Source organism: Anabaena sp. EIM26 (assembly GCF_057568715.1).
The window spans coordinates 1-57,671 of record NZ_CM172472.1 but is presented as its reverse complement, the minus strand read 5'-3'; the positions used below and the strand labels follow the sequence as shown (position 1 = coordinate 57,671).

General features: G+C 37.0%; 44 protein-coding genes, 2 tRNA genes and 3 pseudogenes (1 of these 49 running past the window's edge). 20 read left to right on the top strand and 29 right to left on the bottom strand.

Features of this window, described 5'->3' with window-relative positions:
- A protein-coding gene (locus tag AC012T_RS00245) for an aminopeptidase P N-terminal domain-containing protein (protein ID WP_487062224.1) crosses the window boundary here: on the top strand, positions 1–817 show its 3' portion. 491 nt of this gene lie to the left of the window's left edge; 817 of the gene's 1,308 nt are visible here — the last part of the coding sequence; its start codon lies off the left edge, out of view; its stop codon occupies positions 815–817.
- 133 nt (positions 818–950) lie between these two features.
- Here the strand turns inward: AC012T_RS00245 and AC012T_RS00240 are convergent, their stop codons facing one another.
- Positions 951–1,532 carry a hypothetical protein gene (locus AC012T_RS00240; RefSeq protein WP_487062222.1) on the bottom strand — a complete coding sequence of 194 codons (582 nt, stop codon included), beginning with the start codon at positions 1,530–1,532 and terminating at the stop codon, positions 951–953.
- Between the two features lie 106 nt (positions 1,533–1,638).
- Between AC012T_RS00240 and AC012T_RS00235 the strand changes: the two genes are divergently transcribed.
- Positions 1,639–2,196 carry a Uma2 family endonuclease gene (locus AC012T_RS00235; protein ID WP_487062220.1) on the top strand — a complete coding sequence of 186 codons (558 nt, stop codon included), beginning with the start codon at positions 1,639–1,641 and terminating at the stop codon, positions 2,194–2,196.
- 126 nt (positions 2,197–2,322) lie between these two features.
- Here the strand turns inward: AC012T_RS00235 and AC012T_RS00230 are convergent, their stop codons facing one another.
- The 9 genes and pseudogenes from AC012T_RS00230 to AC012T_RS00190 form a co-directional block, all read right to left on the bottom strand.
- Positions 2,323–5,559 (bottom strand): type ISP restriction/modification enzyme, encoded by a 3,237-nt coding sequence (locus tag AC012T_RS00230; protein ID WP_487062218.1) that lies wholly within the window; start codon positions 5,557–5,559, stop codon positions 2,323–2,325.
- Between the two features lie 23 nt (positions 5,560–5,582).
- Positions 5,583–5,813 carry a putative toxin-antitoxin system toxin component, PIN family gene (locus AC012T_RS00225; RefSeq protein ID WP_487062216.1) on the bottom strand — a complete coding sequence of 77 codons (231 nt, stop codon included), beginning with the start codon at positions 5,811–5,813 and terminating at the stop codon, positions 5,583–5,585.
- A complete protein-coding gene (locus AC012T_RS00220; RefSeq protein ID WP_487062214.1) occupies positions 5,810–5,974 on the bottom strand; it encodes a hypothetical protein in 165 nt (54 codons plus the stop codon). The genes AC012T_RS00225 and AC012T_RS00220 overlap by 4 nt, the downstream gene beginning before the upstream one ends.
- Positions 5,975–6,057: 83 nt before the next feature.
- The gene (locus AC012T_RS00215; protein WP_487060023.1) at positions 6,058–7,305 is read right to left on the bottom strand and encodes an ISL3 family transposase; all 1,248 of its coding nucleotides are present in this window, start codon (positions 7,303–7,305) and stop codon (positions 6,058–6,060) included.
- A 275-nt stretch (positions 7,306–7,580) separates the two neighbouring features.
- A pseudogene (locus AC012T_RS00210) lies at positions 7,581–8,805 on the bottom strand (IS4 family transposase).
- 325 nt (positions 8,806–9,130) lie between these two features.
- On the bottom strand, positions 9,131–11,017 hold the full coding sequence (gene ftsH2 / locus AC012T_RS00205) for an ATP-dependent zinc metalloprotease FtsH2 (protein ID WP_487062212.1): 1,887 nt from the start codon (positions 11,015–11,017) through the stop codon (positions 9,131–9,133).
- Between the two features lie 484 nt (positions 11,018–11,501).
- A complete protein-coding gene (locus tag AC012T_RS00200) occupies positions 11,502–11,993 on the bottom strand; it encodes a hypothetical protein (protein ID WP_487062210.1) in 492 nt (163 codons plus the stop codon).
- A gap of 137 nt (positions 11,994–12,130) precedes the next feature.
- Positions 12,131–13,566, bottom strand: a pseudogene (gltX, locus tag AC012T_RS00195) (glutamate--tRNA ligase).
- A gap of 81 nt (positions 13,567–13,647) precedes the next feature.
- Positions 13,648–13,721 (bottom strand) — tRNA-Asp (locus tag AC012T_RS00190).
- A 330-nt stretch (positions 13,722–14,051) separates the two neighbouring features.
- On the opposite strand from AC012T_RS00190, the gene AC012T_RS00185 reads away from it, so the two are divergent.
- From AC012T_RS00185 to AC012T_RS00155, 7 genes are all read left to right on the top strand, one after another.
- Positions 14,052–14,471, top strand: coding sequence for an NUDIX hydrolase (locus AC012T_RS00185; RefSeq protein ID WP_487062208.1), 420 nt, complete (start codon positions 14,052–14,054; stop codon positions 14,469–14,471).
- A gap of 39 nt (positions 14,472–14,510) precedes the next feature.
- A complete protein-coding gene (locus tag AC012T_RS00180) occupies positions 14,511–17,006 on the top strand; it encodes a hypothetical protein (protein WP_487062206.1) in 2,496 nt (831 codons plus the stop codon).
- Positions 17,007–17,250: 244 nt separating this feature from the next.
- Positions 17,251–18,498: an ISL3 family transposase gene (locus tag AC012T_RS00175; RefSeq protein WP_487059515.1), complete on the top strand. Its 1,248-nt coding sequence runs from the start codon at positions 17,251–17,253 to the stop codon at positions 18,496–18,498.
- A gap of 373 nt (positions 18,499–18,871) precedes the next feature.
- Complete coding sequence (locus AC012T_RS00170) at positions 18,872–19,450, top strand: hypothetical protein (protein ID WP_487062204.1); 579 nt, start codon at positions 18,872–18,874, stop codon at positions 19,448–19,450.
- 45 nt (positions 19,451–19,495) lie between these two features.
- Positions 19,496–20,452 (top strand): nuclease A inhibitor family protein, encoded by a 957-nt coding sequence (locus AC012T_RS00165; protein WP_487062202.1) that lies wholly within the window; start codon positions 19,496–19,498, stop codon positions 20,450–20,452.
- Between the two features lie 348 nt (positions 20,453–20,800).
- Positions 20,801–21,277: a thioredoxin-dependent thiol peroxidase gene (gene bcp, locus AC012T_RS00160; protein ID WP_487062200.1), complete on the top strand. Its 477-nt coding sequence runs from the start codon at positions 20,801–20,803 to the stop codon at positions 21,275–21,277.
- Positions 21,278–21,524: 247 nt separating this feature from the next.
- Positions 21,525–22,673: a homospermidine biosynthesis protein gene (locus AC012T_RS00155; protein WP_487062198.1), complete on the top strand. Its 1,149-nt coding sequence runs from the start codon at positions 21,525–21,527 to the stop codon at positions 22,671–22,673.
- 81 nt (positions 22,674–22,754) lie between these two features.
- Here the strand turns inward: AC012T_RS00155 and AC012T_RS00150 are convergent, their stop codons facing one another.
- Both AC012T_RS00150 and AC012T_RS00145 read right to left on the bottom strand, forming a co-directional pair.
- Positions 22,755–23,870, bottom strand: coding sequence for an ABC transporter permease (locus tag AC012T_RS00150; RefSeq protein ID WP_487062196.1), 1,116 nt, complete (start codon positions 23,868–23,870; stop codon positions 22,755–22,757).
- A 200-nt stretch (positions 23,871–24,070) separates the two neighbouring features.
- Entirely contained in the window at positions 24,071–24,946 is an 876-nt protein-coding gene (locus AC012T_RS00145; protein ID WP_487062194.1) for an Npun_R2479 family HD domain-containing metalloprotein, read from the bottom strand.
- 392 nt (positions 24,947–25,338) lie between these two features.
- On the opposite strand from AC012T_RS00145, the gene AC012T_RS00140 reads away from it, so the two are divergent.
- Positions 25,339–25,410, top strand: a tRNA-Gly gene (locus tag AC012T_RS00140).
- A gap of 194 nt (positions 25,411–25,604) precedes the next feature.
- On the opposite strand, the gene AC012T_RS00135 is transcribed toward AC012T_RS00140, so the two are convergent.
- The 3 genes from AC012T_RS00135 to yidD all read right to left on the bottom strand — a co-directional run bounded on the left by AC012T_RS00135 (position 25,605) and on the right by yidD (position 29,375).
- Positions 25,605–27,581 carry a WD40 repeat domain-containing protein gene (locus tag AC012T_RS00135; protein WP_487062192.1) on the bottom strand — a complete coding sequence of 659 codons (1,977 nt, stop codon included), beginning with the start codon at positions 27,579–27,581 and terminating at the stop codon, positions 25,605–25,607.
- A 180-nt stretch (positions 27,582–27,761) separates the two neighbouring features.
- Positions 27,762–28,778 (bottom strand): sulfate/molybdate ABC transporter ATP-binding protein, encoded by a 1,017-nt coding sequence (locus tag AC012T_RS00130; RefSeq protein WP_487062190.1) that lies wholly within the window; start codon positions 28,776–28,778, stop codon positions 27,762–27,764.
- A 90-nt stretch (positions 28,779–28,868) separates the two neighbouring features.
- Positions 28,869–29,375, bottom strand: a complete 507-nt coding sequence (gene yidD / locus AC012T_RS00125; RefSeq protein WP_487062188.1) for a membrane protein insertion efficiency factor YidD — start codon at positions 29,373–29,375, stop codon at positions 28,869–28,871.
- A gap of 176 nt (positions 29,376–29,551) precedes the next feature.
- Here yidD and chlP point away from each other — a divergent pair, with 176 nt between their 5' ends.
- A complete protein-coding gene (chlP, locus tag AC012T_RS00120; RefSeq protein WP_487062186.1) occupies positions 29,552–30,808 on the top strand; it encodes a geranylgeranyl reductase in 1,257 nt (418 codons plus the stop codon).
- 296 nt (positions 30,809–31,104) lie between these two features.
- Here the strand turns inward: chlP and AC012T_RS00115 are convergent, their stop codons facing one another.
- The 3 genes from AC012T_RS00115 to mauJ all read right to left on the bottom strand — a co-directional run bounded on the left by AC012T_RS00115 (position 31,105) and on the right by mauJ (position 32,825).
- Positions 31,105–31,395: a type II toxin-antitoxin system RelE/ParE family toxin gene (locus tag AC012T_RS00115; RefSeq protein ID WP_487062184.1), complete on the bottom strand. Its 291-nt coding sequence runs from the start codon at positions 31,393–31,395 to the stop codon at positions 31,105–31,107.
- 3 nt (positions 31,396–31,398) lie between these two features.
- The gene (locus AC012T_RS00110) at positions 31,399–31,629 is read right to left on the bottom strand and encodes an addiction module protein (protein WP_487062182.1); all 231 of its coding nucleotides are present in this window, start codon (positions 31,627–31,629) and stop codon (positions 31,399–31,401) included.
- A gap of 110 nt (positions 31,630–31,739) precedes the next feature.
- The gene (mauJ, locus tag AC012T_RS00105; protein ID WP_487062180.1) at positions 31,740–32,825 is read right to left on the bottom strand and encodes a methylamine utilization protein MauJ; all 1,086 of its coding nucleotides are present in this window, start codon (positions 32,823–32,825) and stop codon (positions 31,740–31,742) included.
- Positions 32,826–32,908: 83 nt separating this feature from the next.
- Between mauJ and AC012T_RS00100 the strand changes: the two are divergent.
- Positions 32,909–33,520: pseudogene (locus AC012T_RS00100) on the top strand (Rpn family recombination-promoting nuclease/putative transposase); the annotation flags it as partial.
- An 88-nt stretch (positions 33,521–33,608) separates the two neighbouring features.
- On the opposite strand, the gene AC012T_RS00095 reads toward AC012T_RS00100, so the two are convergent.
- Positions 33,609–34,238 carry a class I SAM-dependent methyltransferase gene (locus tag AC012T_RS00095; protein WP_487062178.1) on the bottom strand — a complete coding sequence of 210 codons (630 nt, stop codon included), beginning with the start codon at positions 34,236–34,238 and terminating at the stop codon, positions 33,609–33,611.
- Positions 34,239–34,330: 92 nt separating this feature from the next.
- On the opposite strand from AC012T_RS00095, the gene hemH reads away from it, so the two are divergent.
- On the top strand, positions 34,331–35,494 hold the full coding sequence (hemH, locus tag AC012T_RS00090) for a ferrochelatase (RefSeq protein WP_487066776.1): 1,164 nt from the start codon (positions 34,331–34,333) through the stop codon (positions 35,492–35,494).
- Between the two features lie 322 nt (positions 35,495–35,816).
- Here the strand turns inward: hemH and AC012T_RS00085 are convergent, their stop codons facing one another.
- Together AC012T_RS00085 and purB are read right to left on the bottom strand one after the other, a co-directional pair.
- Complete coding sequence (locus AC012T_RS00085) at positions 35,817–36,362, bottom strand: DUF4126 domain-containing protein (RefSeq protein ID WP_487062176.1); 546 nt, start codon at positions 36,360–36,362, stop codon at positions 35,817–35,819.
- Positions 36,363–36,761: 399 nt separating this feature from the next.
- Positions 36,762–38,057, bottom strand: coding sequence for an adenylosuccinate lyase (purB, locus tag AC012T_RS00080; RefSeq protein WP_487062174.1), 1,296 nt, complete (start codon positions 38,055–38,057; stop codon positions 36,762–36,764).
- 690 nt (positions 38,058–38,747) lie between these two features.
- Here purB and AC012T_RS00075 point away from each other — a divergent pair.
- Both AC012T_RS00075 and AC012T_RS00070 read left to right on the top strand, forming a co-directional pair.
- Positions 38,748–40,145 (top strand): ATP-binding protein, encoded by a 1,398-nt coding sequence (locus AC012T_RS00075; protein WP_487062172.1) that lies wholly within the window; start codon positions 38,748–38,750, stop codon positions 40,143–40,145.
- Positions 40,146–40,382: 237 nt separating this feature from the next.
- Entirely contained in the window at positions 40,383–40,724 is a 342-nt protein-coding gene (locus AC012T_RS00070; RefSeq protein WP_487062170.1) for a DMT family transporter, read from the top strand.
- Between the two features lie 3 nt (positions 40,725–40,727).
- Here the strand turns inward: AC012T_RS00070 and AC012T_RS00065 are convergent, their stop codons facing one another.
- Together AC012T_RS00065 and AC012T_RS00060 are read right to left on the bottom strand one after the other, a co-directional pair.
- Positions 40,728–41,273 carry a DUF5673 domain-containing protein gene (locus AC012T_RS00065; RefSeq protein WP_487062168.1) on the bottom strand — a complete coding sequence of 182 codons (546 nt, stop codon included), beginning with the start codon at positions 41,271–41,273 and terminating at the stop codon, positions 40,728–40,730.
- Between the two features lie 71 nt (positions 41,274–41,344).
- Positions 41,345–43,282 (bottom strand): FAD-dependent oxidoreductase, encoded by a 1,938-nt coding sequence (locus AC012T_RS00060; protein WP_487062166.1) that lies wholly within the window; start codon positions 43,280–43,282, stop codon positions 41,345–41,347.
- A gap of 328 nt (positions 43,283–43,610) precedes the next feature.
- Here AC012T_RS00060 and AC012T_RS00055 point away from each other — a divergent pair, with 328 nt between their 5' ends.
- Positions 43,611–44,384, top strand: a complete 774-nt coding sequence (locus AC012T_RS00055; protein ID WP_487062164.1) for an ABC transporter permease — start codon at positions 43,611–43,613, stop codon at positions 44,382–44,384.
- Positions 44,385–44,441: 57 nt separating this feature from the next.
- Here AC012T_RS00055 and AC012T_RS00050 read toward each other — a convergent pair whose 3' ends face one another.
- From AC012T_RS00050 to hpsE, 3 genes are all read right to left on the bottom strand, one after another.
- Positions 44,442–45,443 (bottom strand): glycosyltransferase family 1 protein, encoded by a 1,002-nt coding sequence (locus AC012T_RS00050; RefSeq protein ID WP_487062162.1) that lies wholly within the window; start codon positions 45,441–45,443, stop codon positions 44,442–44,444.
- Positions 45,444–46,024: 581 nt separating this feature from the next.
- Positions 46,025–46,318 carry a hypothetical protein gene (locus tag AC012T_RS00045; RefSeq protein WP_487062160.1) on the bottom strand — a complete coding sequence of 98 codons (294 nt, stop codon included), beginning with the start codon at positions 46,316–46,318 and terminating at the stop codon, positions 46,025–46,027.
- A 276-nt stretch (positions 46,319–46,594) separates the two neighbouring features.
- Positions 46,595–47,560 carry a hormogonium polysaccharide biosynthesis glycosyltransferase HpsE gene (gene hpsE / locus AC012T_RS00040; RefSeq protein ID WP_487062158.1) on the bottom strand — a complete coding sequence of 322 codons (966 nt, stop codon included), beginning with the start codon at positions 47,558–47,560 and terminating at the stop codon, positions 46,595–46,597.
- Between the two features lie 260 nt (positions 47,561–47,820).
- Here hpsE and AC012T_RS00035 point away from each other — a divergent pair, with 260 nt between their 5' ends.
- From AC012T_RS00035 to AC012T_RS00020, 4 genes are all read left to right on the top strand, one after another.
- Positions 47,821–48,717: an ABC transporter ATP-binding protein gene (locus tag AC012T_RS00035; protein ID WP_487062156.1), complete on the top strand. Its 897-nt coding sequence runs from the start codon at positions 47,821–47,823 to the stop codon at positions 48,715–48,717.
- 58 nt (positions 48,718–48,775) lie between these two features.
- The gene (locus tag AC012T_RS00030) at positions 48,776–49,165 is read left to right on the top strand and encodes a C6orf136 family protein (protein ID WP_487062154.1); all 390 of its coding nucleotides are present in this window, start codon (positions 48,776–48,778) and stop codon (positions 49,163–49,165) included.
- 43 nt (positions 49,166–49,208) lie between these two features.
- The gene (locus tag AC012T_RS00025; protein WP_487062152.1) at positions 49,209–50,396 is read left to right on the top strand and encodes a TRC40/GET3/ArsA family transport-energizing ATPase; all 1,188 of its coding nucleotides are present in this window, start codon (positions 49,209–49,211) and stop codon (positions 50,394–50,396) included.
- Positions 50,397–51,076: 680 nt separating this feature from the next.
- On the top strand, positions 51,077–53,836 hold the full coding sequence (locus AC012T_RS00020; RefSeq protein WP_487062150.1) for a GAF domain-containing protein: 2,760 nt from the start codon (positions 51,077–51,079) through the stop codon (positions 53,834–53,836).
- Between the two features lie 174 nt (positions 53,837–54,010).
- On the opposite strand, the gene dnaN is transcribed toward AC012T_RS00020, so the two are convergent.
- The 3 genes from dnaN to dnaA form a co-directional block, all read right to left on the bottom strand.
- Positions 54,011–55,159, bottom strand: coding sequence for a DNA polymerase III subunit beta (gene dnaN / locus AC012T_RS00015; protein WP_487062148.1), 1,149 nt, complete (start codon positions 55,157–55,159; stop codon positions 54,011–54,013).
- Positions 55,160–55,926: 767 nt separating this feature from the next.
- Positions 55,927–56,283 (bottom strand): hypothetical protein, encoded by a 357-nt coding sequence (locus tag AC012T_RS00010; RefSeq protein WP_487062146.1) that lies wholly within the window; start codon positions 56,281–56,283, stop codon positions 55,927–55,929.
- A gap of 11 nt (positions 56,284–56,294) precedes the next feature.
- Positions 56,295–57,671, bottom strand: coding sequence for a chromosomal replication initiator protein DnaA (gene dnaA / locus AC012T_RS00005; protein WP_487062144.1), 1,377 nt, complete (start codon positions 57,669–57,671; stop codon positions 56,295–56,297).

The following is a 57,671-nucleotide window of genomic DNA, read 5'->3' as shown; positions in this document are numbered from 1 at the left end:
GCACAGTATGAGATTGCATAAAAGTGAGACAGAATTAGACATGATGCGAAAAGCGGCAGATATTGCTGTAGAAGCGCACAACCACGCCTTAGAAATTACCGCACCTGGACGTTATGAATACGAAATCCAAGCAGAGATGGAACGTATTTTCCGATTACGGGGTGGAATGGGGCCAGCATATCCTTCTATTGTCGCGGCTGGGAAAAATGCTTGCGTGCTGCATTACATTGAAAATAATTGCCAAATGCAGGAAAACGAATTGCTGCTAATTGATGCAGGTTGTGCCTATAACTACTACAACTCTGATATTACGCGGACATTTCCAGTGGGGGGAAAATTTACAGCAGAACAAAAAGCATTATATGAAATTGTACTAGAATCACAAAAACAAGCGATCGCACAAGTCCAACCAGGAAATGCCTTCAACGCACCCCATAATACCGCCGTCCGCATCCTCACAGAAGGTTTAGTAGAACTTGGTTTACTCAAAGGAGAAATTGACAAATTAATAGAAGAGGAAAAATATAAACCATTTTATATGCACCGCACCAGTCATTGGTTAGGCTTAGATGTTCATGATGTTGGTGTTTATCAACATGGAGAAAACCCCCAACTTCTACAACCAGGACAAGTGCTAACAATAGAACCAGGACTTTATATAGTTCCCGACACCAAACCCGCAGAAGATCAACCAGAAATTGACCCCCGGTGGGTAGGGATTGGGATTAGGATTGAAGATGATGTCTTAGTCACCGCAAATGGACATGAAGTATTAACTGCGGGAGTTCCCAAAGAAATAAAAGATGTAGAAAGATAGTAACTCAGGACTTACGCAAAACAGAACCAAAGTAGGGGTAATTCATGAATTACCCCTACGAAAGAATAAGATTTTCAAGCACATTTTGCATAAATCCTATAACTGAGATGTAAATTTTAGAAATTACCAAATTTTAACTACATCCCTCTACAAATTCAACTTCTGGTAATTTACCTGATCTATACCTAGTTACCCGCTGACCATCAGTTTCAAAAACAACTCTATAATTTTGGTCAGCCTTATCCTTGGGTATTAAAGTTAGGTAATGTCCCTTTTGAATATATTCATGTTGTGTAACTTTAATTTGTCCAGGATAAAGAGATTTAATTCTCGCTTCAGTATCACCAATTTTTGCACCTGAAACTGTAGTAACTCTTGGATCATCTATATCCACCCTAGCAATAACATCACTCGTGACATATTTCTGACGACTTTTAGCATCATCTTTTGTCACCATAAATGATATATCTTTGAGTTCTCCTTCTCCTTGAAGATAGTAACAGCCATCACTTGGAGAAGCGGAAATATATAAACGAACACCAGCAGCACCAGCAGCTTCAGGAAGATTCATCCCTGCTTTTACCGCACCAATACCATTAATAGTCACTTTTGATTGACTGGTTAATTTTGTCTGTGCAGTCACCATTCCCACTGTGAAAATAGAAGTTGTGAGAGTGATAGCGACAATAGTTAATAATTTGCTTTTGCTATTCATAGTATTTTGGGAAATTTGCTATATTTAAATACAATACGAAATTAGATATTTCGTATTTTTGTTTTTTTCAAATCAAATCAAATATTAAATTAAAGCGGAGGTGACAATGACTCTAAGTTTAGTCAGACACCAATTTAACGTTCAGCAATATCATCAAATGGCTGAATCTGGAATTTTAACAGAAAATGACCGAGTAGAATTAATTCGGGGGGAAATGATTGATATGTCACCTATTGGGACGAGACACGCAGGTTGTGTAAATAGATTAGTCAATCTACTGATTCAGCTTCTGGGAAAGCAAATAGTTCTTGCACCGCAGAATCCCATAGAATTGGATGAAACTTCTGAACCACAACCAGATATAGCATTATTGAAACCGCGTCCAGATTTTTATAGAACTTCACACCCCCAACCAGAAGATATATTTTTGTTAATAGAAGTTGCCGATACAACGGTAAAATATGATAGAGAAATAAAAATTCCTTTGTATGCAGAAGCGAATATTACCGAAGTTTGGTTAGTGGATGTTAATCAGGAAATTATAGAAGTTTATCGAAATCCTCTTCAGGGAGTTTATCAAGATGTACAGAAATTTGTAAATAATCAAGTTTTATCAATTTTAGCTTTTCCTGATGTGAATATTAATGTAAGTGAAATATTTTAAATTGCAAACAAAACTGTTGAATTTATAATTGCGTAGGTTGGGTTGACATAAGGAAACCCAACATTTTTATGATTTGGTTGAGTTGCGCTATTCGCTTAACCCAACCTAAAATTTGATCATGAATATTTATTCTATGGGAAAACTAGGAATTAAAGTATCAATTTCCTGCATTAACCGCAATGTTTCTGTTAAAGCGACAACAATTTTTTGATATTGTATAACTTCATCTTCCGATAATACAAGACTGGCGTTTTTTCTATCTTTTAACCATTTATCTAATACTTGATATCCACCAATTTTAAATTCCCAAATGTGTTGAGGAATATCTGTAAAATAATTCTGTTTATTTATATAAACTCTTTGCAATTCTAAATTATACGTAACTTCGCTAACTTGATTATCTTCTATTGCTTGATAGGTTGTAATTAAATTATTGAGTCTATCAGATTTCATCAAATGTAAATTTACTAATTCTTCTCCTTTGATAGCTAATTCATGAAAAAGTTTTTGGTTACTGGTTAAGGGAAGATGAGGAAAATCAATCTTCAGAAATTCTGCGTATCTAGTGCGATAGGTAGGACTATGAAAAATAGCATAAGCATAGTAAAATATTTCTTCTGGAGTTGGTATTTTACCGAGTTTGTTTTTGATGGCTTCTAAGAATTTTGGTGATAAATTAGGAGTTCTTTCTATAAAAAGGTTTGTTTGAGCATTTTCTGTATTGGGGTAAGTATAAAGAGGGAAATAATAGTTATATTCTCTGGAATTAACTGACATTGTATTACCATCACCAATAGTATTGGTTACTAAACAATGTTTAAATCCTATCTCCTTTTGCTGACGAGACAAAATCAAAGCGAAGTTATTTAATATCAAATTATTCATAACCTCTTTTCGGAGTCTTTCACAGAAAACTTCACTAAAAAAAATATATCTTGTATCAAAAGGACGATATAATATAGGATAAATTAATGTTTCAATATCTACTTTAATTAGTAATTGTCTGGCTTTTGCCAAATTATAATTACCAGATTCTTTTAAAGAATACTTGGTTTCAATCTCATCTTGAGTATTATTTAAGTTTAAAAAATCTTTTATACGATTCAATAAAACCTGTTTATCAAAATCAATTACAAAGTGATCTCTATGTGTCTTAATTCCACTAGAATTTATAGGAAAAATATCTGCAACACTCCAACCTTGATTATATTCTGTAGCTAAATCAAAATCTTTCGGTGCAAAGAAGTAATTAGGTGCAGTTGGTTGTAACTCTATCCAATCAACATTATTTAAACTTGCAGATTCTAAAAACAGATATTTATCCTCACGACTTCCCCACAGATCATAATATAACACTTTTGCGATTTCTTTAATTCCATCTCTGGATTTATAAGCAGTAGAAAAATAATCAGGTTCGCTTTTTTCTCGCACAGCAATTAGAATAGATACCCCTTGTTGAATATCAAAAACATTTTGGTCAACATTTCCATCTGGTGTAGTTTCTTTTAATAAAGAATTACCATGTAAATCCATAATATATAATGTATCAAAATACTTTAATAACTCCTCTCTCATACCTCGATGAATTAAACCATTGAGATAGGAATGATTAGTAATAAAACCAATAATTCCATAACCTTTAGGTGTTTTTTGAATTTGATATTGAGCAAAACGAATAAATCTAATATAATCATCATCTAAAGGTTGGATATTCTTTTCTTTTTCTAACCTCACCCTACCTTTATATAATTCCAAAAGTTCCCCAATATGGGTTAATTCAGTAATGGTTTTACCAGCTTTTCCGGTTTTATAAATCCGATTCCAAACTGAACCCGTATATTCAACATCAGCTAAATATCGTTCTTCTTGATTTAAGATTCTTTTGCGTTTACTCGCATTTTGGGAACTAACAGAATAGGGAGGATTTCCTAATACCACCATAACAGGAATTTCGCTTTTTACTTTTCCCGCTTGACTGGATTCTTCAGCAATAATTTGTGTGATTCCTGGAATCAAATCACCTTGTTTTATTCCTGCTTCCAACGCATTAGTTAAATAAACCTTTAATCTTTCTTCTGGTGCAAACTTATAACCTAAATCTTCTAATAATAAACCTAATTTTAAATGTGCAATAGTGTAGGGAGTCATTAATAACTCAAACCCAAAAAGACGATTGACAAGTTTTGCATCTCTTAAAAATGTATTCCATTTATCAATTCCATATTTAGCGACATTATCCCGAATTTGTTTAATAACTGCATATAAAAAAGTTCCTGTTCCTGTTGCGGGGTCAAGAATTGTGACTCGACGATTTCCTAAACCATGTTGTAGATCAAAAATTTCTTCATCCACTAAAATATCATTAACCGCACGCACAATAAAATTAACTACAGGTTCAGGAGTGTAATAAACTCCTCTACTTTTTCTTAATGAAGATTGATAAGCAGCTAAAAATGTTTCATAGAAATGAATAACCGGGTCTTCTGTGCGGGTTTCTCGACCAAAGGTTTCTAAAATATTGGTCATGTCAACTGTATTTAATAATTCTACTAAATTTTCAATTGACTTGTGAATTTTGCTGACACTATCTGTCGCAACAACTATATCAAATAAACCTTTCAAAAAAGGGATTCTATCACTAATATAAATACTTGCGGTTGTCCGGTTAAATGTAAATTGTCCGGGATTTTGTGCATGACTAATTCTCGCAGTAAATAAACCATAAGCAATAGTTTGAGCATACATATCAGCAAATCGTTGATTATCTATATCCAGAATCAATATTGTTTTAAATGTTTCTTTTAATTGATTTAATTGGTCGATGCTTTCTTCTATATCTAAAGCTGATTCAATCGCATTTCTAATAGTTTTAGTATAAGCTGCCATTTCTTGAGCCAAATCATAATAGTTATTAATATCTTTGGCTTTTTGATCAAGAAATAATTGCAGTAATTCTGTGATAGGTTGTAAATCATCAACCAGAATAATCTCATCTTGTTCTAAATCAGCTAATTTTGCAGTTTTTTCACATTCTCCATCGACATACCAACGAAATTCTAGATAATTATTTAAAATCAAATTATAACCAATATTTGATTCTAAATAACGCTTTAGTTGCTCTATTTTTTCTGTTTTACTTAAATCAACATTAATATCCTTAGCTTCTATATATCCCAAAACTCTGTCATTCCTTCTGATAGTAAAATCAGGAATACCTTCTTGATTACCCTTTTCTTCAATTCTGGCATTAATACCAATCATTAAACCTTCAATCAGACGCTGTAAACTAGGGTAATGACTACGTTCTCCACCACGTTTAATATTGTCCTGTAAGTCTTGAATATAGTTATTAAAATCAGTCATAAGTAGCAGGAAATATAGATAATTTAAATTGTAATCCTCTTCAGAAATCTCTTATTACTAATTCTGCAAAAAGCGAAATAGTCTGTTAATTTAAATTTGCGTCTATTTAACACCTGCTGATACTCTGCTAAAATCTCTTCTGAAACTATCCATTGATAATCAGGTTGATTAATAATCCAATTAATAACAGATTCTGGTTTTCTTCCAGATATTGCCGCAGATACTAAAATATTAGTATCTATGATAATTATCATTCTCCTCTCCGATAAGCTGCAATTTCTCCATCAATTTCTGCATCAGTTAAAGGATTATCAGCGTGCAATTCCTGGATTTCTTGACATAATTGACTAAATTCTTCAGCTAATTTTTGTCTGTGGGTATCTGTTTGATAATTCTTCTTTATTTCCTGCGTCATTTTAATTTTATCCTCTAGTAATTTTTGTGCTGTTTCTCCTGAGAGAATTGTAATTATGGCTCTTCAGTAGTTGCTATGCTAAACTAATAATATAGATGCCAATTAAGTAAACATCTAACTCGGAAATTGTCAAAGTTTCTAAACCCATAACTAGAACGTTTGATCAGCTTAAGTTTGTTATTAATTCCTTCTACAGTACCACTAGTTGTTCGGTTATCAAAGTAAGCAATAATTTCATCAAACCAACGAATAATAGTATTGTTACTATTTGGGAAATATTTTTTAGCTTTTGATAGCCACATACCCAGTTTAAAGACTCCCGTATACCAATCACGAGTATTATTAAAAATCGTTCTAATTTTCTCTTTCAGTTCATGCATTACTTTCAATACAGGGGATACATTTTGAACTTGAATAAGTTTGTGTAATTGCTCCTCATTTAAATTCTCTTCATTCTTAAGTAAGGGATATTTACTATTTTTCAGACCTGATAATATTTGTTCATATTTAGATTTTTCTTCTGCTGAATTTGCTTTTTTAATTAACTCTTCTACGCTGCGTTTTTCTTTTTTTCTTTGTGTATCTAGTTCTTTATTTATCTGTGCCATTACATGAAATCTATCTGCTACTACCTGGGCATTTGGCATTAATTCTATGACTAAATTTTTATAGCCTTGCCACAAATCTATACTGACTTCTTCTATTTGTTCTAAAACCTCAAATCCCCATTCCATAAAAGTTTTCTTGATTATTTCTTGCGTACGTCCATTTAATATAGTAATTAGTTGAGATGTATCTAAATCTATTAAGACTGCACAGTAATTACCTTTGCCTTTAATCAGAGCTATTTCATCAAGTCCAAGTCTTTTTAAGTTCAGAGGTTTTAAATTGGGTAATGTTTCGGATGCATCTTTTAGCATCCGTTCTATTTCTTCCGTTGTCACTATACCTTTTGACGCTACACTATGAATATCATTCTCTAAAACTTCTTGTATTGTCTTATGTGCCAGTCGCTTTGTAAAAGTCCTTTTTTTTCTGACAAAATCTAGGTCTTCGCTAAACGGTTTTTTACATACAGCACATTTGAACTGTCGTCTATTAATTTCTAAAAATACTGGCTTTTCTCCAAAAGGTAAGTCTTTAATAATGTGGTGATGGTTTTGATGTAATTTATGGCTTTTTGTGCCACAGTTGGGGCAAGTACCATATGACTTTTTTGATTCGGTTTGTAAAATCATTCCAATCCCACTATGAAGACGATGTGATATGACTTTTACATCATCTAAATCAAGAAGCTCTGTGAGAATTTTAATATCTCTTTTGCCAGTCATAACTCTAACTTTATCTAAAAATACGGTTAATTGTATTTATACTTAACAATATATATTGTTCATATGTCAATACCTGTAAGACTTTTAGTCAGTTTTTAATATGTTTTTTAATAGTATTTTATGCCTACTGCTAATAATTTGGCATAATAGGTAATGAAGAGCCGTAATTATTTGACTTTCTTGATTGAGATGCTGTCTTTGGGCTAAAGTTTTTAAAGCATCGGTAATCACTTCATTAGGTGTTTTATATTTACCCTTAACGGGTGACAAGGTAGCTAAACAGCTTGTTTCATAAGGGATAGAGCCTGAAAGCCACGTTGAAAAAAGAGGCGTTTATGAGGCTTGAGCTCGATTAAGTTCAGAGCTAAATCAGCCCATAATTCCATGCCATAAATCCAGAGTTGTCCGTAGAGAGAAAAGCTAAAATGACTCTGGCGTGGGTACTTGTCCAGATGTTGTTGAATACGTCCGGCATAAGTTTCTATACCTAGTTTTTTCATCCGTTGACCGTGCATAGTAGCCAAACTATAAGCAATGATAATCAATAATACTAAAGCTAAAAAACGTGTTTCATTGACTTTAGTATCCTCTAAATTATAACCACCAGTTTTACTATCCTTAAAGAATTGCTCAATTCCCCATCGGCATCTATAGAGACATAGAGTTTGTTTAAGATTTGGCAGATTTGTCAAGATATACCAAGGTTCTTTTGGTCCTTTATTTCTATATTTTCTCTTCCAATAAACAGCAATATTAAATAAGCCTAATTCATCCCCTTTGCCACATTTAACTTTCTCATAAAACTTCGACATTCCTGGCTTAAATCCTTGATTTTTCAAAACTTTATATTCAAGTCCTGTTTGTTCTTGAAAATAGAGGTTTTTCTTCTGACGTAAAGCAAAGTATACTCCTTGCTCCTCAAGCCATTTAGCGAGCTTTTGGGCTATGAAATTCTCTATCCGCTAACACCACAATTCGACATTTTTTCAACAACTTTATTGCCGTCTTTATCAATCTTTTCTGGGTTTGTAAATTACTGTTTCCAACATGATTTAATGTTTCCCAATATAATGGTAGGGCATGAGTACCCCATACCAATGTTACCATAAATATATTTCTTCCTTTCCACTGTGTTCTATCCAGTGCCACCATCCAATAACCATATTTTTGATATTGCTTTTTTTGAAAATAACGGCGCTGTTCTCGATTCAGTTGTTTTGGTGTTAACGATTGTCTAATCCAATATTTTATCAACGGAAACCATAATAATTTTACGCAGAGTTTCCCTATTGCTAAAAATCTTTGTAGATTGCGTTTCCTGCTTTCATATTGAATTGGTTGGGGAAACAAACTTGCCAATTTTGACAGTTTTACCTGGCGATGAGCTTGTATCAATAGCAACAATATCTCCAGTGTTAAATACTGCTGTTCACTCAAATGCTTTCGGAAAATTGTTTGATATGTACGCCTTTGGCGGGGCGAAGCCCTATGTGGTAACATTTTTTTTGTTTTGGGGGCTTCCTTGCCCCTATTTTTCCCCCCCCTTATTTTCTCAAATTATTGCCACATCTCATCTTCAACCCCCTTGTCACCCGTTAAGATATTTACCAGTTTGTAACTGTTCCTTCAATAACTTTTCTTGTTCTGAATCCAGAATAATTTGGATCATATTTATTCCGTTTTTAGCATTTCTCTATAATTATAACCTTGACAAAGCCGCAATTGTCTGATGAATTCCACGCTCCTATTTTCGGTTTTGTTTCACAAATCGAAAAAAAAAGGGACGGTATCAACCATCCCCATCAATTTCAAATCTAATTAAAAATTACAGTTGCGGTACAAACTGTGACTTATCTGGTACGACTGTGTACTCAGCAACAATCTGACGGAACTCTTCACCGTCAATGGTTTCTTTTTCAATCAACAGATCAACCAAACGATCTGTAACACTGCGATGTTCACGGATAATCTTTTTAGCGTTATCGTAACACTCTTCTGCGATCGCTCTGACTTGAGCATCAATCCGAGCAGCAATAGAATCAGAATACTCTGAACGTGTTGTCCAGTCACGACCCAGGAACACTTCTCCCTGTTGGCTTTCCAGTGAAAGGGGACCTAAATCAGACATCCCAAACCGTGTTACCATTTGTCGTGCCATTCCTGACAACTGTTGCAAATCTCCACCTGCACCAGTGGTAACTTCAGAAGCACCAAAGATGACTTCTTCCGCTGCACGACCACCCAAAGCACCAGTAATTCTGGCTTTGAGTTGAGAACGAGAAATTAAACCTTGTTCTTCGTTAGGCATAAACCAGGTTAAACCCTGTGCTTGTCCTCTAGGAATCAGGGTAACTTTCTGTACTGGGTCATGGTCTTTTAACAAAGTACCCACCAAAGCGTGACCGATTTCATGGTAAGCAATCAAGCGCTTACTCTTGCTGTCTACCAAAGGAGTGCCTTCCATACCAGCTACTACCCTATCCACTGCATCATCAATTTCAAGCAGGGTAATGCCTTCTTTACGTCTTCTAGCGGTGAGAATTGCAGCTTCGTTGAGGAGGTTAGCTAAATCTGCGCCGGTGAATCCAGGAGTACGCCGGGCGATCGCTTCCAAGGATACACTAGGATCTAATTTCTTGTTCCGTGCATGGACTTCTAGAACTTCTAAACGTCCTTTAATGTCGGGTGCGTCAACAGTTACTTGTCTGTCAAAACGACCGGGACGTAATAACGCAGAGTCTAAAACATCAGGACGGTTGGTAGCAGCAATAATAATAATGCCAGTATTACCTTCAAAACCATCCATTTCGGTCAGCAGCTGGTTGAGAGTTTGTTCTCTTTCATCATTACCACCACCGATACCTGCACCCCGTTGACGACCTACAGCGTCGATTTCATCAATAAAGATGATACAAGGAGCATTGTCTTTAGCTTTCTTGAACAAGTCGCGGACACGGGAAGCACCCACACCCACAAACATTTCTACAAACTCAGAACCAGATATAGAAAAGAATGGTACACCCGCTTCACCTGCGATCGCTTTTGCTAGTAAAGTCTTACCAGTACCAGGAGGGCCAATTAACAGCACACCCTTGGGAATCCGAGCGCCAACAGCAGTAAATCTTTCTGGCTGTTTGAGGAAAGTCACAACTTCTTGCAGTTCTTCTTTCGCTTCCTCAATCCCAGCGACATCATCGAATTTTACCCCAGTTTTCGCCTCCATTTGGAAACGAGCGCGGGATTTACCGAAATTCATCGCTTGGCCAGGGCCACCAGGGAGGTTGTTAGAGCGACGGAACAAAAAGAATAAACCAGTAATCAATAATACTGGGAATACAAGATTACCCAACAATCCCCAGATTGCGCCATCATTACGCATGGGATGAGCATCAAAACTGACTTTGTGTTCTTTGAGTTTGTTAATTAACTCAGGAGCATTAATAGGTAAATCTACCCGCCAACGTTGGATGCGGTTTTCGATATCTTGGTCATTAGCTTCGATAATCGCGGTTCTACCACCGTCGTAAAGATCCACATTGGTGACGCGGTCTGCATCTAAGTATTCTAAAAAGCGACCATAAGTCATGCGAGTATTAGCCGCATTCTTACTTGTATCCGCAGGAACATTTGCAAAAGCTCCTTGCCAGAAGAAAAAGCCAATTACCAAAGCAAGCACTGACCAGAGTGCTACGACTTTCCAAGAGAATTTCATCTTTTAATTTACCTCTAGATGCCAATACGACTAATTAGCTTTATTCACCAAATACCCAGTTTCAAAAGTATCAAGTTGTCAACTTCGATCTTTCGTTTTTCCTGGATTGGTGACGCTGCTGTGTAACGGATGTTTATAAATCCATTTTGTTTAATTGGATGTCTGATCACCGTTTGGGGATAACCAAAAGGCTATTAAGTCCCTATGGCAGATCCGTCACGCTTATCAAAAATCTTAATTAAAGTTAACTTAATTCTCATTTTAATACAAATGCAGGATTGTCGAGACAAGGTGAGTTTTTTCCCCGTCCTTCTCTTATCCTCAAAACGAGTGAAACCTTTAACAGTTATAGGTTTAGACTTCAAAAAGCAGATTTTATATTTTTGGCACTCCTGCTCCAGAAGGTATATATCTGGACAAGACTCCGTCTCTTGTGGATGAAACAAATCCAAAATCCAAAATCCAAAATCTAAAATTCGTTGACCTACTTAACTTCTGTGATTTTTAAAGTGTAGGGTAAATATTTTCCTTTTTCGTAGGAACCGACCCAAATTTGGTAAGTTCCTTTCAACCACTCACCCACAATGCCGGGATTTTTACCATGAAAATCATCATTGCACCAAACACCACCAGGGCCTTTAATAATCATGGTGGTGTCCGCTGGACTTTCTACTTGCACTTTTAGGTAATCGAATTTACTTATTAATTTCAGTGTATGATCTGGGGCTTGATCTACAAAGCCAGCGCAAGGGCCTGTTGGGGTTTCTTTCCCACCCACTTCGCTTGCCCTCACTGAACCACCACTCATCCCCCGCACTTTCAAAGGATCGGGTGAAAATTTGGGTTTGATGGTGATATCCCCAAAAATTGGTGGCGCTTCTTGAGCATTAGCAATCTTATCAATTATCGGTGTGATGCAGAGTGTAACTATCATCAATGATAATTTAATTCTTATATTGAGCGCTTTTCTAGGCATTGCATTACATTCATTTCTAAGTAATTTTTAAGACATAGATTTTACATACCAAGTTCCCAGGAGTCAGGGGGCAGCAGAGGGGAATAACTTTCTATCTATTCCCTATTCCCTTCTTACTGTCACCTGTCACCTGTCACCTAAATTATTGCTTGATTTAACCGAGGTTTATCTAAACCGATTTGATTTAGTAATAGCCATGATTGGATGAGATCGGGCCATGTACATCTCCTGTTAAGGCGGCTCGGAGCGATCGCATAACTAAGCCTTTTTTGACTTTTTGCTCTTTCACCACTTGTTTAATTATTTCTTGAGCGCTATCTGCTGACAGTTCTGATTGATTTTCCAAAGCTGTAATAATACCTTGCAGTGTCGCTTTTACCCCTTCTTGCTGGAGTTGAGCCGAACCTTCTTCGGTTAATTCTACCCCATCGGTAAAAAACATTTTGCTCATGGCTACAGCATCCACCAAGCGAGTCAGACTAGCAGCAATTAAACTGACTAGTTGCTCTAACCAAGGACGCTCTCTACCACCCGAAAATGTATATCCAGCAGTTTCCCAGAAAGGTATGAGCAAATCTGTGAGTTGATCTACTGGCATATTATGGACATATTGACTATTCAACCAATCCAATTTATCCCAGTCGAATTTAGCCCCGGCTTTATTCACACGCTCAAAGGTAAATTCTTTGGCTGCTGCTTCCAACGTGAAGATTTCTTGAGTAGAATCTGGAGCCGACCAACCCAACAAGGTCATATAATTAACCAGACCTTCAGCAGTAAAACCCATTTTCTCAAAGTCAGAAATAGAAGTTACTCCATCCCGCTTGGAAAGTTTGCGTCCTTCTTGATTCAAAATTAGTGGTGTATGGGCAAATTCAGGGATTTTTGCACCTAAAGCTTCATACAACAAAATTTGTTTAGCGGTGTTGGCTATGTGGTCTTCTCCGCGAATGACATGAGTAATTTGCATATCAATATCATCGACAACGACGACAAAGTTATACAGTGGTTGACCAATCCCTTCAGCAGAAGCACGAGCGATGACCATATCACCACCCAAATCACTTCCGCGCCAAGACATTTGACCTCTTACTAAGTCATTCCAGACTATTTCCCGTCCGTCGTCAATTTTGAAGCGAATGACAGCGGAACGTCCGTCAGCTTCAAAAGCGGCGCGTTGTTCTGGAGTCAGATTACGGTGACGGTTATCGTAGCGGGGAGCTTCGTTTCTAGCTTTTTGCGCTTCTCTCAGTGCATCTAGTTCTTCTGATGTGGTGTAGCAACGATAAGCTAATCCTTGATCTAGCAGTTTTTGTACTGCTTCTCTGTAAAGATGTAGGCGTTGAGATTGAAAAAATGGCCCTTCATCCCAGTTCAATCCCAGCCAGCGTAGTCCACTGAGGATATTATCGGTGTATTCGGGGCGCGATCGCTCTAAATCTGTATCTTCAATTCTCAGGATAAACTTCCCGCCGTGGTGACGGGCAAATAAATAATTGAATACAGCAGTTCTGGCTGTACCAATATGTAAATTTCCAGTTGGACTCGGAGCAATACGAACTCTAACACTCACAGTTAATTCTCTCTTTCACACAAAAAAACAATTAGGGGCGTATTACAATACGCCCCTTATCTGTAACTTACCACTTTTTAACGGGACTGACGGGGCTCGAACCCGCAACTTCCGCCGTGACAGGGCGGTGCTCTAACCAATTGAACTACAGTCCCTTGCTTTTCGCAACTTAACTATTGTTGCCTTTTTTTTTCTACTTGTCAAGTAGTTGGGAGCTAAAAATTCAGAAATTGATAATTTTTCCTTTTTTTTGCTTCCGCGACTATAACATAGCACATAAATGGCTGTTGATTAACCCTCACGGCAGAAAAAACGAATTACTACAGACTCAGAACTCATCAGAATCAGGATTTACTCAACTGGTTTTCTCAAAATGATGGCTGCGGAGACCGGAGGGATCATGGTGCAACTTACAAACACGACTATTACCCAATTGCGATCGCAATAACTAAGATATAAAGGTTGATTTATAGGAAGCTACTCGAATGGCCCAAAAAAACACCAAAATTTTGCAACAATCAGGAGTCATTCCATATCGTGTAAAAGATGGAAAAATTGAAGTTTTATTGATCACCACACGTAAGCGTCAAAATTGGGTAATTCCCAAAGGAGGAGTGTGCAAGGGAATGAGTCCACATGATTCAGCCGCAAAAGAAGCCTGGGAAGAAGCAGGAGTGATTGGACAAGTGAACACTGAGAAATTGGGCGCTTATAAATATCAAAAAGGTGGTAATACTTATCGAGTAAACTTATTTTTGCTACCAGTAGAGAAAGTCTTAGAAGATTGGCCAGAAGCAGCCCAAAGAGAACGTTTGTGGTTAGAGATTAATCAAGCTGTCATGTTAGTCAAAGAAACTTCCCTGAAAAGAATTTTGAACAATTCCAAAAGCCAAGTAAAAATTTAAAATTTAAGATATAGGAATCCTATTAGATTCCTGCGTGGGATGATGGAATTGTTGCGATCGCTCACTATTTCCGATTTAGAACCTTTTCTAGCTGACCCGACACAGCTTAACAATCAATCTATTGCCTTACAACTAGCCGTGGCCAGTTATTCCCCAACCCCACGCCCCTTGTTAGAAGTCTTAGTTAATAGTCCCCATGCGATCGTTTCTGAAGCTGCACAATTGCACATCAACTGGGCAGGAGAAATCAGTGAAAATGGGCAGAATGCCGTTGAGGAAGTCTTAGAATCGCGCTATTTGGGGCAAAATGACAAATTAGCAGTCGAACTGCTCAAAATCGCTCCCGTTCCCCCTTGCTTCCTCAGTGAGTGGGTTCCTAACCGATATCTCATTCAAGCCCTCAGTAACCCTTATTTACCGCTACGATATCACCTCCAGTTACTAGAACGGTTAGCAAAAGAACCCAGCCTAGAACCACGTTTACAAGTCGCAGAAGATCCTCAAACCCCGTTGACGTTATTAGAATCCTTAGCGGGAGATTTGGAGTTAGCTATTCGTCTCTCTGTGTCATATAATCCCGGTTGTCCACCGGAATTAGTGCGCTTAGTGCAAGAACAGCATGAGATAGCGAGTGATTGGGATACAGATGTAGAACAATTAGCAAATTTAGCAAAAAGTCGTTGGGATTGCATACGTTTAGCAGTGGCAAAAAATCCCTCAACTTCTCAAGAAACCCTGCTGGCTTTGGCAGAGGATAAAGTCTTTAAAATTCGCTTGGCTGTGGCGCAAAATTCTGTCACGTCAGCCCAAGTTTTGGCGGTATTAGCAGCAGATCAGGAAATTCAACCTGCGGTGGCGTGGCATGACGTGGTAGTACGTCAAATAGTTGTAAATAATCCTAGCTTACCTGCTTTAGAACGCTATCGGTTATTAGTTGCTCTTGAGCAAAAGCGGGAAATAGCAGAAGCAAATCAACTCCTTGCCAATCGTCTTAACAGTTCCTATGGTTTAGCACAAATTCTTAAAACTGGAGATCAACAGTTTAAACTCATCGCAGCCAGTAGCAACAAAACTCCAATTCCTATCCTTGAAAAACTAGCAAAAGATCGTGATGCCACCATTCGTCAAGTTGTCTGTCAAAATCCTAACTTACCGCTTTCTGCTCTCTTGAAACTCACCCAAGATGAGAATGTGAATGTCCGCTTGATTTTGGTGCGTAATCGTTCCAGTCAAATAGAAATTTTAAACCGATTAGCTCAAGATGAATCAGAATTAGTGAGGGTAGAAGTTGCACGAAATAAAAACACTCCCGTAGAAATATTAACTCAACTCGCTCAAGATTCGAGCATAAGTGTATGTAAGGCACTAACTGGCAATCAGAATACACCTGTAGAAGTTCTCGAATTTTTGGGAGTAGAAAAGCAAATTGCTAGTGTTTACAATCTTAAAACTCCAGGAAATGCCTTAGCAGCAGTAGTAGAATTTACTCTAAAAAATAGTTATACACAAAAGAAAGAGTTCGAGTATTTGCTCAGAAATCTAGAAGGCTCTCAAATGCCCGCCAGTACCCTCGAAAAATTATCAACGAACACAACTTCATGGATTAGATCAGACGTTGCCCATCATCGCAATACTCCGTTGTCTGCATTGGAAAAAATGATAGATGATACTTATGAACCTGTTCTTTGGGGTATAGCCAGAAATCCTAATAGCTCACCACAATTGCTAGAAAGATTGCTGAATAAAGATGATGAAGAAATTGCTGGTGCAATAGTAGAAAGAGATGAAATTCCTGTCAATTTAATGGCAAGGTTGTTAGAAAATAAGTCCCAATATGTTCGTGAAGTTATAGCATTAAGTCATAATCTTCCTCCAGAATTGATGGCGAAAATAATTGCGACAGAACCAGAAGAAACTGTCTTAATTTCTCTTGCTCGTAACCCAAATCTAACATCAGAACTATTAACTCAATTTATCCAGCATTCTAATGCAAATGTGCGTATTGTTTTAGTCCGCCATCCCAATTTAACCGCAACTCATTGGCAACAATTAGCCCAAGATAGAGCATTGCCAGTCCGCGAGGCTGTTGCTGCTAGTGAGAATGTGCCGAATCAGGTTTTAGAGCTTTTATCAACTGATGAAAAAGTAGAAGTGCGTCGTGCTGTAGCGAAAAATCCTCACACTCCACCTGCGGTGCGTGCTTCTTTGGAAGATTTAGTCAGTAACCCAACTGTACGCCAAACCCAACCCAGTCCTACACTACGCGGTTTGAGCCGGATATACAACCCCCAAACAGATGATTTAGCAACAGTATTATCGGAGTATGTCGAGTCCGATGTTCCTTTTGTGCGTTTGGTGGCTTTGTTGCATCCTCTCACCCCTGCTCAAGTCTTGCAACAGGGAGCGCAATCAGCATCTTGGCTAGAACGTTACGCAGTAGCAGATAATCCAGCGACACCAACAGAAATTAAACAACAGCTTACCGAAGATAGCAATCAAATTGTCAGAGCAGTAGCGATCGCAAGTTTAAATTAAGTATAAGAGGATAAATTCATGAAACCTGAAACTGAGCAACGCTTAGGAACACTGGAAGTGCTTTTGGAAGAAGAAATACGCGGCTCTTCATTACCTATTATGCCAAATTATTAGCAGTAGGCATAAAATACTATTAAAAAACATATTAAAAACTGACTAAAAGTCTTACAGGTATTGACATATGAACAATATATATTGTTAAGTATAAATACAATTAACCGTATTTTTAGATAAAGTTAGAGTTATGACTGGCAAAAGAGATATTAAAATTCTCACAGAGCTTCTTGATTTAGATGATGTAAAAGTCATATCACATCGTCTTCATAGTGGGATTGGAATGATTTTACAAACCGAATCAAAAAAGTCATATGGTACTTGCCCCAACTGTGGCACAAAAAGCCATAAATTACATCAAAACCATCACCACATTATTAAAGACTTACCTTTTGGAGAAAAGCCAGTATTTTTAGAAATTAATAGACGACAGTTCAAATGTGCTGTATGTAAAAAACCGTTTAGCGAAGACCTAGATTTTGTCAGAAAAAAAAGGACTTTTACAAAGCGACTGGCACATAAGACAATACAAGAAGTTTTAGAGAATGATATTCATAGTGTAGCGTCAAAAGGTATAGTGACAACGGAAGAAATAGAACGGATGCTAAAAGATGCATCCGAAACATTACCCAATTTAAAACCTCTGAACTTAAAAAGACTTGGACTTGATGAAATAGCTCTGATTAAAGGCAAAGGTAATTACTGTGCAGTCTTAATAGATTTAGATACATCTCAACTAATTACTATATTAAATGGACGTACGCAAGAAATAATCAAGAAAACTCTTATGGAATGGGGATTTGAGGTTTTAGAACAAATAGAAGAAGTCAGTATAGATTTGTGGCAAGGCTATAAAAATTTAGTCATAGAATTAATGCCAAATGCCCAGGTAGTAGCAGATAGATTTCATGTAATGGCACAGATAAATAAAGAACTAGATACACAAAGAAAAAAAGAAAAACGCAGCGTAGAAGAGTTAATTAAAAAAGCAAATTCAGCAGAAGAAAAATCTAAATATGAACAAATATTATCAGGTCTGAAAAATAGTAAATATCCCTTACTTAAGAATGAAGAGAATTTAAATGAGGAGCAATTACACAAACTTATTCAAGTTCAAAATGTATCCCCTGTATTGAAAGTAATGCATGAACTGAAAGAGAAAATTAGAACGATTTTTAATAATACTCGTGATTGGTATACGGGAGTCTTTAAACTGGGTATGTGGCTATCAAAAGCTAAAAAATATTTCCCAAATAGTAACAATACTATTATTCGTTGGTTTGATGAAATTATTGCTTACTTTGATAACCGAACAACTAGTGGTACTGTAGAAGGAATTAATAACAAACTTAAGCTGATCAAACGTTCTAGTTATGGGTTTAGAAACTTTGACAATTTCCGAGTTAGATGTTTACTTAATTGGCATCTATATTATTAGTTTAGCATAGCAACTACTGAAGAGCCAAATACGCTATTATCTTCCATGTCATGAGGATGGTGCAATTTTAAAACCCTATGCGTGGGATGCAACTATAAAAGGTCAATTCACGCCCTTAAATCTGATTAAATCTGAAGGTTGGATCAGAGAAACAGACCCAGAAGTTGCTTTAGCAAATTGGTCTTGCATAGAACAGAATGGTTTAGGCATCTATGTTTACGGTAAAGATCCAAGAAAAATACTACTAGATGAACATAGTAAAAATCATAGATATCAACAATATTCTAATTTACTCAAGTTCTTAACAAAGAAAATCAAAAAGTTACAGGCTTTTTCTTTCAGCTATAACTCTCATTATTCCCTGTCCGTTGTTGTGGGGAGAGTTCCTGATAGTAAACGCTGGATTTGTCTTTCTTCCACTGTTCCCCAAGAAACACCTAAATTTATTAATAAACTTATTCACTGTTCGCCATACAAAGAAGAAGAAAAACAATCTGATTTAGAAGCAGAAAAATTGTCAAATATTGAGAAGACGATTAATAACATGATTAAAGATTTAGGACAAATCATGATATATGGCTACTATGATGGTGGTTACGGTCATATTCATCGTCATGGTATCGTTTTGGCATCGGGAGATAGTCAAGAAGAAGCAATTAACAATATTTTGTTAAAATCTGGCTTAGTTGAGATTTATAAAGTTGAAAAATTTATAATTCAAGGAGATGGAGGTAAGGGCTTTTATGTTGATGATAGAGATTATAATACAGATCATATTACCCACTTAATCAAGTTCTTAAATACTATGTTTCCTAAATTGTTACTTTATCGCTTTTGTTTTTGGGATTACGAACATCTTTATATTTTAGGAGAAACAGATAATTCCCAACAAGATAGTTTCGCTTCCTGCGTCGGAGTTGCTATTCACAGTCAGTTTACCTACAATCCTTAACTCTACCGTCTACAAGCAATTTTTATCTAATAGGAAGAATATAAAATGAAACCTGAAACAGAACAGACAATTGGAACTTTAGAGCTTTTACTAAAAAAACTACCCGATATTCGTTTACCAGGACATGAAAATGGCAGTTCTATTTATCCTTTTGTATGGGAGAGAAATACCCAAGAAGATTTTAATGTCTTGAATCTTTGTTTGTCTAAAAATTGGTTCAAATTAACTGATGCTGATGTGATCATAACAAGGTTGAAAGAGCTAAAGTATGCCAAGTGTTTTAATAATTTTTCTTTGAATCAAGAGCAAATTAAGGTTTGGGAAAATAGGATAGAGTTATTATGGCAGGTTATTTATAATAATTTAGATAATCTAGAATCTTATCTTTTTACTGTAAGTTATTGGAATGAAGTTGACGTTCCTGTTCCTGGGATTATACTTGGACAGACAAAAGATAAAAATTGGGTGGCAATCGCACCAACGTTTTATGTAGAAACATATATTCCCCAAGAGGTGATTTCTCATTCTTCTATTGCTAAAACATCAGTAATGAAGGTTTCAGGATTTGATAGTTCTAATCTGGAAACACAACTTAAAAAATGCGTTAAAGATTTAGGTTACATTTCCATGAGTGGGGATTTTGGTGGCGGTTACGGTTATTCATATACACATCAAATTGTTTATTCTCTAGCTACAAGTAAGGAGTTAGCGATGGAGCAGGTTTTGCAAAAATCAGGAATACTAGAGATTGGTAAATTCAACGGTTTTTATAAAGATCGTGAATATTTTAATGAATGGTTTTGCGATGATTATGTTAATAACCTTAACAAAAAATATAATCAAGTAAATCAAATGAATCAATTTTTTGAACAGAAATTTGATCAAGCTTTTATGTATCGCATTAGTTCTTGGACAAAAGAGAATATTTATATTGTTGGTGAGAGTAATGATGGGGATTATGTAGGACTTTATATCAAGAGTTCCTTTGTGTATAATCCTTGATTACTTGAGGGTATTTTATATTTTAGGAAAGATAGGCGATTTCCCAAGGGATAGCTTCATTTCACGGCTTGGAGTTACTCTTCATAGTTAATTTACCTCCTACAATCCGTAATGTTTTTTTGAGTTGCGATCGCTTAGAGGATGTTTAAAAAGTCTATGCTTGTATCTATATCCTCCTCAATTCCTCTTAAAAAAGGGGGAATAACCTGCTCAAAGTCATCCTTAAAAAGGAGAATTTCAGGATAGCTGAGAACCTTAGTCTAAATTCAAATCAGAAGACGTTTCATTAATGTATCGTCGAAATTTCCGTTATAATTCTAAAGCATCTATATCACACTAAATCCTATCATGACCGACATTCCCCAAACCGGACAATCAGCACCCGACTTCACCACCCCAGACCAAAACGAAAAACCAATTACCCTATCTGACTTCAGTGAGTGGATAGTCCTCTATTTTTACCCCAAAGATGACACTCCAGGATGCACCACAGAAGCCAAAGACTTCACTGATTTAGCTTCAGAATTTACCACTTTAGGAGCTAAAATCATCGGTGTCAGTCCAGATTCATCTAAAGCACATTGCAAATTTATCGACAAACATCAATTATCAATTACCCTGTTAAGTGACCCAGAACATCAATTAATAGAAGCCTATGGTGCTTGGAGGTTAAAAAAATTTATGGGTAAAGAATATATGGGTGTTGCTCGTTCAACCTTTTTGATTTCACCCGATAAAATTATAGCCTACTCTTGGCCTAATGTAAAAACAAAAGGTCATGCCCAAGCAGTATTAACAAAATTGCAAACATTAGTAATTAAATAATTAAATACCTTATTTCAATCTCATCTTTTTAAACATGAGTTTTTTCTATTCCCTGTTGCCCGTTCCCTATTCCCTCTGAATGTGATCAAAGTTAACGAGTTTTTACAAAACCATAACCTGCTAAAACACATACTTTGTATATATTTTGGGCAAGATGCCGATAATTTGTATCCACAAAGTATTGAAATAATTCCTTAAAAGCTAGATAACATTATATTCAGCGTATTTACTAGCGGAGTTAATCACAATGTCAAAACAGCAAGGTAAAAAAATCTCACCCATCCCAATGCCAGCCGAGATTGGAGTGGTTGATTTGATTAATAATTACTTCACCGCTTACAACTCAGCACGCTTGCGAGAAGCTTGTCAACTACTCAGTCATGATGTATTTACAGACGGGGTTACAGTGGGGGTTAGCCTTTCCGGTGCGATGACACCAGCGGGATTTGGTGTTTCTGCCCTTGCACCCTTAATTCGCAATGGTTTTATTGACTGGATAATTAGTACAGGTGCAAATCTTTACCATGATATGCATTACGGTTTGGGTTTTGAACTCTTTGCGGGTAGTCCATTTTTAGATGATGTCAAATTGCGCGAAGAAGGTACTATCAGAATCTATGACATTATTTTTGGCTATGATGTGCTACTAGAAACTGACGCATTTATTCGCAAAATTCTGCAAGCGGAACCTTTTCAAAAGCGCATGGGAACAGCTGAATTTCATTATTTGCTGGGTAAGTATGTGCGAGAAGTAGAAAAGCAATTAGGTGTCGAACATTCTTGTTTATTAGCCACAGCTTATGAATGTGGCGTACCGATTTATACTTCTTCTCCTGGTGACAGTTCCATTGGCATGAATGTAGCCGCATTAGCATTGGAAGGATCAAAGTTGATATTAGATCCAGCCATTGACGTAAATGAAACAGCGGCTATTGCTTATGGTGCAAGAGAAACAGAGGGTAAAAGTGCGGCTGTAATTATCGGTGGAGGCAGTCCTAAAAACTTTTTATTGCAAACACAACCACAAATTCACGAAGTACTAGGACTAGAAGAACGGGGACATGATTTCTTTGTCCAGTTTACCGATGCTAGACCAGATACAGGGGGTTTGTCAGGGGCAACTCCAGCCGAAGCTGTAAGCTGGGGTAAGATTGACCCAGATGAGTTACCTAGCACCATTGTTTGTTATACAGACAGTACGATCGCTTTACCACTAGTTACAGCTTATGTTCTCAATCAATGTCAACCTCGTACCCTGAAACGTTTGTATGATAGACGAGATGAATTGTTAGGCACATTACAAAAAGACTATCTAGCGGCTAAAGACAAGCCAGCAAGTGCAAGTAATTCACAGCAAGTGGCTACTTATCCCTGCGGTACACCAGTGAGAAAATAATATAGACTATCAACTTAGAATCAAGGTGGGTTAGTAACATCTAAACCCACTCCCAAATTTCATCTTTCTTGACAAACTTATTTATCTCTGCAAACTGCGAGGATCAAGGGCATCGCGCAACCCATCCCCTAGTAAATTAAATGCTAACACAGTCAGAATAATCAAGATTGCTGGTGGCAAAATTAGCCAAGGTTGTAAAACTAAAATAGAAGCATTACTTGCCAAAGAAAGCATATTTCCCCAAGAAGGATCTGGTTGTTGAATCCCTAAACCAATCAAACTCAATACAGCTTCAGCACCAATAAAACTAGGAATTGTCAGAGTAGCTGAAATAACTATATAGCTTGCAGTTTGGGGCAAAACGTGACGCAGAATAATATATATTGGCTTACCACCCATTGCCTGTGCTGCTTGTACAAATTCTCGTTCTTTAATTGATAATACCTGCCCGCGAATGACCCTTGCTAAACCTGCCCAACTAATCACAGAAGTAATGACTACAATTAATAAAAACCGCTGCGTACTAGTTAATTGTGGACTTAACACTCCTGATAATGCTGCCAACAAATAAATACTAGGAAAAGTCATCAGCACTTCTGCCAAACGCATGATCACACTATCAATCACGCCACCAAAATAACCAGAAATCCCACCTATCAATAAACCGAGAGGATAGGTGATAATAATCCCAAAAATTCCAATAAATAAACTAATACGTCCACCATAAAGCAGTCTACTAAATTGATCTCTTCCTTGGTCATCAGTACCCAAAAGGTTAAATTTTGCTTCACCAGTTGATCCAAACAAATGCCAATTCAGAGGAATACCAGGGATAATGGTGACTTCATCCCATTTGGGAGGTAATGGCAAACTGAGTTGAAATAATTTATATTCTGGGCCAGGGACAAACAAACCTAATGGTGAAGACTTTTTGAAATCTACAATTAGTTTCCGTTCCCCTGTTTCTAAATTTGTATCCCCTTGAGTTGTCGGATATATGTGCGGGCCAATAAATTGACCTGTCGGAGAAACCCAGTAAATACGAGTCGGTGGCAGTAGTGAACCATTTAGCTGTGATTCATATGGGTTATAAGGTGCAATAAAATCAGCCCCAACTACTGCCAAATAGAAAACTAACAGCAAGGTTGCCCCAAATCGCGCCAAAGGATTTTTTTTCAGTCTCTGCCACCAATTCATAATTTCTTATCACAAATCAAACAATTTTAGATTTTAGATTGACCCCATATGATAAATAAATTTAGGGGGTTGAGGATTTTCGCTTGATTCCACAGATAAATTTGGGGAATTCTACCATTAAGGAACTATTTAGTTAAAGTCAATGGATCAAGTTAGCAATTTGTTAGTTATTTGATTAATCACTTGTAACTAATTACTATCTAAGCATTTAACTGTTCAGCTAAATACTGAAATCCCTCATTTTGTTTTTCATGTTCGACAACAAAAACATTGGAATAAAGATTGGCTAAAACTTGTTTTCCTTGTTGTGTTAGAGATAGATAATGCAGTCCTTCTTTAATATAAGGATAAACACCATGCCAATAAAATTTGGCGTAGTTTTTGCGTAGATCTCCAGGATTTTGATAGCCTAAAGCTTTATTAATACCCGTTTCTTCAAATTCATAAAACAAACTTGTGATTTTTTTTAAGTAACGCGGATCACTTAATTGACCAATTAAATCAGCAGCACGTACTAATCCTGCAAAATGATTGCTATCTTGATGATCATCTGCGTGAGGCACTGGGAAACGAGTTAATTCAATGTTGCGTTTAATCGCTTCCGAATCTATTAAATAATGTCCACCAAATCGCTCATCAATAAATAGTTTTGCCCGGTCTACATGATAGGGTGTAAGACTAGCATCAGAAGCACCTGAAGGTAGAGAAACCATGTTGCCATTCTGCCCGGTAGCATATAGGCTTTCTGATTCTTTATCTTCACGGCAAACTCCTTTTACATAGCCGATATCGTGACACAATAAAGAAATGATTACGTGTAACCAGTCTTCACTGGAAACACCACCTTCTCGGATGTGTTTACCGCGCAAAATTTCTTGTCCAACTAAGGTAACGAGGACTGAGTGTTCAACATTGTGATATAAGGCATCGCTATTGGCAATATTTTCTAAAGCCATGTTACCTGCCCAAGCGATAATATCTTGATAATCAGTTTTTAAGCCACCGTAAGTACGTTGGTAGCCAGATCTAATTTGATTTACAAAAGCACTAATGATAATTTCAGTTGTATTGAACATACTGGATACTCAGGTATATATTTTGTATAATCGAGTCCGCTTCAATTTCGGCGTGTGGCTTGCACTCACAGAGGATAGCTTTCTCAAAATGAAGATAGCTTTTCAAGTGGATGAAGCGCATGGAATAATGAGGAAGTTAGTATAGTCAGAGACTTTGGTGCTTTAAACCGCCTTTGAATTAAGTTTACATTATCCTTCTCAATTTTTCCTAGCAAATGAGTTAAGTTCATTGTTTAGAGTCCAGTATAGGCTATGAGCAAAGAAAATTATTTTTATTCCCCGTTCAGGAATAAATGCTCCCAGTTGGCAGACCAGATCAGTAAAATCTGCTTTTTATGTTTTACTAAATTTATGATATAATGTTTAATGACACAAATTTGTAATTATTTATCGCGGGTGTAATTCAGTGGTAGAATGTCTGCTTCCCATGCAGAATGTCGTGGGTTCGAGTCCCATCGCCCGCTTTTAAAATTTGATGAATTATCCATACTGTTCAAGTATAGAATTTCTCGGTAAGAGTAAAACTCAATCTTTTTAGGGCTGAGGTAGCTGACTAAAAAGATGAATCGACAAGGTTTCTAGAAATCCTTTCCCTTCTGCCAGCAGGTGATAATTGATTTATCACCTGTTTTGTCAACGCGCTTTTTTAAGAAGGTTATTAATTACGTTGCCACATCTTGATTGTATTGTCAGCACTACCACTAAATATAGTATTTCCGTCAACACTAAAAGCTAAACAATGAATGGTTGATGAATGTTCCTCAAGAGTATTTATTAATTCTTTTGTCTCCACATACCAAATCTTAATTGTTTTATCAATACTACCACTTGCTAAATTTTTACCATCAGGACTAAACGCAACGCTAGTTACAGAATCTGTATGTCCCAAAAATGTGTGAACGAGTTCTCCTGTTGCCAAATGCCAAAGTTTAATGGTTTTATCATGACTACCAGTAGCAAAAAATTTACCATCAGGACTAATAGCTATAGTATTAATTGCATCGGCATGATCGGTCATGCTGATCATTTCTACTCCTGTTTTAATATTCCATATTTTGATGGTTTTGTCACAATCACAGCTAATTAATTTTTTTCCATCTGGGGTAAATACAACAGAGTTAACATAATTTTCATGATTAGTGAGAGTATAAATTAATTTTTCAGTATTTAAATCCCAGATTTTAATAGTTTTATCTAAACTTGCAGATGCAAAGTTTTTACCATCAGGGCTAAAATTAACTGAAGTTACGCAACCTGAATGCTCAATGAAAGTTTTACTTTTAAAGGAATACCATAGTTTAAATGTTTTGTCATAGCTACCACTAGCTATGATTTCTCCATTAGGAGAAAAAGCAACTGAGGAAATATAGTTTGAATGACCATTTAAACTGTTAAGAATTTCACTGTTTTGGACATCCCAGATTTTAATTGTTTTATCAGCACTACCACTTGCAAAGGTTTTGCCATCAGGATTGACAGCAATTGAGAAAACATGATTTGAATGTCCATGTATAGTATTTACACAACTCCATAATGTGGGTTTTTCTATTTGCACAAATGCTAATTGTTTTAATTCATAATTATATACTTCTCTATATTTTTGTAGGATTAACCTTAATTTCTGCAACATTTCGCTTGTCCAAACTGAAGGAAAGTCTGCACTTAATTTAAATAGTTGCGGTTCATAATTTGGGTTAATATTCAAGTAATACCAATCTGCTAAAAATGCTGCTAGTAGCTTGTGTAAAATAACTATAGTATGCCTAATTGCACGCAAGCTCTTAGTTTCATCACTGCCAGAGTCTTCAAGTTGTCCTTTGACTTCTTCCCAATTCCAAGGTTCAAAAGATAAAGATACTGGTTCATGTAGTCCCCAAAATTTGACATTGAAATAAACTTCATGATCTGTGATGTCGGTGTAAATAATTGCCGTTGGGACAGCGGACAAAATGGTTTCTAATTGTTTTACTTCTGCATCAAAAATTGACCGCTCAAAATACTTACCGTAAAATTCTACGGGACAAAAATCGCTGTGAAGAGGGTAATATTTTTCTAAAAAAAGTTTTAATTGATTGCGAATTTCTTTTTTGAGACTATCACGGAAAGATATAGGAAAATCGTCACTAATATCTGGTGGTGGAATTAAAATTAGTAACCGTGGTTTTTTTTGTTCATCTACAAAAATCCTCTGTGCTTCATCACGACTTAAGACACCAGGCCATTTTTGTTGATCGAAAATTCCCTGAATTTCTTTTTGTTTAAGTTCAATTGCCTTAGATGTCGTCTCTCGACTCAAGTTTAGATACAATGAGCTTAATTTACCTCTATCCTCCATTTCTTCCCGTTTTATTTGTATCAACCTTTTTTCTCTTTCATCTGCTGTGAATGTAATTTCTAAATCTGTAGAAAGAGGTATTTGTTGAATTTCCAAAAATTCTTTTTTTCTGGCTTCTCGACGGTTGTAGTAATCTACTTCTGCTTGTATTACCCGCTGATCTTGTCTAACTTTTTGAATTCTTACAGGTAAGTTAATTTTATTTTCTTTAACTAGTGTTTGGTTAATAAATGCAGAAATAACTCGGTTAGTAGTATCAGTGACAAAATCTACAGCAGCACCAACAATATCAAATGTCATATAGGTTATGAGGATCAGTAAATTTAACACTTAGCCAATTTTAGCCGTTAAATTTCTGATTGTGTACGTAAAGACTTAATTCTATTGGTATCAATTTTATTGAATCGCCTGTAAACCTATAAACCAAGAAAGTTTAACCCCCTTACACTAACCAGTAGGGGGTTGAGACTAAGTTTGCTTCTAAATCGAGTAATATAACGGAAAAGATTTAGCGTCTTTGGACTTGACATACACGCGCTCTTGTGCTTCTAGTTTTAACTCATCAAATCGATCGCGTGTTAAATGTGCTGTCATAATTTGCCCGTCATCTAATTTCAGTTCTACTTGAATTTCCCAACCCAAATGAATTACACGACTAACTGTAGCAGGTGCTGTTGTCCCGTTAGCCACTCTTTCCAAAATTACATCTTGGGGACGTAAAAAGGTTTCTGGGTGTGCTGAATTAAAGCCACTGGCCTGAAAAATTTTCGAGCTGCTGGATAAAACATTAACTGGGCCAATAAAACTCATGACAAATGCTGAGGCGGGATGGTCATAAATTTCTGCTGGTGTTCCTACCTGTTCTACCTTGCCTTTATTCATCACCACGATTTCATCTGATACTTCCATTGCTTCTTCTTGGTCGTGGGTGACGAAAACGGTGGTAACGTGAACTTCGTCATGGAGACGACGCAACCAAGCCCGTAAGTCTTTGCGAACTTTAGCGTCTAATGCCCCAAATGGTTCGTCTAATAATAATACGTTAGGTTCTACAGCTAAGGCTCTAGCTAAGGCTACACGTTGCCTTTGTCCGCCGGAAAGTTGAGAAGGATAGCGATCGCCTAATCCAGACAATTGCACTAATTCTAACAACTGGTCTACTCTGCCCTTAATTTTCTTTTGAGGTACTTTGCGAATTTCTAAACCAAAGGCGATATTTTGTCGCACGTTCAAATGCTTAAATAAAGCATAATGCTGAAAGACAAAGCCTATATTTCGTTCTTGTACACTTTGATATGTGGCATCCTTACCTGTCAGTAAAATTTTGCCGCTATCTGGCATTTCTAAACCAGAAATTAACCGCAGCAGGGTAGATTTACCAGATCCAGATGGACCGAGTAAAGCAACCAGCGAACCACTTTCAATTTCTAAACTTACTTGATCAACAGCTTGGAAACTACCAAATTGCTTAGAGACATTCTCAACTACTATGCCCACTGGTTTTATACCTCTGCTACTAATCTACGGCTTATAGGTAGGATTACTGTATATTTATATCATATTCAGAATTGATTGGATGAGAAAAATTCACCATCCACAGCCACCACAATCGAGAACACTGCAATCAGCACCGCTACAATCCAGGGAACTGCAATCAGTAGCACCACATTCTAGAGAACTACAATCAGGAGCCATATTTAGCATTTCTGGACAGTCACAACTTATTTCAGCGCAATTAATTCCTAAATCCACCACATCAAAATTATTTTGACAAGATGATTTAGGCGCAATCGGTTGAGGTTTGTTTTTTTGCTGATCTTCATCTGTTGTTGGTGGTTCTAGTTCTTCAGCTTGGGATTTAAGAATTATATTGGCTTGCTGACAACTTTGAAATCTAGCACGGGACTTGACAAATCCAGCTTTTAAACCTTCTTGAGCAATTACCTGCTTGATGTACCCAGAGCAAGATTCACCACCATACAAGACTCGGTGAGCGCACACAAAGCCTTTATAAGGGGAAATATGTTGTTGATACCCAGTAATTGCAGAAACACCAACTTTTCTAGCCACAGAATCCCACAAAGAAACTTGCATATTTTGTCAGGTGTCGATGAAATAGTTAATTCTTCTAGTTACCATCGACTAATATCTAGTAATAAATCCTAATGACCGTTTTTAACCTTAGTTTTCGTGTCGAAATGTTAAAGAATATTGCATTTATCTTAAAACCTTAAGGGAAAGCGCCAAAACAACCAAAAGTCCGTGATACGATGCTTTCGGTAAATGTGAAGATTGGGAGAAAACCTTTGACACTACGGGTTGCGGTTGTTGGTTCAGGCCCAGCTGGTTCATCTGCCGCTGAGACACTGGCAAAAGCTGGAATTGAAACTTACTTAATTGAGCGTAAGCTTGATAACGCCAAACCATGTGGGGGAGCCATTCCTCTGTGTATGGTGAGCGAATTTGACCTACCAGCAGAGATTATCGACCGTCGAGTGCGGAAGATGAAAATGATTTCGCCTTCAAATCGTGAGGTTGATATCAATCTGATAAATGAAGATGAATATATAGGAATGTGCCGTCGGGAAGTGTTGGATGGATTCCTACGCGATCGCGCGGCCAAATTAGGCGCAACTTTAATTAATGCCACAGTTCATAAACTTGATATTCCCACAAATAACACCGACCCCTATACCATTCATTATGTAGACCATACTGAAACTGGAACTCAGGGAATTGCTAAAACTCTAAAGGTGGATTTAGTGATTGGGGCTGATGGGGCTAACTCCCGGATAGCTAAAGAAATGGATGCTGGGGACTACAATTATGCGATCGCATTCCAAGAGCGCATTCGTCTACCCCAAGACAAAATGAACTACTACAACGACCTCGCCGAAATGTATGTTGGCGATGACGTTTCCACCGATTTCTACGCTTGGGTATTCCCCAAATATGACCACGTAGCAGTCGGCACCGGCACAATGCACGTCAACAAAGCCAGAATCAAACAATTCCAAGCTGGTATTCGCGCCCGTGCTTCCGAAAAACTAGCCGGTGGTGAAATCATCAAAATAGAAGCCCACCCCATCCCTGAACATCCCCGCCCTCGTCGCGTTGTCGGACGCATCGCTTTGGTAGGAGATGCAGCTGGCTATGTTACCAAATCCTCTGGTGAAGGTATTTACTTCGCAGCTAAATCTGGTCGGATGTGCGCCGAAGCCATTGTGGAAGCAGCTAACGGTGGTGCGAGGATTCCCACAGAAGGCGACCTCAAGGTATACCTGAAGCGTTGGGATAAGAAATACGGACTCACTTACAAAGTGTTAGACATTCTGCAAAGTGTATTCTATCGCTCCGATGCTACCCGTGAAGCATTTGTAGAAATGTGTGGTGACATGGATGTACAGAAACTCACATTCGACAGCTATCTGTATAAAACCGTCGTTCCCGCTAACCCCATCACCCAATTAAAAATCACTGCCAAAACCATTGGTAGCTTAATTCGCGGTAACGCCCTCGCGCCCTAAATCTATTGTTGATCCAAATGCAAAAATGTAGAGATGATGCAACAAACGTCTCTACATTTTTTGTTATTTATGACTCAATGTATGGGTGGGTTTTCCTCGCCTTTGATTCTATTTAACCGGAAAAACGCTATAACTTAATTTACCGTAGAAGCAATTCATAAATTGCCCGTACTCGTAGATAACGCTATAACTTAATTTACCGTAGAAGCAATTCATAAATTGCCCGTACTCGTAGATAGGGAATTTAAGATACAATAAATATTATACCTTTGCTAACTTTTATGTGATAGTTGCAATTAAATCCGATCTTGCCAATATTTTGGTTTGCGACTACAGTGCATAACTGCTACAATTAAAATGTATTCATCTTCTATGGTATAGAGTATTCCATAGGGAAATTTACGCACTAAACACCGACGAATATCCTCATCGGTAACTGGATAACGTTTAGGTGATTCAATAATTCGGAAAATGGCTTCTTCAACAGCGTTGATAAAATTTTGTGCTATTTCAATTTCATTTTCTGCATAAAATTGGACTGCTTCTGAGTATTCTGTTAATGCAGCCGGATGGAAGTTATATTTCATTTTTCATTTTTCTAAAATTTGTCTAATTTGAGCTAAAGCTATTTCTCCAGAAATTGGCTCAACGGTATGATTACGTATTTCATCCCGGCGTTTTTTAGCTTCTGTGTTCCAAATATTTTGGATATTTTCATCAATATCAGATTCTAGGCTTTCAATCAGTTTTTCTACTAAAAATACTCTGCTAGAACTGGGTAAAGACAAGGCTTCTTGAATTAATTCTTCAACTGATAGCATAATTATTTATATTCTCTGTAAATTGAATTGAGAATAGCCACAAAGAAAGACTTTATTCACAGACTATTTTATCATTCTTTTCTTAAGGTGGTCTTAGTTTCATTTTATATTCAGATTCCCAATTTATCAAGGATTTCAGGTATAAGCTTACTAAAAACTTTACGCCAAATAGCTAATTCAGAGGAAGGATTCAATATAGAATCTACAATCAGTGAGCTTGTATGTTCATATTTTGCATGAACGATGCTGTTTCTAAAGCTGTACAGCGCATTAGCAAAAGCTTTTTTAGTGTTTGATGGAGTAAGTTGATTGTTACAGGCAAAATCTAAAATTGGAATAGTTACAACTTCTTCAACCAATCCGCATATATTCTCTTTTTCATTAGCTTTAACTAAGTCATGAATTTTCTTGGAGAAGTCTTTGGAGTTTAATGATTGATCTTGTCTGATTTTATCAATTTCATGGTGCTTTCTTAAAAATGCGTAAAATTCTATAATTCTGTAGTAGTAGATACAAGCCGAAAGATTATCTTCAGCAGTTAAAGCATAGCGATAAAGACTTACTGCCTCAATATCTTTATACACTTTAATTTGATCTTCAATTATTGGTTCATTATCTGCTTCTAATTCGTCATCTTCTTCTGATTCATCAGGCTGTTCTAGCCAAAAGTAAGCAAAGGAATAATAGTCTTTAAATGATATTGACCTCAGCTTAATTTTAAAATCTGTAAATATTTGTATGTGATTTAGAGCATTAAGTAAATAAATTTCAAGCTTATCTGGAGGCACATTTAATAATCTAATAGTTTGAATATAATCCCAATCTCCATGGAATTTACTCTCATGTTCATCATTAAATATAACTCTGCTGAGAGGCGTTGAGTCGCCTAAGCTAATCTCGGCATTGTCTATTCTAAAGTTTACAGGGGGAGATTCTTCTAATTGCAAAAAGAACTCATGAAAGCAACCTAGAGAATATCCATGTCTTCCATGAGCCTTGAAATGTGAATTTAGTTCCTCTATTTTCTCAATCTTTAAAGAATAATCACCATCAAAATCTAATTCTTTATCCTCATAAAAACTAAGTTCTAAAAGAGTAAAACATACTTCCCATCGGTTTTGACTCTCAATAAATCTCCATTCAATGCCTGGAAAATCATCTTCTGAGTAATCAAATGTAAAAGGAATCTTAAACATCTCAATATAACCTCACTCAAATATCTATGCCTTTTCTCCGTAGTTTATCTATTAACTATTATCTGAATAGCAGCAGATAGCCTGAAGTACAATTTCAATCAGATAAGGATCTCTACCATAGACTTTTTAGCGAAATATTTCTTTACATTCGCCAAAACAACCCCAAGAATCACTGGAGTGCGGTAGTTATCTATCCAAACCGTAGCATAGATACAAGAGATATTCAGCATTATCAAGAATTTTTCACCAGTCAACGAGTCAGAATAATTTATCTCGATGAATTAGGAGAAACAACATCTTTACCCATTGGTATTGCTACAATAAAACTAATCATCGCTAACGAAGATAACTCCATTACCCAAGCTAGAGAATTAATCACCAGAACTAAACAAGAGATAGATTCTCAATTTCAACAGCAACAAGTATTACAAATCATCGAGACGATTTTAATTTACAAGTTTCCAAGAATGAATAGGGAGGAAATAGAAGCCATGTTTGGATTAAGTGAGTTAAAACAAACTCGATTTTATCAAGAAGCAAAAGAAGAGGGTGAACGCAAAGCTAAATTAGACGCAGTTCCTGGTTTGATCGCATTGGGTTTAACCAGAGAACAAATCGCACAAGTTTTAAATTTAAGTTTGGAAGAAATTAGCGAGATTGTCCAACAACAGAATATCAACACAAAGGACAAATAAAATAGACAAAGACGAGGAATAACACCAAATAGGTGATAAATTTATTCCTCAACACTTTTTAGATACCTCAGTTTTACGTTTTCTGCTGCTAACTTAGTTTCTGCGCTTGTATGACCTGCAAACTACCACCAGCATATAAACATGGTTCACCTACCTCAAACCCATTTTCTGTTAACAAAACAGGTAAATCAGTTTTTAACAACTGCCAAGCAGTCTCCGTTTCAAATAACCAGAAAAATACCGATAAACCAGGCCAAAATATAGGATTTGTTGGTGAGTGAAAATCTACCAACGTAAACACACCCCCTGGCTTTAAAACCCGATAAACCTCTTGAATGATTTTTCGCAGTTGTTCAGTCTGCATCTCGTGTAAAGCGGCACTGGTATGAACGACATCAAATAAATTATCTGCAAAAGGCATATTTTCTGCAAAAGCTTCCACATAAGTAGCATTCGGCACATTTTGCTGCGCTCGTTGTAAAGATAATGGGGAAGCATCCAGCCCTGTAACATTTTGTGATAATTTCACCAAAAATTCTGTCGTCTGACCACTACCACAACATAAATCTAGAATTTGAGTATCTGAGTTTAGTGTTAAGCCTTGTAAAGCGAGTTGACGGAAACGACTTTCACCACCGACGCTTAAGGCGGCTAAACGCGATATGCCATCATATAACCATTGATAGCGATAACTCCAGTCTCTTAAAATAGTTGCCATTGCATCTTTCCTGCCTATAAAGCTTTATATTTAATAAAGATATATTGTTAACATTAGTCAAAAACCTGAAAGATTGGGGGAAAGTAACTGCTATGGGTCGTGTAGGCGTATTATTACTCAATCTCGGAGGACCCGATAAATTAGAGGATGTCGGGCCGTTTTTATATAACCTGTTTTCTGATCCTGAAATTATTCGTCTCCCCTTTCGTTGGATGCAAAAGCCTTTGGCTTGGTTTATTGCTACACGACGAACTAAAACATCTCAAGAAAATTATAAGTATATCGGTGGTGGTTCTCCATTACGGCGAATTACAGAAGAACAAGGGGAAGCACTAAAAGCACAATTAGATGCTTTGGGGAAAGAAGCGAATATTTATGTAGGAATGCGTTATTGGCATCCTTACACAGAAGAAGCGATCGCACAACTGTCTGAAGATAAAATTGAAAGTCTGGTAATATTACCACTTTACCCCCAATTTTCTATCAGTACTAGTGGTTCCAGCTTCCGACTTTTAGAACAACTATGGCGCGAAAACCCCAAACTACAACCGCTGGAATACACCGTCATTCCTTCCTGGTACAAACAACCAGGCTACCTGCAAGCAATGGCAGAATTGATCATTGAGCAACTCAATCAATACTCTGATCCTGATCAAGTGCATATCTTTTTTAGCGCCCACGGCGTTCCTAAAAGCTATGTTATCGAAGCAGGTGATCCTTATCAACAAGAGATTGAGGAATGCACTCAGTTGATAATGCAAACCCTGAATCGCCCCAATGCCTACACCTTAGCTTATCAAAGTCGTGTCGGCCCAGTAGAATGGCTGCAACCTTATACTGAGGATGCGCTCAAAGAACTAGGCGCAAAAGGTGTCAAAGATTTAGTCGTTGTCCCTATCAGTTTTGTTTCAGAACACATTGAGACACTGCAAGAAATTGATATTGAATATCGGGAAATAGCCGAAGAAGCAGGAATTCACAACTTCCGTCGCGCAGCTGCTCCCAACACACATCCGGTATTTATTAAAGCACTAGCAGACTTGGTAATTGAGTCGCTAGAAAAACCCAGCCTCAAACTTTCGCAAGTCACCCAGATGAAAAAAAGGGTGAAAATGTACCCTCAAGAACGTTGGGAATGGGGTTTAACAACCAGCGCCGAAGTCTGGAATGGTCGAATTGCCATGCTGGGTTTCATTGCTTTGATTATCGAGTTGATTACTGGTCAAGGCTTACTACACGCGATCGGACTTTTGTAAAAATAGCAAGGTAGAAATTTTAATTCTTCACAAAATAGAATAAAAATTCCTGGAACTCTATACTTGTCGGTTAAGCTCAAAAAAATGAAATCGCGTAGGTTGGGTTGAACGATAGTGAAACCCAACAAATACTTGTAAATGTTGGGTTATGGCTACGCCACACTTCGTGTTCACAGAGTGTCCCGAAGGGATACGTTCCACAACCAAACCTACAAAAATTCTAAACCCTAAAACTGACCAATAATTCCTTGATGCTACAAACCCCCAGATTTATGCATGGAATTAATGGAAAATCCAAAATCCAAAATCTAAAATTGTCTGACTACAGACGACGATTTTGCCAGTACCACTGATACCACTGTTTAGCGCTATGAATTGCAAACCAGAGTAGGATTAAGGCTATTAATCCTCCTTGCCAGGGAGCATCAACGGCAAACAGTACCAGTAGCACACATAACATATCTTGGAGAAAAACTGCCCACAAAGGCAAGCCTCGTAAGCGATAAAACCAACCTAATTGAACTAGTTGGAGTACCAAAGCCAAGGAACCACCAATACAAGCAATGATCCAGCTTGGCATTGCTGTTGCTGAGGCAACGGCTAAACCCATAATTGCCCCTACGATGGGAGACAAAAATAGCTGAATTTGTTGTACTATTCTTTGCCCACTTAGCCTTTTGGAAGCAAATAGCTCAAATAGTGACCAACTAGTGAGTAAACAGATTAATACATAAGGTGAAATACGTGATAAAAGCGGAACTTGAGACCAGAGGTTGCTGCCTTGTAACAACCCAATGATGAGTAAGGGTGTACCTATTCTCAATCCAGCAGCGGCAGCAGCAGAAAGCGTGGCGAGAACTTCAATCATTGAAATATCCTTAATTACGAATAAAGGAGCAGAAGAGAGTTGTAAATATTTAGTCTTATTGAAAATAATTTTTGTACAACACTGATATTAACTAGTCTGTACATAGTAGATGCATTTTTGATGTTATATATATACAGTTATAATTCATACTTATCATATTTGGGTAGATCTAGGGGCAATTTTAAGTTTTGGACGAGTATTCAGGCTAGAAAATACTCCAAATCTCTAACTTTGCATAAAAGGGGGATGATTTCTGTCACGCAGAGGCGTAGAGACACAGAGAGAATGAGAGTTTGAGGTTTCAATGTCAAGAATCCAGGAGTCAGAATTATTACCTGATTAGAGATAACATTAGAAGCGTGGTTTTTCCCTTCTAGTTCGACTCCTGAATCCTGAAATTTAAATACCCAGTCGTTGATAAACCTGATCTAAATGTCTGAGATGCTGTTGTGGGTCAAAACAGGCATCTATTTCTGTTGGTGACAACTTTTCAGTGACACGGGGATCTTTGCTAATCAAATCGCGGAAATTGCCTTCTGGTTTGTTCCAAGCAGTGTGGGCGCTTTGTTGGACGATCGCATAAGCTGCTTCGCGGTTGAGTCCTTTGTTGATCAAAGTTAGTAAAACTTTTTGGCTGAAAACTACACCACCGTAGCAGTTGAGATTCCGTTCCATGTTCTGGGGATAAACCAGTAGATTTGTCACCAAGTCGGTGATTTCATGGAGCATAAAGTGGGTCAAAATGCAGGCATCTGGTAAAACTACCCGTTCTACAGAACTGTGAGAAATATCTCGTTCGTGCCATAAAGCGACATTTTCTAAAGCTGCACCTGCATGACTTCTGACTAATCGCGCCATCCCGGTGAGTCGTTCGGAACGAATGGGATTGCGTTTGTGTGGCATGGCACTGGAGCCTTTTTGACCTTTGGCGAAAAATTCTTCAACTTCCAAAACGTCGGTTTTCTGGAGATTGCGGATTTCTACAGCAAAGCGTTCAATAGATGCGGCAACTAAAGCTAACTGCTGCACATAATCGGCATGAATATCGCGGGAAATAACCTGTGTGGAAGCAGTATCGGGTTTGAGTCCGAGTTTTTCACAAGCGATCGCTTCTACACGCGGTTCAATGTTGGCATAAGTTCCCACTGCACCGGAAATTTTACCCACAGCAATGGTTCCCCGGAGAATTCGCAAGCGTTCTTGATGTCGCAACATTTCCGCTAACCAACCGGCTAACTTAAAGCCAAAAGTCATGGGTTCAGCGTGGATACCATGCGATCGCCCAATCATGACCGTATAACGGTGTTCTCTAGCCTTGTGGCGAATTGCCTGAATTAAATCTTCTAGGCATTGCAACAATAGATCCAAACTAGCAACCAATTGTAGTGCTAAAGCCGTATCCAGCACATCCGAACTAGTTAAACCCAAATGAATATAGCGTCCCGCCTCACCTACATATTCATTGACATTAGTCAAAAAAGCGATCATATCATGGCGAACTTCTGCCTCAATTTCTAGCACCCGCTGGGGGTCAAAATTCGCCTTGGCTTTAATTTCTGCAACTGCTTCTGATGGAATATAACCCAATTGAGCCTGTGCCTCGCAAACAGCAATTTCTACTTGCAGCCAGGTTTGTAGCTTATAGGCTTCATTCCAAAGATTGCCCATTTCGGGCAAAGTATAACGCTCAATCACATTCGGGCATATAATACAACCGTCATATTTTACATTTTAATTAGGGTATCTCATTTGTTCCTTCCGCTTTTTGCTCATCATAATTTGGCGTTGCTGATTAGTAGGATGATTTTTGTCTCACGCAAAGACGCAAAGAATCAATATTCTGCTTTGTACAAAAGTCTCAATTCATCCCGCATTTATGCAACGCCCATAATTTTTAGGACACCTTAGCTAATTTGACTACTTATCCTTAACTTTTACTTAAAGGCTGGGTGCTAGGATCTGAGTCGTTCTTTCACTCAAGACTAAATTATTCTTATAGATATTTCTCTCAAACCCTATTATTGTCTGCAATCTTGAGAGTGCGATCGCCTTTCCTATCGTGACTTCAGCATTCGACTGAGCGATCGCCAAAATCTACGCGTAGCGTCTCATCTTTGCATAGCATAAGTTAAGCATAAGGCAGCTTAACTAAAAATTAATTAATTTGATTAAGCAAAAACCATACATTCTGCTAAAAAACTTGAAATTATAATTTTGCGTAATCAGAAGATTTACCAGTCTGTTTTAGGAATGCTAACGGGAGTAATAATACGGCTCAGGGTAAGCATCAGACAAATTTGAATTTTTGATTGATTCCATGTATAAATCCGGGGGCTTCTACCATCAAGAAATCATTGGTCAATATTACATCAAAGGATAGTAAAAATGCTGGCTATGCATAGCATAAGAAATGCTGATGAATTGAACCTAAAACTAGAGTCAACCTTGCAAGAACTACCAGTTTGGACAGTTCAAATCGAGCTAAATTATCCAGGAAATGCATTAGCTAAACTTTTTGAGCAAGAGCCTTTACTTCCTGGAATCATCTTGACTAAAAATCAGCAATGTGTAGGCATGATTTCACGACGGCTGTTTTTTGAGCAAATGAGTCATCCCTATGGTTTAGGACTATTTGCTGGTCGTCCTATCGAATATCTATACAATTTTCTGAAGCCAGAGACATCTATCTTACAAGAAGATGTGCTGATTATGGAAGCGACTCAGATAGCATTAGAACGCTCATCGAAAAACGTCTATGAGCCAATTTTAGTCACAGATCAATCTTGTCAGTATGGAGTCCTGGATTTTCATCAGTTACTGTTAGCTTCATCCCATATTCAGGCTCTCACACTGACTAGACTACAAAAAGAAAAAGAACGTGCCAGAGCAGCACACGCAGGATTTCGTGACCTCCAGCACAACTATACCCGACTACTACAAAATGAAAAAATGATTGCGTTGGGACAAATGGTAGCAGGTATAGCCCACGAAATTAATAACCCCATGAATTTTATCTATGGCAATCTCAACTATGCTAGTGAATATGTGCAAGACCTACTCAATATACTGCAATGCTATCAACAAGAACAGCCTTACTCTGATGTAGTGTCACAAGCAAAAAAGCAGGGTATCGAAATGGAATTTATTATGGAAGATTTGCCCAAATTATTATCTTCCATGAAGGTTGGTGCTAGAAGAATTAATGAAATTGTTTTATCTTTACGTAATTTTTCTCGATTAGATCAAGCAGAAATTAAATCTGTTGATATTCATGAAGGTATCGAAAATACATTAACAATTCTCCAACATAATATAAAAGCTAAACCTGATCGTCCAGAAATTTCAGTAATTAAAGAGTATGGCAAGCTTCCTTTAGTTGAGTGCTATGCAGGACAAATGAATCAGGTATTTATGAATATAATAGCTAATGCTATTGATGCTTTGTCTGAAAGTTATAAACTTGCCAATTGCAGTGATGAAATAACCGAAAATAATCCAAAAGATATCAAAATCTTTATTCATAGTGAAGTAACTGATGATAATCAAATCATGATTAGCATTGCTGATAACGGTTTGGGAATACCGGAGGGTATACAAAAACGTTTATTCGATCCATTCTTTACCACTAAACCTGTAGGTAAAGGAACTGGGTTAGGATTATCTATCAGCCATCAAATTGTAGTAGAAAAACATGGTGGTCAACTTTACTGCATATCTAATCCAGGCAAAGGTTCAGAATTCATTATTAAAATTCCCATTTTTCTAGACAAAACATTGCTTTAATGAAAACTTCATACCAAATTGATATGAATTTGCATAGAATTAAGATATCAAGAATAATTGAACGCAGATAAATACAGATGAAGGTTGATAATTCAGTTGATGTCATCATTCTGTACAGAATAACTGGCATAAATATATTGAAATAATGACATAAGATTTTATGCTTATAGCAATTTTTTAGTTTTATAGAGATAATCAAATAACCCTAATTCTGCAAAGTAACAATCTATAATAACTATGTTAAGTAGTTGGCTTTACCTCATGATGGCAATTATTTTTGAAGTCTGCGGCACAACTTGCATGAAATTGTCCGAAGAATTCACTAAAATAGTTCCTTCCATCTTCATATTTTTATCCTATGGACTTTGTTTAACTTTTTTGACACTTTCTCTCAGAAAAATTGAAGTTAGTATCGTTTATGCCATTTGGTCTGGATTTGGTACTATCTTAATTACTAGTATTGGTATTGTCTGGTTTCGTGAGTCTTTCACACTCGTCAAAGCCATGTCTATATTTTTAATAATTGTCGGTGTGATTGGTTTGAATTTAGGTGAATATTTGCAGAATCCTAATAATTAACACTCATTTTTCTAAAATTAGATACTGTTTTAAAACAGTATCTATACTCTCTTTTTGTGGGGTATTAATCGTTAAACGCCATATATCCCCAAAACACATACCAGTGCTAATAATCAAAATATATTCATCCGGTTTCATTGGATTCACAGTCCATTTGTAATACCTAATCTTTTCCCATGTAGCAAAACCTCCGGCAGTCAAAATCCCTTTTTCTCTGATTGAGGGAGGATTATTCATAAATAGTCTTAGTAAGAAATAGCTAACAAAAAGTATCCTTGTCATACTTTCTAAAGGATACATAAATAGCTGTACCTTATTAAGAATAGGATATAAGATCATGAACATGAAATTACCATATAAAAATATCAGCATCCCTTGTCCATGCAGAGGAAGTTTGATTAATAAATGACCTATTTGTTTGCGACTAATTAAAAAATTCACAATTAACCACAGCAAAATAAAGGTTAACAGTACAAATAACAGGTTAGCAATATATTGATATTGAATTGATACTGCATCTGTGATTAGTGTGGCTTCGTTTTCTATCATTGTCTATTACCCAAATTCTATTTTATCGCCCCGCTACGGCTAACAGAATGAATAATGGCAGAAGTTATTGATTAAATTTGTAATAATCCTTCTGGATTCACTGTTAAAAGCGGCCGACGCTGCAAACCTTCACGATGTAAAATTTCATTTGCAGCCAGTAAACCACTACTAACAGCCCGTTCCATTAAACCACAAGGAAAAGGCATTTTTACCCAATCACCAGCAAATAATAAATTAGTCATATTCGTACTACTTTCTGGACGATCTGCATAACTATTAGGTGGATATCCAGAGAAGTTATGTTGATTAACTAATTCCTGGTGTAGCACCTTTGCTTGTTTTAATTCAGGAACAATATCATAAAGTTCTTGTGCAAAAGTATTTAATAAAGCTTCTTGGTTAGGGAACTCTTTTTCTTTGTAACAATAAGCGTGTAATTCTACCACACTACCACCAGTGCGTTGTGACCAATCAATGAATTGTTTTTGAATGCGGTGATAAAGGGTAATGCTGTCAGTTAACCGGTAGCCAGATAAAGAAGTAAAGTTACTATGTTCCCATTCAAAGTCCTGATCAAACCAGAAACGGCACACAGCAAAGGGATCAGCAATACTCAGCTTTTCAACTTGCGATCGCACTTTTTGATCTACATCCCCAGTCATGCGTTTCAATAGTTGTTGTACTCCCGGTACATCAGTAGCTAAAACATAATAATCAGCCGTAATCATCTCTGGTGATGATGACTCTTGATTAACTGCTAATAATTGCAAATTATCATCTTGTCTTTCTACAACTTGAAACCTAGATAAATCTCTTTGAGCAGGGCCTTTAACTACTTTACCTTCAGATGTAAATACCGCACCATGACAAGGACAATGAAATTGACCATCTGCTGCTATTTGCACAGTACAACCTTGATGGGTGCAAGTAAGAGAAATAGCTTCCTGACTACCATTTGAGCAAGCAAATACTTCATCAGCCGCACCAAAATATTCTATTTTACTATCACTGACAATAGAGTTACGCTTTACCCAAAAAGGCACATTATTATTATTGTTACCCACATAATATTTAATTTCTGCAATTTGATTGTTATGAGCAACTATTTCACTCACAGTTGCACCTGTGATAATTTTACCTTGCTGCTGAATTGCTTGAGCGATAGGTTGGACTAAACTTGTCCCCATATCGTCTTTTGTGCCATTAAAAGCCAGTCCTTCAGGATTTCCAAAAAAGTAAAAATGGAAGAACTGCATCAGTTCTCCTACACTCATGGTATCAGGTGCATTTAAACTGGATTTGGCAAAAGGTAAAAAATATAAATCATATAAACCTTGGGGAAATTCTGTTTTTACCCAATCAGCAACGGAAAGATGATCAAAACGCCGATAATTTTTTTCTCGCTGGAAACCTGTAATCGCCTGAAAGACTTGTAAATGCTTGATTTTGGTGAGGTTGATACCCCATTTTAAGCGATTGGGAGATGCGATCGCTAAATCTATAATATTCCAAGGAAAAGCAGAACTACTGGGGCGAAAAACTTCTGGTTGATATTGGGAACCCCGGTAAACAACCGAATAATAATTTAATGACTGAAAATTATCCTTAACTCCCAGTTCAGATACAACATTATTTAAGTTATAATACTGAGGAAAAAAGCCATGAAACCCATGTTCCATCATAAAAGTTTCACCAGCAGCTTTTATCTGCCAACTAGCAATTTTACCCCCCAATTGGGGAGACTTTTCTAAAAGTGTAACTGCAAATCCCCTCTGAACCAATTCATAAGCACAAGCTAAACCTGCTAACCCACCTCCAATTACCACGACGCTTTTATTACTATTTAAACTCTTGGGTAAATTGAGTGTATCTGGCTGAAAAATAGACGGTTTTGGCTTACTAAAACGTGAGTATCCTGTAGCTCCGACAATAGTACTTACACCAAATAACTTCAGCAGTGTACGACGAGAAATAGTAGATGATTCTGGTAAGTTAAATATTTGGCTCATTGGTTATATAATCAACTTTTCACAATGCACAATGGAGTAAAATCAAAGATATACATGGGCAGATTTTTATAGTCAGCCTCAACGGATGTATTTTGACAGAAATTAAAAAATTGTCAAGAGTTGATTGGATAAATTGATCATATTACGCACTCATCAAAACCAGTTTCGTGATCTGACAGCACATCAACCTGCAAAATTTGCAGTCATAAATTACAATATTACTTGACAGTGTAATACATTTACTAATAATTGGCTACTAGGTGTGTAAAATACTTGGCATATCATATAATTCCTGTTGAGGCAACTTACTATAAATCAACTAATCAAAATGAAATATTGGCACGAAACTATAGCTGTCACTCAGCGCATCTTAATTGAACTATTGCGCCGTAGACGCAGCTTAATTTTTTGGAGTATTTTCCCAATTTCTATCTTAATTCTCAACGGATTTATTTTGGCAGAACGGGCAAAACTCACAATGGCTGTAGCTTTTGAAAATGCTGCACCCTCAACCTTGGTAGGCGCAGCACTGTTTTTTAGCTGTTTGGGTGGGAGTGTGGCTACTGTAGTTGCAGAACGAGAACAGCAAACCCTAAAACGCTTGTTTATTTCTCCCTTAAGTGGCACATCTTACTTTTTAGGAATTTTTCTTGCTCATAGCTGCATTGGTATCGGACAAACGCTGTTAGTTTATACCATAGCTGCTTTTTGGGGTGCAACATTTAAAGGTTCCATTTTATTAGGAATTATCATCATTTTATTAAGTATCATTGCTTATGTTGGCTTAGGATTTATTTTGGGTACACAATTAGCTCGACGCATTGAAGATGTTAATGCTTTGGTAGCTGCTTTTGGAGTACCTTTATTAATTTTAGGGGGGGCATTTTTACCAACTTCCTTATTTCCCCAAACTCTGTTAAATATTGCCAAATATAATCCAATATATCACATGAATGAATCTCTATTAGGAGTTTCAGCCAATGGAGATAAAATTGGCGATATTACATCACATTTTTGGTTTTTATTTGTGTTTGCAATAATTATGTTAGTTTGTGGATGGTTATCTTATCGACGGATGTTGATGGTAGAAAGAAGACTTTAAATCAGTTATTAAACCGTTTCCTAATTTCTCAAATAAATCAGGGAAATATCAGAAAAATTATAGGTTGGGGAAGAGTAATTGGGCGATATATTCTGCATTTCTTTTTTCTCGCCAAATCCAATGATTATCCCGACCTTTTTCTCGAATATGAATAATTGCTGCCTCAATCACTTGGTCTAAATCATCTAAACTAGAATAGGATGAACCTATAGAAACTGGCCAGGTAATTTGATGCTTAATCACAGGATAATTTGGTGCAATAATATAACATCCACAAGATCCTGCGTCACTTATCACTCCACTCGCTCGATAATAATAACGTTCTTGATCAAAATCAGTAACTAAAATATCTAATTGTTGTAATGCTTGCAAATAATCTTGGTCTTTCGTGGTATCAACAAAAGTAATGTCTAAGCAATTTTCTAGATATTTGGGTTTTTGATTAATAGGTGTACCAATAACTAATTCTAATTCCTGGGAATGTTGAGAAACGTAATATCGGACTTTTTCTAAAATCTTATTGATAGGCTTATCTTCTCGAATAATTCCTATAATACCAATTTTAATTTTCTCGTCTTGTTTCAATCTTTCTCCTGGTGATAATTTTGGGGTAGCTTCACTGATGATAGGATGGGGAATAACCATCTTAGAAGATGTAGTAAATTTAAACTTGTCGCTGACATAATCATCATCTAATTCTAAAAGAATCACTTTAAATTTAGGATTGAATTCTATAAACTTTTTGAGATAAACAAAACCCCAATATTTTATCTTATTTTCTTGGGCAAATAATTGATTACCATGAATACCTAAAAATACTTGTTTACCTGTAAATACCAACATAGGTAACAAAGTTAAAAGATGTTGATTATAAATTTCCATGACATAAATACTATCAATATCTTGCAGGGATAAAGCTTGTAATCCCATTGAAAAATGGCGATATTCACGTCGCAATTGTAATCCTATTGAATAACTAGGAATCCATTGAGTGAATTTTTTAAACCATTCAGGAATCGGTCTTTCTATAGAGACAAATCCAATTTTATGATTAGACAAATACTGATTAATTAGTAAAAGTTCTCTGAGTCCCTTATGAAAAATTTCCATATTATGTTAATATCCCTTTCCGCTTTATAATTTTTACGGGTTTTACTCAAAGCTACGTTAACAAGTCAGCAATTCTCAATTCAAGATTTAAAGAGTATCTTTTGTCTTAATACGCTCAGAGATTATTGACTCTATTCTCGATAATTAGGCGACTGATTTTTTCACATTATTTCCAAGACTGAATGATCTTACCTACACCGACCTATTGACATCTAAATCTCTAGTATGTATATATAAGTATATTAGTAATATTCCTTAGTGTCTATCTATTTGTCCTTGCTGAAAGTTATTTCTAAGATATTACTTTTAGAGAAAGCTGCTTGTGAATTTGAGTTTTTATTAAAATATCTTAATGAGGTAATTATTAGGCATTTCAAAAATATTTTATTTTAGGACTAGCCCTTTCAAGGTGACTAACGGAAATACGTCATTTCCGTGAGATCATCTTAAATCCTCCGCCCATATTTTGGGTTTAAAGAATTTCTTTTTTTAATATAAAAACCAATTGCTTTACTGAAATCATTAATCATTTATACGAAACTAATTATCGGTCTTTGCCAAGGTTGATAATTCAGCATTCGGAAATAATACCGACATATCCCATTTGGACGGAAAAATTTAATTAAATATTCTTTTTCAACGCGTGACTTAGGAATGATGTGATCTAATTCCATTTCAGCATTGAACCATAGTTGCCAATTTTTTTGCCAAATATAATTTAACATCTCTAAATCTTCATTTGTTTGTGGCAATAAGGGATGTTCAGGAATACTTTCTAACCAAGCTTGTTTGCGAATGACTATTCCTGCTCCTGGAGGAAACATTCTTTTTTTAGTTGACTGATATTTTTCGTTATAGCAATAAGTTTTTTTGCTTTCTATAAATTGTAAAAAAGCGAGCTATTCTTTCAAATCCCGGAGGGGGTTCAACTTCAAATTTTCCATGAATTTGTCCCCCATAAGCACCATTCTTAGTCATATTGTACAAAATACTATTTGGCAAACATCAATGATTTTTTCTCTTGTGAGCAATCTGGGATTAAGTTAGAGGTGGATAATACGAATGTAATGTTTTTTCTTTTGAGAAGAACCACACCTGTATTAATTATGAAATATCTTCTTTCTCCAATGGTAAAAAGGACTCATGAAAATACTTAGGAGAAGCTCCATTTCTCCAGCAGCAACTATATCGGTCTTAATAACATTTCTGTATTTAATCAAGTGAAGCATTATTTTTCGTAAGTCATTTACCATGTAGGCAGGTAAAACACAAAAAAATTGCCAAGGTTTATAGGCAATCATTCTCGTCTGGTATCGACTTAACCCTACTCCTTTAAAAAATTTGATTATATAATCCCTTTCAAAACGAGATTTTGGCATTTTGTGATTAATACTCATGTCCTTATTAAACCAAAGTTCCCAGCCAGCATAGAAAATATATGATAACATTTCTACATCTTCAGACTTTGTTAACAAAGAATTACCAGATACTCCAGTAATCTGTTGGCGTTCAGGAACGCTTTCTAGCCAAGCTTGTTTACGAATGACGATTCCTGCTCCGGGAGGAAACATTCTTTTTTTAGTTGATTGATATTTTTCGTTATAGCAATAGGTTTTATTTCCTTCTAAAATAGCAAAATAGCGAGCAATTCTTTCAAATCCTGGAGGTGGTTCAACTTCAAATTTTCCATGAATTTGTCCCCCATAAGCACCAGCATCTGGATGAGTTTGACCAAATTTATAAGCCTCTGCTACCCAGTTAGGATAGGGTAAATTATCATCATCCAGAAATCCGATTAAATCACTTTTTGCTTCTCGGATAGCGCATCTGCGAGCAAAAGCTAGTCCTTGTTCAGGTTCAAAATAGTATTCAAGAGGGTAAATTTCACTCCAATGAGATAGTTGCTGTTGTACTATCTTGGCAGTGTTATCAGTACTATTGTTGTCAATAATCAGAATTTCCCAGGAAATACCCTCTGTCCCAACTTGCGATCGCAATTTCGCTAGGACATCTAATATGCGATTCTCTCCGTTATAGGTACAGATAGCCACTGTAAAATCAACCATAAGTCCTTTGGGTGTCAATTTTGTGAATTAATCTGCTCTGAATACGCTAGTATCTTGATTAGAAAATTCAGGCTAATACGTAATTATTCTTAGTCATATCGCACAAAATTCTATTTGGCAATCAGTATAAGGCGATATTTCTCTATGGTCACTTTAGGGTAGTTTCTGATGATACACATCTGATACAGGGGAATCCCCATAATTAAAATCAGATGACTACAGATCACTTTCACAAATTTTAAAATTTATGAATTGGAAATATGCTGAGAATTAAAAACTTAAATAAGTCTTACGGTAGCAGAAAAGTTCTCCAGAATTTGCAACTACATATTGACTCAGGAGAAATTTATGGTTTATTAGGTGCAAATGGAGCCGGTAAAACCACAACAATCAATATTATTTGTAATCTCCTCAATCCAGACAGCGGTGCTGTTACAATTAAGAACCAATCTGTTTCCGAAGCAACCAAAAAATTAATTGGGATTGCACCTCAAGAAAATCTGTTGTATAAAACTTTATCTTGTGAGGAGAATCTCAATTTTTTTGCTGCTATTTATGGTTTAGATCGTCAAACACGCCAGAAACAAGTAAAAGCAACTCTCACTGCTGTTAACTTATTAGATAGAGCCAAAAGTCCCGTAGAAACTCTTAGTGGGGGGATGCAAAGACGCTTAAATATTGCTGTGGCTTTAGTACATCAGCCGCAATTAGTAATTCTTGATGAACCGACTACAGGCTTAGATATTGAAGCAAGATATGAAATTTGGGAATTAATTCGCCAACTTAAAAATCAGGGAATGACGATTTTATTAACAACACATTTATTAGATGAAGCGGAAAGACTGTGCAATAGAATTGGGATTTTGAAAAATGGTAGAATTTTAGCTGAGGGTAGTTTATCTGAGTTAAAAACCTTAATTCCGGCTCAGGAAATTATCGTGTTACAAACTACACAAGAGCAAGAAGCGATCGCACTAGCTGATAAATATGGCTTTACAACCCGGCGTTATGGGAGTGATTTAGCTTTTTGGTTGCCAGAAACGCTAGAATTAAAAGAAATCATTGCCAAATTTGACGGTATATCCATTGATTCAATTTCACGTCAGCCTGTGCGGTTAGAGCATATTTATGTAGAAGTAACTCAGAGTAAAGAGTAAAGAGTACCGAGTACTGAGTAAAAAGTTCTAGTTTTTTGCCTATTACCTATTCGCTATCATGGACATTATTGAAATTCTCAAAGCCGACTATCAAAGATTTCCAGTCAATCAAACTTACAGTATTTATGCGCCAGATATTTATTTTCAAGATCCTGTTTTTAAATTTCGTGGTTTAGAACTTTATAAATGGATGATTAAATTTATCCAAACCTTTTTCCTCAATCTGAAAATGGATTTACATAATATTCAACGCCACGAAGACACAATTAAAAGCGAATGGACGCTTAGTTGGAATTCCCCCTTACCTTGGAAACCCCGCATTTCCATATCTGGTTGGAGTGAACTACGTCTCAATGCCGATAGTTTGATAGTTTCCCACATTGATTATTGGCATGGTTCCCGATTAGATGTCTTAAAGCAACACCTATTTTCCTTAAAAACCGGATAATGTAAATAAATGTAAACAAAATTAAAGCAGGACAGAATCATCCATGCGTGTAATTTTAATGACAGGTAAGGGTGGCGTGGGTAAAACCTCAGTCGCTGCCGCAACTGGACTTCGTTGTGCAGAACTCGGCTACCGGACACTAGTTTTAAGTACAGATCCTGCTCACTCTCTGGCAGACAGCTTTGATATAGAATTGGGACATGATGCTCGACAAGTACGCCCAAATTTGTGGGGTGCAGAACTCGACGCGTTGCAAGAATTAGAAGGCAATTGGGGGGCTGTAAAGCGTTACATTACCCAAGTTTTGCAAGCACGGGGTTTAGACGGGATACAGGCGGAAGAATTGGCAATTTTACCAGGCATGGATGAAATTTTCGGCTTGGTAAGAATGAAACGTCACTATGATGAAGGGGAATTTGACGTTTTGATCATTGATTCTGCCCCGACTGGTACGGCGCTACGTCTGTTGAGTTTACCAGAAGTTGGCGGCTGGTATATGCGGCGTTTTTACAAACCTTTTCAGAACATCTCTGTAGCACTTCGACCTCTGGTTGAACCTATTTTTAGACCAATTGCTGGTTTTTCTTTACCAGATAGAGAAGTGATGGATGCGCCTTATGAATTTTATGAACAAATAGAAGCGCTGGAAAAAGTATTAACTGATAATACTCAAACTTCAGTCCGTCTTGTCACCAATCCAGAAAAAATGGTGATTAAAGAATCTCTCCGCGCCCATGCTTATCTCAGTTTATATAATGTAGCAACAGATTTAATTGTAGCTAATCGCATTATTCCCCAAGAAGTTAAAGATCCATTTTTCCAACGTTGGAAAGAGAATCAAGAACAATACCGCCAAGAAATTCATGATAACTTTCACCCTTTACCTGTGAAAGAAGTACCTCTTTATTCTGAAGAAATGTGTGGTTTGGCAGCATTAGAGAGACTCAAAGAAACTCTTTATCCAGATGAAGATCCAACTCAGATTTATTACAAAGAAACAACTATTAGAGTTGTACAAGAGAATAATCAATACAGCTTAGAGCTTTATTTACCTGGCATTCCTAAAAATCAAGTGCAACTAAGTAAAAGTGGCGATGAACTAAATATTACTATTGGTAATCATCGCCGTAATTTGGTTTTACCCCAGGCTTTAGCAGCACTTCAACCATCAGGTGCAAAGATGGAAGATGATTATCTAAAAATCCGCTTTTCTGACATTGTAAAGGTGTAGGCGATAGGCTGAACTACCGCATCTGCGGGACGCTACACGAAATCTGAGCGGTGACAGGTGACAAAAAAGCTTTCAGTTATCAATGACAACCAGTAAGTCTGCGGAATTATACTGAAACTATATAAAGTTTGGTATGGGAAAAGGGTAAAGTTGCAAGGGGAAAGCTTTTTCCCTTTTCTCCTCATGCTTCTGAATATAGTTAAGTTTTTTGTACCTTTCTACTTAGCAATACCTTCGTTAAATAGAAAAAAGTCTTGATTCTTAGATTGGGTTTTGCTTCGCTCAACCTATAAATAAAATGGCGCAGGTATTGATTTAGGTAGGAGTTTTTAATTTTTGTGAAATATAGACTGCCAGATGGAATATTTTAAATTGTTTTTGCCACTTATAGAACTTCTATTTGATTTTTGCACAAACTCAGTACACCTTATATTCCTTGTTTTCTGTTCCCTGTTCCCTACCTCTATGAGTAAATTCAGAAATCAAACCGGATTCCTATATTACCTTTGAATAGTTACCTGATCATCATTTGGCGGAAATTGATCTGATCAGGACATTAAGAATTTTTGCTTCTAATACATGACCGTATACTTACTGTAGACAAAGCTCACAGAAAAATCTTTAAATATTATTAAGATCAAAAATCAATTATAGTAAGATATTAATGATTGTATAAAAAGATGGTTTCTATCCCTCCACCAGACCAGAGGACAGGTATGTCTCAAGAAACCTTACTGCGTCGGATTACAAATCGCATCCGGCAGTCCTTAGAGTTGAAAGATATTATTACAGCTACAACAGCGGAAGTTCAGTCTTTATTTGGCACTGACCGAGTAATGATTTACAAATTTCATGCTGATGGCAGTGGTCAGGTTATTGCTGAATCCATTTATGAAAATCGTTTACCATCCTTATTGGGGTTGAATTTCCCTGCTGATGACATTCCGCCTGATGCGCGTGAAATGTTTATTAAGTCGCGGGTGCGTTCTGTAGTGAACGTTGATACTAGACAGATTGGGCAAAGTCCTCAGCGTGATATAGAAACGGGGGAAATTATCACTGAAGAGATTCTTTACCGTTCAGTAGATCCATGTCATGTGGAATATTTAACGGCTATGGGGGTTAAGTCTTCTGTCGTTGCACCGATTATTCATGAAGATCAACTGTGGGGATTGTTGGTATCTCATCATTCTCAAGCCCGTGATGTGGCAGAATATGAACTAGAAGCGATGCAGATGGTGGTAGAGCAGTTGTCTGTAGCGATCGCACAAAGTCATCTCCTCACCCAAACTCGTGCCAAAGCCGAACGAGAAGCTATAATTAACCGCATCGCTACCCTCCTCCATTCACTACCTACGATAGTCTTACAGCCAGCCTTAGAAGCTACAGTTGCGGCTTTTAATGGTGTTGGGGGTAGGTTATGCATCAGACATAATGCCTTTGACTTCCAACATAGTAGCTTTAAATCTTTAACAAAATGTTTAATTCCTGGTAGCAATTGTTTTCAGCTTTATGTATGCGGACAGCAACCTGTTATTTCTGAACAAAATATATATCCACTATTAGAGCAATATAGCGTCTGGCAGGAACATTACAAATCGGGCCAATACAACATTTGGGCAATTCCTGATATTTATCAAGATTCTAATTTACGCATTGTCCAACTTGCTTTTAAACCCACAAAAATCCGCAGCATTTTAATGATTCCTCTCCACTATCGACAAGAATTAGTGGGTTATTTAAGCATTTTTCGCAACGAAATAGATACAGAAACCCTTTGGGCTGGTAAATTTGATCCAGACAACAGACAACTTTATCCTCGTCTATCTTTTGACTTATGGAGTGAATCTAAACAAGGACAAGCTCAAAAATGGACAGATGAAGAAATTGAACTAGCTAAAGAAATTAGTAAACATTTTGCTTCTGCCATTCAGCAATATGAACTTTACCAACAGGTACAAAGTTTTAATGAAAATTTAGAAAAACAAGTCCATAAGCGGACATTAGAAATGCAAAGGACTGCTGAACAACAACAAGCCGTATTTGGAGTCATTAACAAAATTCGCAAATCCCTTGATACTGATGCAATCTTTAAAACCACCACAAAAGAAGTTTGCCAATTAATCAAATCAGATCGTGTCTCTGTTTATAAATTCAGTGCTGATTGGGGTGGGGAATTTGTCGGTGATTTTGAAGCTGCTAGTCCTAACTGGTTCAATGAATCTAAACTTGGTATTAATACAATTTGGAATGATACTTATTTACAAGAAACTCAAGGAGGAAGATATCGCTTTAATGAAACATTTGCCGTAGATGATATTTACCAAATGGGATTTACTCCTTGTCATGTCGATAATTTAGAACATTTTCAAATTCATGCTTTTGTATTAGCTCCCATTTTTATCAGGAGACAACTCTGGGGGTTGCTTTGTACCTACCAACACACTGGCCCGCGTCAATGGAAAACCTCTGAAGTGAATTTTATTAGTCAGATTGCAGCGCAACTTGGGGTAGCAATTCAACAAGCTGAATTATTGCTAAAAACTCAGCAACAAGCAGAACAACTCACACAAACACTGAATGAACTACAAGCTACTCAAACCCAACTTATTCAAACTGAGAAAATGTCTTCTTTAGGACAACTTGTGGCAGGTGTTGCCCATGAAATTAATAATCCAGTTAACTTTATTTCTGGCAACCTCATTCATATCAATGAATATGCTGAAGACTTACTGAGTATGCTCAATCTCTATCAGCAAGAATGCCCAGAACCAAGCCAAGATATTTTAGAACTGGCAGAAGAATTAGACTTAGAATTTTTGATCAAAGATTTACCTAAAAGTTTATATTCCATGAAAATTGGAGTTGAGCGCATTCGGCAAATCGTCTTATCTTTGCGAAATTTCTCGCGACTTGATGAATCTGACATGAAGGAAGTTAATATCCATGATGGCATTGATAGTACTTTGCTGATTTTGCAGCATCGTTTAAAAGCCAGACCTGAATTTCCTTGTATTAAAATAATTAAAGAATATAGTGATTTACCGTTAATAGAGTGTTATGCTGGACAGTTAAATCAAGTATTTATGAATATTTTGAGTAATGCAATTGATGCATTAGAAAGTTACAAACCATCTACCGTAGAAACTCCCACAGTATGGAACATAACTATTTCTACTAGTATTAAAGAAGTAAATAGCAATCTTAAAAATGTAGTGATTAAAATTAGTGATAATGGGCCAGGAATGCCAGAAACTGTCAGGGCAAGAATATTTGATCCATTTTTCACTACTAAGCCAATAGGTAAAGGTACTGGTTTAGGGTTATCAATTAGCTATCAAATTGTGGTGGAAAAACACGGTGGTTTGTTGAAATGTAATTCGCAACCAGATAAGGGTACAGAATTCTGGATTGAAATCCCTATGAAACATTTGGTGTAACAATTCAGGAGTCACAAGTTTCTCGTTTTCTCGTTCCCATACTCTGTATGGGAATGAATTTCAAAAGGCTCTGCCTTTAGTTATATCAGAGCCAGAGGCTCTGTGATGGCATTCCCAGTTAGAAACTGGGAACGAGATAACGAGATAAAAAAATCTCAATTAAACACATCACTGCTAATTTCTAAGTTGTACAGGCATAGCTAAATAGGTCATTTTTAAGCCTCCTAAAGGTGTAAAAATCACTGGAGTGAGGCTTTGATTTAAGTGCATTTGGATTTCAGTTGATGGTAATTCTTTCAAGCCTTCCATTAAATATTTGACATTAAATGCAATATCTATATCTTCTCCAGATATTTGTGCTGACATTGACTCTGTACCACTACCTACGTCTTGCGCTTCACAAGATAAAGTAATTTCTTGATTAGCGTTATCAATGCTGACTTTGACAATATTATTTTTCTGGTCAGCTAACACTGCAATTCGCTCTAAGGTGCTGATAAATTGTCGTCTTTCCAATGTTACTTGTCGCTCAAATTGACGGGGTATTAGTTGACGATAAGCGGGATATTGTCCTTCTAAAGTGCGGCTGGTTAAACGTTGATTTTGCCAAGCAAATACAACTTGACCTTGATCAAAATATAAGGCTACAGTTTCTTCTGATGAGCTATGAGCTAACATTCTTTGTAGTTCGCGTAATGCTCTGGCTGGTACTGTGACTTCTAGCTGATTGCTACCATCTAGAGGACGCTCATTAGTGGTTTCCAGCACAGCTAAACGATGTCCGTCCGTAGCTGCAAATTCTAAAGTATCTTCTTTAACTGTTAGATGTACGCCGGTGAGAACTTGTTTGGTTTCATCTGCGCTGGTGGCGAATAATGAACCACGTAAGCCTTCAATTAATGCAGCGGTGGTGAGTTGAATGGCTTCGGAATTTTCGATTATTGGTAATTCGGGAAATTCTTCTGCTCCCATTGCGCGGACTTGATACTTGCCGTTTTTGGGTTTGAGGGTGACTATTAAGCCCTCTCCGGTGGAGTCTGCTGATTCGTCATCTAGGGTGATTTCGCCTTCTGGTAGACGTGAGGTGATATCTACAAGTAGTCTAGCAGGAAGTGCGATCGCACCCCCTTCTATTACCTCAGCACTGAAACTGCTACGGATACCCAAGCTGAGATCAAAGGCTGTTAGGCTGACTTGGTTAGTTTGAGCATCGGCTTGTAGCAGTATATTAGCAAGTACAGGATGAGTTGGCCTTGATGGTACTGCACGACTGACGAGTGAAAGGTTGGTACTAAGATCGCTTTGAGCGCAAACTAATTTCATATAGCAGGGAACAGGGAATAGGGAATGGGGAATAGAGTTGAAAAAATAATCCTAACTTATTATCTGGCTCTAGGGACTAGGGATCTAGAGGCTAGTATCTGTGGAAAACTTGTGGAAAAACTGGGATACTTTTCCACAGAGTAATTATACTCAACAGAATTTACTCAGAAAATATTTAAGTTTTCCACAGCTTTTTCCACAACAGGTCGTAGTTTTTCCACAACTGTAGTTAAATTTAATAATTTTTTATACTTTGCTTAATATTCTCGCTGAAATGCTCAAATGTCAAGGCGATTAATTTGGCTGTTGGTTGTGGAAAAAGGCAGCAGGAAGCTGAGTTCGGAGTTCGGAGACGCTACGCGAACGGAGTTATGATTTTTAAGAGCGAGAGAATAAGGGTTTGAGACTCCTACTGGGGGCGAGTTTTCCACAAATTATCTTAGAGCATATTTGAAAAGTTTAGGGACGTATAATTTGTCATTCTGTTCGCGTTCACGTAGTGTGCCGTAGGCATAGCGTGGCGTTAGCCATGTGGAGTCTTACGCAACGAAGAATCTGGAGTTTAGCCCACATACCGAGATGCTTCGTTCCTCAGCATGACATGGAAGGAGACTTTTCAAACACCCTCTTATGTCGAACTCAGGTAGCAGGAAGGTGAAAGTGCAGAAAAGAATTAAACAATTTAGATTCCCAACTTAAAAAAATTAGGAATCTAGCTACTGTAGTCATAATAACTTTCGTAATTCCTCAACACTATTTACGGACTGCTATTTTTTAAACCTCGCTAATAACTCTGCACGAGATAAATTTAAAAGCAAGGGTGTAAATTCTTCCCTGGACATAGCAATTACTTGATCAATAATGTTTACTAATTCAGGATCAATTTCTCCAAAACGTACTTGTAAAATGCTTTCAACCATAGCCCGACGTTCTCTTTGAATCCCTCTATCAATTCCTATTAATTCTCCTTCTTGTCGTCCTTCTTCGCGTCCTTCTTTCCTTTGTTCTTCTTTGAGTTCTTCTAATAATTGTTGATACATTTCTGATAGTTTCATAATCAACTCCCGATCATCCTGATCAATATCTTTTTCTTTATTATTTTGGTTCGATTCCTCGTTAGACATCTTCTCAACTCCTACTTTTGAGAACGACTATTCATGTTGATGCGATCGCTCAATTGACGTAAAGTTTGAATTAAAGTCCGGTCTGTCTCTTGCAATTGGGTAATCTTCTCGCAACTATACATCACCGTTGTATGGTCTTTACCACCAAACTCCTCACCGATTCTCGGTAAACTTAAACCCGTAAGCTGTCGCATTAAATACATCCCGATTTGCCTAGCCCAGCTAATTTCTCGTCTGCGGGAATTACTTTTTAAGTCTTCAATCGAAATATCAAAACTCTCCGCTATCACCTTTAAAATAACCTCTGATGTCACTTCTAGTTTCTGATCAGAAGCGCCTAAAACTGGGGTAATATTTTCCACGGTCATGGCTAAACCCCAAATGGAAATATAAGCTAAAGCCCGAATTAAAGCCCCTTCCAACTCCCGAATATTAGAAGTATAATTACAAGCAATATATTCAACTACATCTCTAGGTAAACGAATATTTTCATACTCAGCTTTTTTCTGCAAAATTGCCATTCTGGTTTCTAAATCAGGAGATTGAATATCTGCAATCAACCCCATTGAAAACCTGGAACAAAGCCGTTCTTGCAAACTAGGAATCTGATTAGGAGGACGGTCAGAAGCAATGACAACTTGTTTTCCAGACTCATGTAAAGTATTAAAAGTATGAAAAAACTCTTCTTGAGTGTATTCCTTACCTTCCAAAAACTGAATATCATCAACCAACAAAACATCAGCAGCCCGATAATGCTCCCGAAAACTTTGCATACTATCATTCCGAATAGCAGTAATTAAATCATTGGTAAACTGCTCAGTCGAAACATAAAATATTTTAGAATTAGGATAAATTTCCCAACGATAATTACCAATAGCTTGCATTAAATGAGTTTTACCCAAACCCACCCCACCACATAAAAATAAAGGATTAAATTCCCTACCGGGATATTCTGCTACTGCTAAAGAAGCCGCATGAGCCATACGATTATTAGCACCAACTACAAACCTTGAAAAAACATACTTGGGATTTAACTCTGTAGTTTTTTGTTGATTTTTGGATACATTGGGAAAAATAGGATTAACCGCTGGTAATTCCCAAGCTACTTCTTGTTTCGCTAATTGAGAAACTTCATCACCTTGAGCAACAGTAATGTAAATTTCTACTGGATAACCCACAATATCTTGCACCACATGAGCGATCGTATTGATGTAATACTTCTGGAGCCAATTGCGGGCAAAAGGGTTAGGAGTACGGATGACTAAACAATTATTTTCTAGTTGCTCTGCACTAGCAGTTTTAATCCAAGTTTCAAAGGTGGGACGAGATAGCTCTAGCTGTAAGCGCTCTAGCACCTGACTCCACAAACTGTCAATGGGAATTTCCAT

What these genes read in the sequence shown, in the direction of transcription:
- AC012T_RS00215 (WP_487060023.1), bottom strand. Translation starts at nt 7,305, where the DNA reads ATGACTGGCAAAAGAGATATTAAAATTCTCACAGAGCTTCTTGATTTA.
- AC012T_RS00020 (WP_487062150.1), top strand. Translation starts at nt 51,077, where the DNA reads ATGGTTTCTATCCCTCCACCAGACCAGAGGACAGGTATGTCTCAAGAA.
- AC012T_RS00055 (WP_487062164.1), top strand. Translation starts at nt 43,611, where the DNA reads ATGAAATATTGGCACGAAACTATAGCTGTCACTCAGCGCATCTTAATT.
- AC012T_RS00230 (WP_487062218.1), bottom strand. Translation starts at nt 5,559, where the DNA reads ATGACTGATTTTAATAACTATATTCAAGACTTACAGGACAATATTAAA.
- AC012T_RS00035 (WP_487062156.1), top strand. Translation starts at nt 47,821, where the DNA reads ATGCTGAGAATTAAAAACTTAAATAAGTCTTACGGTAGCAGAAAAGTT.
- hpsE (WP_487062158.1), bottom strand. Translation starts at nt 47,560, where the DNA reads ATGGTTGATTTTACAGTGGCTATCTGTACCTATAACGGAGAGAATCGC.
- AC012T_RS00150 (WP_487062196.1), bottom strand. Translation starts at nt 23,870, where the DNA reads ATGAATTGGTGGCAGAGACTGAAAAAAAATCCTTTGGCGCGATTTGGG.
- AC012T_RS00155 (WP_487062198.1), top strand. Translation starts at nt 21,525, where the DNA reads ATGTCAAAACAGCAAGGTAAAAAAATCTCACCCATCCCAATGCCAGCC.
- AC012T_RS00225 (WP_487062216.1), bottom strand. Translation starts at nt 5,813, where the DNA reads ATGATAATTATCATAGATACTAATATTTTAGTATCTGCGGCAATATCT.
- AC012T_RS00180 (WP_487062206.1), top strand. Translation starts at nt 14,511, where the DNA reads ATGATGGAATTGTTGCGATCGCTCACTATTTCCGATTTAGAACCTTTT.
- ftsH2 (WP_487062212.1), bottom strand. Translation starts at nt 11,017, where the DNA reads ATGAAATTCTCTTGGAAAGTCGTAGCACTCTGGTCAGTGCTTGCTTTG.
- AC012T_RS00045 (WP_487062160.1), bottom strand. Translation starts at nt 46,318, where the DNA reads ATGTTTCCTCCAGGAGCAGGAATAGTCATTCGCAAACAAGCTTGGTTA.
- AC012T_RS00075 (WP_487062172.1), top strand. Translation starts at nt 38,748, where the DNA reads ATGCTGGCTATGCATAGCATAAGAAATGCTGATGAATTGAACCTAAAA.
- AC012T_RS00070 (WP_487062170.1), top strand. Translation starts at nt 40,383, where the DNA reads ATGTTAAGTAGTTGGCTTTACCTCATGATGGCAATTATTTTTGAAGTC.
- dnaA (WP_487062144.1), bottom strand. Translation starts at nt 57,671, where the DNA reads ATGGAAATTCCCATTGACAGTTTGTGGAGTCAGGTGCTAGAGCGCTTA.
- chlP (WP_487062186.1), top strand. Translation starts at nt 29,552, where the DNA reads ATGCTTTCGGTAAATGTGAAGATTGGGAGAAAACCTTTGACACTACGG.
- AC012T_RS00240 (WP_487062222.1), bottom strand. Translation starts at nt 1,532, where the DNA reads ATGAATAGCAAAAGCAAATTATTAACTATTGTCGCTATCACTCTCACA.
- AC012T_RS00025 (WP_487062152.1), top strand. Translation starts at nt 49,209, where the DNA reads ATGCGTGTAATTTTAATGACAGGTAAGGGTGGCGTGGGTAAAACCTCA.
- AC012T_RS00145 (WP_487062194.1), bottom strand. Translation starts at nt 24,946, where the DNA reads ATGTTCAATACAACTGAAATTATCATTAGTGCTTTTGTAAATCAAATT.
- AC012T_RS00010 (WP_487062146.1), bottom strand. Translation starts at nt 56,283, where the DNA reads ATGTCTAACGAGGAATCGAACCAAAATAATAAAGAAAAAGATATTGAT.
- AC012T_RS00095 (WP_487062178.1), bottom strand. Translation starts at nt 34,238, where the DNA reads ATGGCAACTATTTTAAGAGACTGGAGTTATCGCTATCAATGGTTATAT.
- AC012T_RS00065 (WP_487062168.1), bottom strand. Translation starts at nt 41,273, where the DNA reads ATGATAGAAAACGAAGCCACACTAATCACAGATGCAGTATCAATTCAA.
- bcp (WP_487062200.1), top strand. Translation starts at nt 20,801, where the DNA reads ATGACCGACATTCCCCAAACCGGACAATCAGCACCCGACTTCACCACC.
- AC012T_RS00220 (WP_487062214.1), bottom strand. Translation starts at nt 5,974, where the DNA reads ATGACGCAGGAAATAAAGAAGAATTATCAAACAGATACCCACAGACAA.
- hemH (WP_487066776.1), top strand. Translation starts at nt 34,331, where the DNA reads ATGGGTCGTGTAGGCGTATTATTACTCAATCTCGGAGGACCCGATAAA.
- mauJ (WP_487062180.1), bottom strand. Translation starts at nt 32,825, where the DNA reads ATGTTTAAGATTCCTTTTACATTTGATTACTCAGAAGATGATTTTCCA.
- AC012T_RS00030 (WP_487062154.1), top strand. Translation starts at nt 48,776, where the DNA reads ATGGACATTATTGAAATTCTCAAAGCCGACTATCAAAGATTTCCAGTC.
- AC012T_RS00165 (WP_487062202.1), top strand. Translation starts at nt 19,496, where the DNA reads ATGAAACCTGAAACAGAACAGACAATTGGAACTTTAGAGCTTTTACTA.
- AC012T_RS00200 (WP_487062210.1), bottom strand. Translation starts at nt 11,993, where the DNA reads ATGCCTAGAAAAGCGCTCAATATAAGAATTAAATTATCATTGATGATA.
- AC012T_RS00135 (WP_487062192.1), bottom strand. Translation starts at nt 27,581, where the DNA reads ATGACATTTGATATTGTTGGTGCTGCTGTAGATTTTGTCACTGATACT.
- AC012T_RS00175 (WP_487059515.1), top strand. Translation starts at nt 17,251, where the DNA reads ATGACTGGCAAAAGAGATATTAAAATTCTCACAGAGCTTCTTGATTTA.
- AC012T_RS00085 (WP_487062176.1), bottom strand. Translation starts at nt 36,362, where the DNA reads ATGATTGAAGTTCTCGCCACGCTTTCTGCTGCTGCCGCTGCTGGATTG.
- AC012T_RS00115 (WP_487062184.1), bottom strand. Translation starts at nt 31,395, where the DNA reads ATGAAATATAACTTCCATCCGGCTGCATTAACAGAATACTCAGAAGCA.
- dnaN (WP_487062148.1), bottom strand. Translation starts at nt 55,159, where the DNA reads ATGAAATTAGTTTGCGCTCAAAGCGATCTTAGTACCAACCTTTCACTC.
- AC012T_RS00060 (WP_487062166.1), bottom strand. Translation starts at nt 43,282, where the DNA reads ATGAGCCAAATATTTAACTTACCAGAATCATCTACTATTTCTCGTCGT.
- AC012T_RS00110 (WP_487062182.1), bottom strand. Translation starts at nt 31,629, where the DNA reads ATGCTATCAGTTGAAGAATTAATTCAAGAAGCCTTGTCTTTACCCAGT.
- yidD (WP_487062188.1), bottom strand. Translation starts at nt 29,375, where the DNA reads ATGCAAGTTTCTTTGTGGGATTCTGTGGCTAGAAAAGTTGGTGTTTCT.
- AC012T_RS00235 (WP_487062220.1), top strand. Translation starts at nt 1,639, where the DNA reads ATGACTCTAAGTTTAGTCAGACACCAATTTAACGTTCAGCAATATCAT.
- AC012T_RS00185 (WP_487062208.1), top strand. Translation starts at nt 14,052, where the DNA reads ATGGCCCAAAAAAACACCAAAATTTTGCAACAATCAGGAGTCATTCCA.